Source organism: Aeromonas enteropelogenes, assembly GCF_000819845.1.
Lineage (GTDB): Bacteria > Pseudomonadota > Gammaproteobacteria > Enterobacterales > Aeromonadaceae > Aeromonas > Aeromonas enteropelogenes.
The window spans coordinates 578-57,258 of record NZ_CDCG01000031.1 but is presented as its reverse complement, the minus strand read 5'-3'; the positions used below and the strand labels follow the sequence as shown (position 1 = coordinate 57,258).

Sequence of the window (56,681 nt, the reverse complement as noted above, 5' to 3'; positions counted from 1 at the left end):
GCTGCTCAACGGCCAGCTCGAGCGCGGTCGCATCGACGGCATCAAGATGGGCCAGGTGCTCTCCGCCATCACCCCGACCCTCAGCTATGACAACGTCAAGCATGTGGACGTAGTGGTCGAGGCCGTGGTCGAGAACCCGAAAGTGAAGGCGGCCGTGCTGAGTGAAGTGGAAGGCGTGATCGGCGAAGACGCCGTGCTCGCCAGCAACACCTCCACCATCCCCATCTCCCTGCTGGCCAAGAGCCTGAAGCGCCCAGAGAACTTCTGCGGCATGCACTTCTTCAACCCGGTGCACCGCATGCCGCTGGTGGAGATCATCCGCGGCGAGCAGACCTCCGATGAAACCATCAACCGCGTGGTGGCCTACGCTGCCGCCATGGGCAAGTCCCCGGTCGTAGTCAACGACTGCCCGGGCTTCTTCGTCAACCGGGTGCTCTTCCCCTACTTCTTCGGCTTCAACAAGCTGGTCGCCGATGGCGCCGACTTCGCCGCCGTCGACAAGGTGATGGAGAAGGAGTTCGGCTGGCCCATGGGCCCCGCCTACCTGCTGGACGTGGTCGGCATCGACACCGGCCACCATGCCGGTGATGTGATGGCGCAGGGCTTCCCGGCCCGCATGACCAAGGAGGGCCGTACCGCCATCGACGTGATGTACGAGGCGAGCCGCTTCGGTCAGAAAAATGGCAAGGGCTTCTACGCCTACGAGGCCGACAAGAAGGGCAAGCCGAAGAAGGTGGCCGACGCCGCCAGCTACGAGCTGCTGGCCCCGATTGCCAAGCCGAAACAGGATTTCGACAAGGACGCCATCATCGCCCGCATGATGATCCCGATGATCAACGAGGTGGTGCTCTGTCTGGAAGAGGGCATAGTCGCCACGCCAGCCGAAGCCGACATCGCGCTGGTCTACGGTCTGGGCTTCCCTCCCTTCCGCGGCGGCGTGTTCCGCTATCTGGACACCATTGGTCTGGATCGCTACGTGGCCATGGCCGACCAGTATGCCGACTTGGGCCCGCTCTATCGCGTCAGTGACAAGCTGCGTGAGATGGCCGCCCAGGGCAAAACCTTCTACTGATTGCGGAAAGGAGATCCATTCATGAAAGACGTAGTCATTGTCGACTGTATCCGGACCCCGATGGGCCGGTCCAAGGGCGGCGCCTTCCGCAACGTGCGTGCAGAAGACTTGTCCGCGCACCTGATGAAATCCATCCTGCTGCGCAACCCCAACCTCGACCCGAACGAGATCGAGGATATCTACTGGGGCTGCGTGCAGCAGACCCTGGAGCAGGGCTTCAACATTGCCCGCAATGCCGCCCTGCTGGCCGGCATCCCGAAACAGGTGGGGGCGGTTACCGTCAACCGCCTGTGCGGGTCCTCCATGCAGGCGCTGCACGACGCCTCTCGCGCCATCCAGGTGGGTGACGGCGACATCTTCATCATCGGCGGCGTCGAGCACATGGGTCATGTGCCCATGAGCCACGGGGTGGACTTCCACCCCGGCATGGCCAAGTCGGTGGCGAAAGCCTCCGGCATGATGGGGCTGACCGCCGAGATGCTCGGCAAGCTGCACGGCATCAGCCGTCAACAGCAGGACGAGTTTGCCGCTCGCTCCCACCGCCGTGCTCACGCCGCCACCGTGGAAGGGCGTTTTGCCAAGGAGATCGTCGGGCTGGAAGGGCACGACGCCAGCGGCACCCGCTTCTTCTACGACTATGACGAGGTGATCCGCCCCGAGACCACGGTCGAAACGCTGAGCCAACTGCGCCCAGTGTTCGACCCGGTCAACGGCACCGTCACCGCCGGCACCTCCTCGGCCTTGTCCGATGGCGCCGCCGCCATGCTGGTGATGAGTGCGGACCGCGCCAAGGCCCTCGGCCTCACGCCCCGCGCCAAGGTACGTGCCATGGCCATCGCCGGCTGCGACGCCGCCATCATGGGTTACGGCCCGGTGCCGGCCACCCAGAAGGCGCTCAAGCGAGCCGGTCTAACCGTCGGCGACATCGATCTGTTCGAGCTGAACGAGGCGTTTGCCGCCCAGTCCCTCCCCTGCGTGAAGGATCTGGGTCTGCAAGACCTGGTGGACGAGAAGGTGAACCTGAACGGCGGCGCCATCGCCCTGGGTCACCCCCTGGGCTGCTCCGGTGCCCGCATCTCCACCACCCTGATCAATCTGATGGAGGAGAAGGACGCGACCCTGGGCGTGGCCACCATGTGCATCGGCCTGGGTCAGGGCATCGCCACCGTGTTCGAGCGAGTGTAACTGTATCCCCCGGACCGGTCCGCCGGGCCGGTCAGACTGCCCCGCCATCGAGTCTGTGGAGTGCGCCACACGGGGTGCACTTCTGTCGTCAGCATCTGCGTCTTGGCCGGCCCGTTTGGGTCGGCCTTTTTTATTTGCACGGCAGGATATGGGAGGATATTGCCCATAACCTCACATTAGATGGGGGGCTTGCTTGCTTTTTGCTCCCCCGACAGGTTCAATCTGCACAAAAAAATGGGTGGATGCACATACATATGTCAACGAGCAAACAACTGCTGATCGTCGACGACGACCAAGAGATCCGCGAGCTGCTCAATGAATACCTGACCAGGGCTGGCTTCGAGGTATTGACCGCAGCGGAGGGCAACGAGATGCGTCAGCAGCTCGCCCAGCACAGCCCGGACCTCATCATTCTCGATATCATGATGCCTGGCGACGACGGTTTTACCCTCTGCCAGCAGATCCGTCGCGACTCTCAGGTCCCCATCATCATGCTGACCGCCGCCTCCGACGAGGCTGACCGGGTGATCGGGCTGGAACTCGGTGCCGACGACTACATCGCCAAGCCGTTCAGCCCGCGCGAGCTGCAGGCCCGCATCAAGGCGCTGCTGCGCCGCGCCGAATTTCGCCAGCCGGAGAAAGAGAAGGAGCCGAGCCGTCGGCTGCGCTTCGCCGAGTGGACCCTGGATACCCTGAGCCACCAGCTGACTCACGAAGATGGCAGCCTGCTGGATCTCTCCGGCAGCGATGCCATGCTGCTCGGCATGTTCCTGCAGCAGCCCGGCGTGGTGCTGGACCGGGATACCATCTCGGACGCCACTCGCGGTCGCGAGAGCCTGCCGATGGAGCGCGGCATCGACGTACAGATCAGCCGACTGCGCCAGAAGCTGGGTGACAACGGCAAGAGCCCGCGCATCATCAAGACCATTCGCGGCAGCGGCTACATGCTGATCGCCGAGGTTCACGAGCTCCCATGACGAGCAGACAGGTAGCAACAGCATGCTGATCGACCACAGGCACGAACGGCCATGACCAATAAATGGTCCTGGGGGATACTGGTGCCCCGCTCCCTGCTATCGCGGATGCTGCTGCTGTTGCTGCTGGCGATCCTGCTCTCCCAAACCATTCTCACCGGCATCTGGATGCAACAGATCCAGAAGCGGGAGCTGGAGGGGATGCTCAGCACCACCCGCAACCTGGCGCTATCGGCCGCCTCCACCGTCAACTTCTTCAAGTCGCTGCCGCTGCAGTATCGCCACATCGCCCTGGACCAGCTGCGCAACATGGGGGGCAGCCGCTTCTTCGTTTCCCTGAACGAGGAGGAGATCCACATCAGCGCCATTCCGGACAGCGAACGCAAGATGCTGGTGCTGCAGGAGGTCGAGGGGGTGCTGAGCCGCAAGCTCTCCGACGCCATGGCGATCAAGGTGGATTTCTCCCGGCCCGAGGATCTCCACGTCTTCAACAACGACACCCTGCTGGCGGATCTCCCCTCCTCCTGGGCCCGCTATACCCTGTCGCTGGAACCCATCAACCCGCCGGTGCTGGTGACCCAGATCGAGATAGAGCCGGGCGAGTGGCTCTATCTGGCCGCCCTGCTGCCGGCCCCTTACATGACGCTGGATGACACCGTCATGCCGAGCAACCAGGTGCGCTTCATCGCCCTGATGACGGTGTTCCTCTGCTTCTTTACCTTCATGCTGGTGCGCTGGCAGACCCGGCCCCTGCGCCGCCTCGCCAAGGCGGCGGTCAACCTCGGCAAGGATATCGACCAGCCACCCCTTCGGGAGGAAGGCGCCTCCGAGATCGTCGCCGCCACCCGCGCCTTCAACATCATGCAGCACCGCATCCGGCGCTATATCGATGATCGGGAGCGGTTGTTCAGCTCCATCTCCCACGACCTCAAGACCCCCATCACCCGGCTGCGGTTGCGGGTCGAGCTGCTCGACGACGAAGTCCAGATCGGCAAGTTCAACAAGGATCTCGACGAGCTGGAGCTGATGGTCAAGGGGGCGCTGCAGACGGTAAAAGAGACCGACATCCACGAGAACATCGAAGAGATCGACATCAACGCCCTGCTGGAGCAGATGGCCGAGTCGATGAACCTGCACGACGAGCGACTGACCATAGAAGGGCACTGCAAGTGGCCCTATCGCGGCAAGCTGCTGGCCCTCAAGCGCTGCATCGGCAACCTGGTGGACAACGGCATCAAATATGGCCAGAAGGTGCGCATCATCATCATGGACGACGAGGAGATGCTGATCCTCTTCATCATGGATGAGGGCCCCGGCCTGCCGGAAGATCAGTTCGAACGCATCTTCGAGCCCTATTACCGACTCAGCACGGATCAGGCCGGGACCGGCCTCGGGCTCGGCATTGCCCGAAACATCGCCCATGCCCACGGCGGCGATCTGGTGCTGGAAAATCGTCCGCAAGGTGGCCTGCAGGCCACACTCTCCCTGCCAAGGTAGTACTCCCATGAAGTGGCTTCCCCTCACCCTATTTGCTCTGTTGTCCGGTTCTGCCAGCGCTTCCCAGGTGGAGGTGCTGCACTGGTGGACATCCGGGGGCGAGGCAAAAGCAGTCGAGGTGCTCAAATCCGAGTGGATCGCCAAGGGCAACGAATGGAACGACTTCGCGGTGCAGGGTGGTGGTGGCAAGAGCGCCATGACGGTGCTGAAAAGCCGGGCGCTGGCAGCCAATCCGCCGGAGGCGGCCCACCTCAAGGGATTCGAGCTCAAGGAGTGGGCCGGTCTCGGCTTCCTGCGCGATCTCTCCCCCATGGCCGAGCACCTCGGCTGGTATGACAGCATGCCCCCCATGGTGCGGGAGACCCTCAGCCAGAACGGCGCCCTGATGGCGGTGCCCACCGGCATCCACCGGGTCAACTGGCTGTGGCTCAACCACAAGATTTTCGACAAGTACCAGCTCACCCCGCCTACCGACTGGGCCCAGTTCGTGGCGGTCGCCGAACGGCTCAAAAAGCGCGGGATCACCCCGCTGGCCATTGGCAACGAACCCTGGCAGCTGGCGGTACTGTTCGAAACGGTGGCGCTCGGTGAAGGGGGCAAGGAGTTCTACCGCAAGGCCTTTATCGAACAGGACAATGACACCCTGACCGGCCCCGTGATGGTGAAGGTGTTGACCCGCTTCCAGCAGCTGCGCGCCTATGTGCCGGAGAAATACGCCGGACTGAAGTGGCACCAGGCCACCAACCTGCTGGAGAGCGGTGGCGCCGCCATGCAAGTGATGGGGGACTGGGTCAAGGGGGAACTGAGCGCCGGCAACTACCGGCCTGGCGAGGACGTGGCCTGCCTGCCAAGCCCGGGTAGCGAGGGACTGTTCAGCTACAATCTGGACTCCATCGCCATGTTCAAGCAGCGGGATCCTGCCCAGCTGCAGGCCCAGGGCGAGCTGGCCAGCCTGCTGATGACTCCCTCCTTCCAGCAGGAGTTCAACCGGGTCAAGGGTTCGATCCCGGCACTGGTCAACCCGGACATGAGCAAGTTCGATCGCTGCGCCGTGCGCTCCTATCAGGACTTCCTGCAAGCCGAGAAACAGCACAACCTGCTGCCCAGCATGGCGGAGGGGATGGCCACCTCCACCAACATGCGCCAGGCAATCTTCGATGTGCTGAGCAACTTCTTCAACGACCCCAGAGCCAACCCGCAGCTGACGGCGCAACATCTGGAGCGGGCCATGCGCTCGACCCGCTGATAAGCCACCGGACGGCGGAAATGACAAAGGCGGAGTTGCTCCGCCTTTGTGGTGAACCCTGCATCAGGTTCAAGGTTGATCGTTCTCGTCCTCATCTTCTTCGTCGTAGTAATCGCTGAGCTCGATCCAGAGCCCCAATCCAACCATCACCAGAGAACCGAACCAGGTGCCTGTGTTCCCGATCGGGCTGCCCATCACTATCATGGCGAAAGACAAGAACCCCATGCCTGCGTAGGCCTGCAATCTGCCGTAGGAGACTTGCATATTCACCTCCTTGTTGAATATGGTGCAATTTTTATATTACTCATCCGGCGCAAGGTGGGTAGGCCCGTGACAACATTTCAGTTACATGTGCCAAGAAAAGGCCGATAATTTGCTTATTTTTTAGCCCTGAGTATCATTGGCAGCCGAATTGGTTGAAGGTTAACAAGAGATGAGTGATTTATTCTGCGATGCAAACCATGAGTTGGACGCGATCGGGCTCCGTTGTCCGGAACCCGTGATGATGGTGCGCAAAAAAGTACGCCTGATGGCCGAGGGTGAGACCCTGCTGGTCAGCGCCGATGATCCCTCAACCACCCGCGACATTCCCAGCTTCTGCCGCTTCATGGATCACACCCTGATCGCCAGTGAGACAGAACAGGCCCCCTATCGCTATCTGATCCGCAAGGGTCAGTGAATCCTGCACCGGAGCACACCATGACAACCATTACCCGTATCGGCACTACTCAGCGTTGGTCAGACGTGGTCATCCATAACGGCACCCTCTATGTGGTGGAAGTGCCTGCCAGCGAAGAGGCCGATATCCACCAGCAGACCCGCGAGGTGCTTGAGAGCCTGCAACGCCTGCTGGAAGCCAACGGCTCCGGCGTCGACAAGATCCTGATGGCCAACATCTATCTCAAAGATATCGCTGACATCGCCGCCTTCAACGAGCAGTGGGATGCCTGGATCCCGGCAGGTACCGCCCCCGTCCGCGCCTGCGTCCAGGCCCGCCTGGCCCACGAAGGCTACAAGGTGGAAGTGCAGCTGACTGCAGCGGTCTGACCCGAAACGGCATGGCCCCGACGATACATAGTCATCCGGCCACTGGATAACAAAAGGCCCCGCCATCGCTGGCGGGGCCTTTTCGTAGACGACAACCGGACCGATTAACCGATCGGGGTCAGGGTGATAGTCACCCGGCGGTTCTGGGCCTTGCCTACGGCCGTGCTGTTGGTGGCGATCGGCTGATCCGGACCCACGCCGTAGGTGGAGATGCGGCTACCGCTCACGCCCTGGCCAATCAGCTGGGCGGCGACGGCGTCGGCGCGCTCGCGGGAGAGACGCATATTCAGCTCGCGAGAGCCGGTGCTGTCGGTGTGACCGACCACGTTCAGGCGGGTCTTGTCGAACTCGGAGACCACCATGGCCACGCCGGACAGGGTGTTGGCACCGGCCGCTTTCAGCTGGGCGCTGGAGCTGTCGAAGGTGACGTTGTTCGGCATGTTGAGGATCAGCTGATCACCGTTGCGGGTCACGCTGACGCCAGTGCCCTGCAACTTCTCGCGCAGCTTGGCCTCCTGCACGTCCATGTAGTAACCGATACCACCGCCCAAGGCGGCGCCGGCGGCCACGCCGGTCAGAATGCCCTTCTTGCGATCGCCCTTGCTGGAGGAGAGTGCCCCCACGGCCGCCCCGGCCGCCGCACCCGCCAGCGCGCCCCAGGCGCCCTTGGAAGTCTGGGATTCACCGGTATAGGGGTTGGTAGTACAGCCGCTCAGGGCAACGGTCAGCGCCAGAGCTGGCACCAGAATCTTGGCTCGCATGGAAAAAACCTCTGTAAAAACAATCCGGCACCATGCCGGGGGCCGGATTGTAGCGTGCCATCGCGCCATTGTCTGACGCAGACCTGAACGGCTGACGAGAGTGCTGGTTTTTTATGCTAAACCGAGTGAGGCCACCACGCGGCTGGCTACCCGCGGACCTGATCAGCTGGCCTCATCACCTGCTGGCACTCGGCGTGACAGGGGCAGGTCACCAGATGATCGTTCACCATCCCCACCGCCTGCATGAAGGCGTAGCAGATGGTGCTGCCGACGAAGGTGAAGCCGCGCTTCTTGAGCGCCTTCGACATGGCATCCGACTCCGGCGAGGTCGCCGGAATGTCGCCGTTGCCCTGGCGCTGGTTGACGATGGGGGCGCCGCCGACAAAGCCCCACAGATAATCGACAAAGTCGATGCCTTCGGCCTCCAGCGCCAGATAGGCGCGGGCGTTTTTGATGATCGACTGCACCTTGAGCCGGTTGCGGATGATGCCGGTATCCTGCATCAGCCGTTCCACATCCTGCTCGTCGAACTGCGCGATGCGCACCGGATCGAAATCGGCATAGGCGCGATGGTAGCTCTCGGTGCGCTTCAGGATGGTGATCCACGACAGCCCCGCCTGCTGGCCGTCGAGGCAGAGCTTGGCAAACAGCTCGCGCGAGTCATGGACCGGCCTTCCCCACTGCTTGTCATGGTATTCGATGTATTCCGGGTCTTTGGTCACCCAGGCGCAACGCAACTCCATTCCCTCTCTCCTGTCATTTCATCCAATCCCCGGGGTCGATGCCAACCCGGGCGTGGGAGTGCCCACAACCCCTCCCGCCCAGGCCCGGCGCAGCGCCATCACATTAATCCGCTGTAATTTCGCCTATTATCCGACCATGCCAGACGGTATACTCCTTCGGTTCACATTCAGCAAATCTTGCTCTGATTTCATTTCGCGCGAAAAAAATTATGCAAAAATTCGATGTCAAAACCTTTCAGGGCCTGATCCTGCAGCTGCAGGACTATTGGTCCCGCCAGGGCTGTACCATCATTCAGCCGCTGGATATGGAAGTGGGTGCCGGTACTTCTCACCCCATGACCTGCCTGCGCGCCTTGGGCCCCGAGCCCATCGCCTGCGCCTACGTGCAACCGTCCCGCCGTCCGACTGACGGCCGCTACGGTGAAAACCCGAACCGCCTGCAGCACTATTACCAGTTCCAGGTGATCATCAAGCCTTCCCCCGACAACATTCAGGAACTCTATCTGGGCTCCCTGAAAGAGCTGGGCATGGATCCCGAGATCCACGACATCCGCTTCGTGGAAGACAACTGGGAAAACCCGACGCTGGGTGCCTGGGGCCTGGGTTGGGAAGTGTGGCTGAACGGCATGGAAGTGACCCAGTTCACCTACTTCCAGCAGGTTGGCGGCCTCGAGTGCAAGCCGGTGACCGGCGAGATCACCTACGGTCTCGAGCGTCTGGCCATGTACATTCAGGGCGTCGACAGCGTCTACGACCTGGTCTGGTCTGACGGCCCGCTGGGCAAGACCACCTACGGCGACGTGTTCCACCAGAACGAAGTGGAGCAATCCACCTACAACTTCGAACACGCCGATGTGGAGTTCCTGTTCCACTGCTTCGAGCAGTACGAGAAGGAAGCCCAGAATCTGCTGGCACTGGAAAAACCGCTGCCGCTGCCTGCCTACGAGCGCATCCTCAAAGCCGCTCACTCCTTCAACCTGCTGGATGCCCGCAAGGCCATCTCGGTCACCGAGCGTCAGCGCTACATCCTGCGCATTCGCACCCTGACCAAGGCCGTGGCAGAGGCATACTACGCCTCCCGCGAAGCGCTGGGCTTCCCTATGTGTCAGCGCAGTGAGAACAAGCAAGGTTAAGGAACGGACATGGCACAACATACATTTCTGGTAGAGATCGGTACTGCTGAGCTGCCGCCCAAAGCCCTGCGCTCCCTGGCCGAAGCCTTTGCCGACAACTTCAAAGCCGAGCTGACCAAGGCCGATCTAGCCTTTGGCGACGTCGAGTGGTTTGCCTCCCCGCGCCGTCTGGCGTTGAAGGTGCACGCACTGGCTGGCGAACAGCCGAGCAAGAGCGTCGAGAAGCGCGGCCCGGCCGTGGCCCAGGCGTTCGATGCCGAAGGCAAGCCGACCAAGGCCGCCGAAGGCTGGGCCCGTGGCAACGGCATCACCGTTGAGCAGGCCGAGCGTCTGGTCACCGACAAGGGCGAGTGGCTGGTTCACACCGCCAAGGTCGAAGGCCGTCCGGCCAAAGAGTTGTTGGGCGAACTGGTTGCCTCTGCTCTGGCCAAGCTGCCCATCCCGAAAATGATGCGCTGGGGCGACAAGACCATCCAGTTCGTGCGTCCGGTCTTTACCGTGACCCTGCTGCTGGATGGCGAGCTGGTCCCCGCTCACATTCTGGGTATCGACTCTGCCCGCACCATCCGCGGTCACCGCTTCATGGGTGAGAGCGAGTTCACCATCGACAACGCCAGCCAGTACCCGCAGATCCTGCAGGAGCGCGGCATGGTGATTGCCGACTTCATGGCGCGCAAGGCCAAGATCAAAGCTGACGCCGAAGCGGCCGCTGCCGCCTTCGGTGGCGTGGCCGATCTGGACGACGCCCTGCTGGAAGAAGTGACCGCCCTGGTCGAGTGGCCTGTGGTGCTGACCGCCAACTTCGAAGAGAAGTTCCTGGCCGTGCCGGCCGAAGCGCTGGTGCACACCATGAAGGGTGACCAGAAGTACTTCCCGGTCTACGACAAGAACGGCAAGCTGCTGCCGAAGTTCATCTTCGTCACCAACATCGAGTCCAAAGACCCGAGCCAGATCATCAGCGGCAACGAGAAGGTGGTTCGCCCCCGTCTCTCTGACGCCGAGTTCTTCTTCAAGACCGACCTCAAGCAGACCCTGGCCTCCCGCCTACCGCGCCTTGAAACCGTGCTGTTCCAGCAACAGCTGGGCACCGTCAAGGCCAAGGTCGAGCGTATCGAAACCGTCGCCGGCTTTATCGCCGAGCGTATCGGCGCCGATGTGGCTCAGGCCAAGCGTGCCGGTCTGCTCTCCAAGTGTGATCTGATGACCAACATGGTCGGCGAGTTCACCGACACCCAGGGTGTCATGGGGATGCACTACGCCCGTCACGATGGCGAAGACGAAGCGGTTGCCGTGGCCCTCAACGAGCAGTACATGCCGCGCTTTGCCGGTGATGCCCTGCCGTCCGGTCTGGTTGCCTGCGCCGTCGCGCTGGCCGACAAGTTCGACACCCTGGCCGGCATCTTCGGCATCGGCATGCTGCCGAAGGGTGACAAGGACCCGTTCGCCCTGCGTCGCGCCGCCATCGGTGCCCTGCGCATCATGACCGAGAAGCAGCTGGATCTGGATCTGGTTGAACTGGTTGAAGAAGCGGTACGCGTCTACGGCGACAAGCTGACCAACAAAACCGTCGTCACCGACGTGGTCGACTTTATGCTGGGCCGCTTCCGTGCCGCCTATCAGGACGAAGGCATCGGTGCCGACGTGGTGCTGGCCGTACTGGCCCGCCGCCCGACCCGTCCGCTCGACTTCGATCGTCGCGTCAAGGCCGTCAGCCACTTCCGCACGCTGGATGCCGCCCTGGCACTGGCTGCCGCCAACAAGCGCGTGAGCAACATTCTGGCCAAGGTCGAAGGCGAACTGCCGACTGCCGTCAAACCGGAACTGCTGGTCGATGCTGCCGAGAAGGCGCTGGCCACCCAGGTTGCAGCACTGCAATCCGAGCTGGCCCCGCTGTTCGCCGCCGGTGACTATCAGGCTGCCCTCACCCGTCTGGCCGCCCTGCGCGAGCCGGTCGATACCTTCTTCAACGAAGTGATGGTGATGGCCGACGACGAAGCCCTCAAGGCCAACCGTCTGGCGCTGCTGAACAACCTGCGCAACCTGTTCCTGCAAGTGGCGGATATCTCCCTGCTGCAGTGATGTTGGTCGGGTAAGTGATATTAAAAGCGGCGCCGTAAGGCGCCGTTTTTTTGTATTATTCTGTTTTAGAGAGATTACTTTATTTATGTTTTAGGGGAGGCTACAAATTTGAAAAAAATACCGTGCGCAATTTTAACGTGCAGGAGTAGATGAAAACAGAGCAATCCATCACCTCAAGAACTATTTACCGAGACCCACATCTAAAATAGATCTTAACTTGGCATTTCTATTTCCAGTCATAAAATACTCTAACCAATATTCAAAATTCTCTAGAAAAATATCGTAATATTCCACCCTAAAGTGTGATGTTATTTTAGTTGTTGATGAGGTTTTCGCCGCCGAGATGGTAAGTTCTGTCTTTATTTCTACCATATTCATGTCTGCCGCTTTTATTTTACCCTTATTTATAATTGTTTTTTTATCCTTTGTTGCTGCTCTAACACTATGTTTATAGGCATTTGCTAAATCATTTAATTCAGACATAAAGAGATGTTTATGTAGGATGCCAGTTCTAAAATCTTTCAACGTCACACGTTCAACAAGCTCGTCATAGTTATCAAAATAAATATAATCAATAATATTATTCATTGACTCGATTGCGTTAACAAAATACCTGAATACATCCATACCAAACTCACTAGCATTAGTTAGCCTGTCTCGAGTATAATACTGATTAAAATCCCTTCCATTCGGAAGTACGATACAACCTATATATTCAACGTGATTACTAAAACATCCAAACATATAAAGCCACACCTAATTAACAAAGAATTGTTTAATTGTATAGAAGATCTCACTTATAAATTGAGTGAGATCTCACGAAACCCGTAGATTCAATTAGTCTGTAGGTTCGATTAGCCGTCAGGCGTAATCGGACGTTCGCGTAAATGGATTCTCCCGCCATAACGGCCAGCCTAATTCCACCCTCCGGTTGGCCGACACGGTTACACGGCAACAACCACAATCAAAACCTCTAAAAGCTGGGACACCCATCTCTTTGACAACCACATAGCTGGCTGCTTGGCTTGATATATCACTGCTGAGGACGTTGCCATGACCATCGCCCGTTCACGCCAGATCAGCCTCGCCGATACGCCTTACTACCATGTGGTCAGCCGCTGTGTCCGGCGGGCCTTTCTCTGCGGTCAGGATGAGCACTCCGGCCAAAGCTACGAACACAGGCGCCAATGGGTTGCCGACAAACTGGGCCAGCTGTCGCAGGTCTTTGCCATCGGTATATGCGCCTATGCCGTGATGAGTAATCACTATCATCTGGTGCTCAAGGTGCAGGCCGATATTGCCAATAAGTGGAGCGAGCGGGAAGTGGCAGAGCGCTGGGCTCGCCTGTTTCAGTGGCCCTTGCTGGTAAGGCGCTGGTATCAGGGTGATGAACTGATAGAGCCCGAGTTGGACGTGGTGCACCAGCTGATAGGTCAGTGGCGAGAGCGCCTCTATTCCATCAGCTGGCTGGTGCGCCTGCTGAATGAGTCGCTGGCCCGCCAGGCCAATCAGGAGGACGGTTGCAAAGGCCACTTCTGGGAGGGGCGCTTCAAGAGCCAGGCCCTGCTCACAGAGTCGGCGGTGTTGGCCTGCATGGCCTATGTTGACCTCAACCCCATTCGGGCCGGCATTGCCACTACGCCGGAAGAGAGCCATTTCACCAGCATCCAACAACGAATTGAACAGACAGCGGATCCCGTCAATCCGACCCCATTGCTGTTGCCTTTTGCCAAGGAAGGCAATGAAGCCCTTCCCTGCAGTTTTGCCGACTACCTGACCCTGGTGGACTGGACAGGACGCGCGATCCGCCTGGATAAGTGTGGCCATATCCCGCATCATCTTGCCCCCGTCTTGCAACGCCTGGGTATGCATGAGGAGCAATGGTTGGGACAGGTCACTCTGTTTCGACGCCACGGCATCCGGGCGGTTGGTGACAGAGTCTGCTGCCAACGTTATGCCGAGCATTGCGGCCAGACCCGATGTTACCAACCCCATTTATGACATCAGCTTGGTGTACACCTTGATGAACTTCTGACACCAGCCTCGTGCCCGCACCGAGGCACAATAACCCCTTGCCGCCGAGTAGCCCTTTCCCGTACTTCAACCAATCGATCCTATCTGTCGCCGCTCTCCCCGATGATGTTCCATGCTCAGCGACCCTCAAATCAGCCAACCTGCAAACGCGCCTCTTCTGGTTATTCATCTTCCCCCAAGGTGGATGTCCCGAAACAGGAATCCCAATATCTTCCATAGGTGGGTGTCCCAAAACAAAACCAAAACAAAGCGAGAACCGCTGCGGCGCGTATAGGCAGCTCGCCGATTTAGTCATATCTTGTCAGGGCGGCTCTGCCTGGGTGACAGGGCCACATCCATAAGGAGCCAAGATGAAACGAGCAATCACGGCCGCATTGCTGGTCGTAACCATGGCCGCCGGGGTGCAGGCCGCCGACAAAATCACTACGGTACCGGTGCAGTTTGCCAAGGGAGCCCACAGCGCCCAGGTAAAAGGCAACTTCTCCGGTTACGACACCATCCACTACACCCTGGTTGCCAAGGCGGGCCAGACCATGACGGTCAAGATCGGCGGCAGCAGCAACGCCAACTTCAATGTCTTTGCTCCCGGTGCCATCCCGGGTCAGGCCGAGGCGCTGGGTCGCAATGATGGCAATGGTCAGTGGCAATCGGCCCTGCCCACCTCGGGCAAATACCTGATCCAGGTCTATCAGATGCGCGCCTCCGCCCGCCGCGGCGAGCAGGTGCCCCACACCCTGTCAGTCAGCATCCAGTAACCGGCCTGCTGTGCTTAAGCCATAAAAAACGGCGCCCGCAGGCGCCGTTTTTCTCTTTCCATGTCCGTGACCTAGCCGGTATAGGCAGGCAGCAATCCCGCCATATTGAGCAGGTGGAAGGCGGCGGTCAGCACACCAAACAGGATCACCAGGGCGATCATGACGATGCCGCCCGGGGCACGGAAGCCCTCGTGCTTGCCCCCTTGTTGACCCTTGCCAGCGCGCACCTTCCACGCCAGCAGAGGCGGAATGATGCAAGTCCACAGGGTGGCCACGGCGCCCGCATAGCCGATGGCCACCAGGAAGCCGAACGGGAACAGCAGCGAGAGCACCAGCGGCGGCAGGAAGGTCACCGCCCAGGACTTGGCGCGGCCACCGCGGCTGTTGTCAAACTTGAACAGGTCCGCCAGGTAGTCGAACACCCCGAGCCCCACCCCGATGAAGGAGGAGAGGATGGCCGCCATGGAGAAGGCGTTGAGGGCGCTTGCCACCGCTTTGGACTCGATCACCGAGCCGAGCGCCTTGAGCAGGGCGTCTACGTTGCCGCCCTGTTCGATCACCGGGCCGAACTCGCTACGCGGCAGATTGCCGAACACGCTCAGCAACCAGACGGTGTAGAAGGCCAGGGCGATAACGGTCCCTCCCAGAATGGCGCGGCTGGCACGGCGCTCCTCGCCATAATAGGCGCGCATCGACGACACCGAGTGGTGATAGCCGAACGAGGTGAGCGCCACCGGCAGCATGCCGAGGGCGTAAGGGGCGTAGCTGGCGTGCTCGCTCATCCGGTCAAACAGCAGCTCGGGGCTAATCTTCATCGACAGACCCGAGATGCCGAAGGCGAAGCTCAGCATCATCAGGATGATGAGCAGCACCGAGATGCGATCCACCGCCCGGGTGGAGTGCCACACCAGGGCCGAGAAGACCAGGGTGAACAGTACTGAGGCGCCGTGGCTGCCGATCCCCGTCATCTCCTGGATGATGAGGCCGGACGAGGTAATGTAGGCGTAGAGCAGGATGCCACCGACGAAGTAAACGCTCAGGTTGTTGAGGGCATTGATCTTCTCCCCCAGCAGATCCCGGGTCACGGTGTCGAAGGAGACGCGCAGCGGATAGCCCTTGTAGGATTCGAGCAGCATCCAGCCCGATACCGTCATCACCACCATGGTCAGCGCCACCGCAAGCAGGGACCAGAGGGTCCAGGCACCCGCCCCGGCACTCGGCAAGCCCAGCATGCCGGCCCCCACACAGACGCCGGCAATGATGCATGCCCCGCCCACCAAGGATGGTTTGTGTTCCATAAATCCCCTTTACTCCTGCCCTGTTTGCACTGCAAAGAAATGGCGCAGCCATGGCTACGCCCTGACGGCCGCCCGCACGCTGGCAGGCGACAAGATGTTGTTTTCATAAAGAAGATGAAACATAAAGCGGGCTCGTTCGAAAATGTTTCAACGCCCCTGCTCAACGTTTCACCCGTGCGACTTTACCTGCCAGCCCGTCAGGTATCAAATCCCGTGCCCTATTCGAAGGCAGATCACCCGCCCCGGCCACTCAATGGCTAAGTTGCGGCAGGATTTGAAGCAGATGGCTGCGCACCTCCAGCGGGGTCTGGCTGACCCAGAATCCCAGCACACCATAGGCGAGCAGCGGCAAGATCAGCAACAACAGGCAGAGCAGCGCCAGCAGCCAGCGAGGCATGAGCCGACGACGCCGGGTGCCCAGCGCGAGGGCATCGGCCCGCTTCGGGCAGGCAGCCACACAGCTCAGGCAGCTGGTGCATTCGAGGCTGCGCACCGCAATCAGCTGGTGCACCTGGATACGGGACGGGCAAGCCCGGCTGCACTTGTCACAATCGTGACCGACGCTTCGCAGGCAGCGGGCCGGATCCCGGCGGATGCGCAGGGGCGTCAGCAGGCCCAGCAGGGCGAGCCAGGCACCATAAGGGCAGAGATAGCGGCAGAAACCCTGACGGAAAGCGGCGGTGAGCAGCAAAACCCAGCCGAGACACAGGCCTGAGATCAGGGCCAGGTTGAAGAAGAAGGCCCCCATCTTCATGTCCGCCGCCTGGTGATAGGTGCTGGCGAAGTAGCCGGGCAGGGCGGCATCCGGTACCGCGAGCAGCACGATGAACAGCAGAAAGCCAAGCACCAGAAACTTCTGGCCACGCAGGATCAGATCCAGCCAGAGCGGCGGCGTCCATTCCCCTGGCAATACCCGGCTGCGCAGCCGATGCAGCCACTCCCCCGCCAGGCCAAGCGGGCAGAACCAGGCGCAGAACGCCCGCCCAAACAGCAGGGCCGACAGAGAGAGCACCAACACTGTGACGGTGGCGGCCGGATGGTGGGGATCCATGATGCCCTGGCTCAGCCAGGCCCGCAGCCCGAGCCCGCCGGCGATGGGCAGGAAGCCATCCACCACGTCCGGGCGCATCAGCCAGGGAGGCGTTCCCTGCCCCAGTTGCCAGATATAAAGGCCATATTGCACCGTCACCAGCCCCCAGGAAAGCAGCAGCAGGTGGCGAGTCCAGGCCCGCAGCAACTGGCCGTCGAGCTGACCCAGAAGTGGCAATAGCCGGGTTCGGCTGAGCAAGGCGAGCGCCGCAACCACCAGCCCCAGTGCGAACCAGAGGGTGACATCCGCCGCCACCAGCCAGGCGGCAGCCAGCAGGGAGAGAGAGAAGAACCAGGAGCGACCGGCCCTCTCCTGCCACTGCAACAGCACCAGATAGACCAGGCCACAGGCCAGGGTCACGGCTTCGATCAGGCTCACTCTTCCCTCACTACGCACATCAGGATAAGGGGAACAGGGTAACTAACATCTGGTTTGATTATTTTGATCTACATGGGCAGAGGAGGAGATTCATCCCAGACTACCCACCACCACATGAAGTGCCATCACCACAAACAAAAACCCCCTCGCTGACGAGGGGGTTTTTCGTGGTGTCCATACTGGATGGCAATCAGCGCAGGGCTTTCACCGAACGGCGGACGATGAGCTCGGGCTCGACCGTCATCGACTCCACTTCCTGCTCCTTGTTGCGGATCCGGCTCACCAGCTGCTTGACTGCCAGCTGGCCCAGTTCCGCCTTGGGATGACGGATGGTGGTAAGCGGCGGGCTGGAGAAGCGCGCCATCTCGACGTCGTCATAACCGATGATGGAGATGTCGTCCGGCACCTTGACCCCGGCTTCCCAGGCGGCGCAGATGGCACCGATCGCCATGGGATCATCAAAGGCAAACACCGCGGTCGGACGAGGCTGCAGGGCCAGGATGCGCTGCATCTGGTCGAACCCGCTCTGGCTCTCGTAATCCCCTTCGAAGATCTGTTCATCCTTCAGGGTCATGCCGCGCTCGCCCAGGGCATCGCGCACCCCGTCCAGTCGCTGCTGGGTGGTGGGCTTGGCAAGATGTCCGGTGATGCAGACGATGTCGGTGTGACCCAGCTCCAGCAGGTGGCGCACCGCAAGGCGCGCACCGATGCGGGCGTTATCGTTGATCACGTTGGCGAAATCGCACTCGGTTCCCCAATCCAGCACCACCTGGGGCACGTTCTTGTGGATGCGCAGCATGTCGCGCAACGGAGTGTCGATGTCGGTTCCCAACACCAGCAGGCCATCGACCCGCTTCTCCATCAGCATGCGCAGATAGTGCTGCTGACGGGGCGGCTGGTTCTCGGTGTTGCACAGGATCAGGCTGTAACCCTGTTCGAAGCAGTACGCTTCCACACCTTGCACCACTTCCGCGAAGAAGGGGTTCACGCTGGTGGTCACCAGCATGCCTATGGTCTTGGTTGAATTGATTTTCAGACTGCGCGCGACCGAGTTGGGCGCGTAGTTGAGTTCTGCCACCGCCTCAAGCACTTTCTGGGTCGCGTCTTCGCTGACCCGGCGAGTGTGGTTGAGCACATGTGAGACGGTGGAGATGGATACGCCCGCTCGGGAGGCGACATCCTTGATAGTGGCCATCTCTGTCTCCTGACTGTCAAAGGCGGAACATTAGCAGATTTCCCGAATAAAGGCTTGGTTTTAACGAGCACTGCCAGCGATTTGTCAATGCTGGCTAATTTAGGCGTTCATTTCTATTTGCGCAAACGGATTATGGTCAAAATGGGAGCAGCATCAGAGTAAAATATCGCCAGATTAATCCTCTACACTTCATCACAACCACGCCTTGTTGCCCAGTTGTTAACTCAATATATCAATATTAAATTCCAAACCAAGATTTAAAACAGGTTGTTTATTTCAAAATAAGCGCTTTCGACCCGCTCTGGTCAGTATCTTTAACAGCTTGTTATTGCCCCGTGAGGAATGATAGAACCTTAAATATTGCCGGACAGGTAGGATCAGGATCCGGAATGGCACATGGAAATGAAACAATCCACTGATTAAGGGACGAATCAATGAATAACTTCGGAAAAATGGCGGTAAGAGCAGCGGTTTCTTTGGCTCTGTTTGGATCGGCCTCAATGGTCCATGCAGCCGATACGGTCAAGATCGGCATCGCCGGCCCGGTGACCGGCCCGGTCGCCCAGTACGGTGACATGCAGTTTACCGGCGGCAAGATGGCGGTCGAGCAGATCAACAAGGCTGGCGGCATCAATGGCAAGCAGATCGAGGCGGTCATCTATGACGACGCCTGCGATCCCAAGCAGGCGGTCGCTGTCGCCAACAAGGTGGTCAATGACGGCGTCAAGTTCGTGGTCGGCCACCTCTGCTCCGACAACACCCTGCCCGCCTCCGACATCTATGAAGATGAAGGGATCCTGATGGTGACCCCGGCCTCCACCAACCCCAAGATCACCGAACGCGGCTATCAGCTGGTACTGCGTACCATCGGCCTGGACAGCGATCAGGGCCCCACAGCTGCCAAGTACATCATCGAGCAGGTCAAGCCCCAGCGCGTGGCCGTCATCCACGACAAGAAGCAGTATGGTGAAGGCATCGCCTCCAGCGTGAAAGCGGCGCTGGACAAGGCGGGCGTCAAGGTGGTGGCGTTCGAGGGTATCACCGCCGGTGACAAGGATTTCTCCGCCCTGATCGCCAAGTTGCAGAAAGAGAACGTCGACTTCGTCTACTACGGCGGCTATCACCCCGAGCTGGGCCTGATCCTGCGCCAGGCTGGTGAGAAGGGTCTGAAGGCCAAGTTCATGGGTCCGGAAGGGGTGGGTAACAAGGACATCTCCGCCATCGGTGGCCCGGCTTCCGAAGGCCTGCTGGTCACCCTGCCGAACAAGTATGACTTGGTGCCGGCCAACGCCCCGCTGGTCGCGGCATTCAAGGAGAAGGGCCAGGACTCATCCGGCCCGTTCGTGTGGACCACCTATGCCGCGGTGCAGACCCTGGCTGCCGGTATCGCCAAGGCGGGTGAAGATGATCCGGCTGCCGTCGCCGCCGCCATCAAGGCCGCACCGATCGATACCGTCATGGGTCCGCTGACCTGGGCACCGAATGGTGACCTGAAAGGCTTCGAGTTCGGCGTCTTCCAGTGGCACGCCGACGGTTCCTCCAGCCAAGTCAAATAATCTGCCGATCCGGGGGTGAACCTGTTCACCCCCTCCTCTCTTTGCGGGCAAGTACAGGGAACGCAGTATGTCCGAACACTTTCTCTATCTGGTTCAGCAGCTGCTGAACGGATTGACCATAGGTAGCACCTATGCCCTGATCGCCATCGGTTACACCATGGTGTATGGCATCATCGGCATGATCAACTTCGCCCACGGCGAGGTTTACATGATCGGCTCCTATGTCGCTTTCATGGTGATGGCGGGGCTCATGATGATGGGCATCGACAGCACCTTCCTGCTGCTGGGGGGCGCCTTCCTGGTCAGCATCATCATCACCGGCACCTATGGTTGGAGCATAGAGCGGGTCGCCTACCGGCCGCTGCGGGGCGGCAACCGCCTGATCCCCCTCATCTCCGCCATCGGCATGTCGATCTTCCTGCAAAACATGATACGGATGGCCCAGGGCTCGCGCGACATCGCCATGCCCAGCCTCATTTCCGGCGGCTGGTCGCTGGGTGAAGCCGACGGCTTCCAGGCCAGCCTCTCCTACATGCAGCTCATCATCTTCGTGGTGACCTTCATCACCATGCTGGCGCTGACCCAGTTCATCGGCCGCTCCCGCATGGGCCGCGCCTGCCGCGCCTGCTCGGAAGACATCAAAATGGCCAACCTGCTGGGGATCGACACCCACGTGGTCATCTCCATCACCTTCGTGCTGGGGGCCGCACTGGCCGCCGTCGCCGGCGTACTGCTCGGCATGTATTACGGCGTCATCAATCCCTACCTCGGCTTTATGGCCGGTCTCAAGGCGTTTACGGCAGCGGTATTGGGTGGTATCGGCAGCATTCCGGGTGCCGTACTCGGCGGCCTGCTGCTGGGGGTGGTGGAAGCGCTCACCGCCGGTTATCTCAGCACCGAATACAAGGATGTGATGGCCTTCGCCCTGCTTATCTTTGTGCTGCTGTTTATGCCGACAGGTATTCTCGGCCGACCGGAAGTGGAGAAGGTATGATGAAACACCAATTTATCCATGCCTGTATCGCCAGCCTGGTGCTGCTGGTGCTCTCCTTCTGGCTGCTGGGCTTCAAGCTCGAGACCGACGGTTCCCGCCTGCTGGTAGTGAGTCGCCTCGATGTGTCGCTGGCCTGGCTGCTGGGCGGCGCCACCCTGGTGTTCTGGTTCCAGATGCTGCGTGGCCAGATCGCGCGCCTGTTCCAGGCCTCCATCAGTGGCTTCTCGGTTGGCTTCACCAAGCTGGTGCTGCCGAGCCCGGAGGAGGCACCCAAACTCTATAACCTCACCGCTGTGCTGGTACTGCTGTTTGCGGTGAGCTGGCCCTTCATGGCCTCTCGCGGTGCCATTGATCTCGCCACCCTGACGCTTATCTACATCATGCTGGGTCTGGGCCTGAACGTGGTGGTGGGCCTCGCCGGCCTGTTGGATCTGGGCTATGTCGGCTTCTACGCGGTCGGTGCCTACAGCTACGCCCTACTCAACAGCTACTTCGGCCTGAGCTTCTGGGAGTGCCTGCCCATTGCCGGCCTGATGGCGGCTACCTTCGGCTTCCTGCTCGGCTTCCCCGTGCTGCGGCTGCGGGGGGATTACCTGGCCATCGTTACCCTGGGATTCGGCGAGATCATCCGCATCCTGCTCAACAACATGACCAGCCTGACCGGCGGCCCGAACGGTATCTCCGGCATTCCCAAGCCAACGCTCGGTGGCCTGGAATTCAACCGCACCGTCAAGGATGGCGGCTTCGAGACCTTCCACGAGTTCTTCGGCATCACCTATAACGCCAACCACAAGGTGATCTTTCTCTACCTGATGGCGCTGGTGCTGGTGGTGGCGACCCTGTTCGTCATCAACCGCCTGCTGCGCATGCCGCTGGGCCGTGCCTGGGAAGCGCTGCGGGAAGACGAGATCGCCTGCAAGTCGCTCGGCCTCAACCCCACCATCATCAAGCTGACCGCCTTCACCATAGGCGCCTGCTTCGCGGGGTTTGCCGGCAGCTTCTTCGCCTCGCGCCAGGGCTTCATCAGCCCGGAATCCTTCGTCTTCATCGAGTCGGCCATAGTGCTGGCGATCGTGGTACTGGGCGGCATGGGCTCCCAGATCGGGGTGGTACTGGCCGCCATCGTGATGACGGTATTGCCGGAACTGGCCCGTGAATTCAACGAGTACCGCATGCTGATGTTCGGCCTCTTGATGGTGTTCATGATGATCTGGCGGCCACAAGGATTGCTGCCGATGACCCGTCCCCACCTGGAGCTGCGCAAATGAGCAACATATTGTTGGAAGTCTCAACCCGGCCGATGTGCTCCCCGACCGGATCGGCACGCCGTCCGGCACTCTGCCAACTGACGGAGGAGCCGCGCCCATGAGCAACAAGTTAATGGAAGTCTCCAATCTGTCGATGCGCTTCGGCGGCCTGCTGGCGGTCAACGGTGTCGAGCTGGATGTCGAGAAGGGCGAGGTGATCTCCATCATAGGTCCCAACGGGGCGGGCAAAACTACCATCTTCAACTGCCTGACCGGCTTCTATCGCCCGACCGGCGGCGTGATCCGCTACAAGGGTGAGGAGATCCAGGGGCTGCCCGGCCACAAAATAGCCCGCAAGGGAATCGTGCGCACCTTCCAGCACGTACGGCTGTTCAAGGAGATGACGGCGGTGGAGAACCTTCTGGTCGCCCAGCACCAGCACCTCAACACCGGCTTTCTCGCCGGACTGTTCAAGACCCCGGCCTTTCGCCGGGCCGAGCTGGAGGGACTGGATCAGGCCGGCTTCTGGCTCGACAAGGTGGGGCTCAAGGATCTCGCCAACCGCGCCGCCGGCAACCTGGCCTACGGCCAGCAGCGTCGCCTCGAGATCGCCCGCTGCATGGCGACCCGCCCCGAACTGCTGATGCTGGACGAGCCGGCCGCGGGCCTCAACCCGAAAGAGACCGACGAGCTCAACGAGCTCATCATGAACCTGCGGGACGAGTTCGGTGTGTCAGTGTTGTTGATAGAGCACGATATGAAGCTGGTGATGGGCATCTCCAACCGCATCTTCGTGGTCAGCCAGGGCACCCCGCTGGCCCATGGCAAACCGGATGAGATCCGCAACAACCCGGCGGTGATCAAGGCCTATCTGGGCGAATCGTAAACACAGGACTCACGATGTTAGAACTTCGCAACGTATCGACCCACTACGGCAAGATCCAGGCGCTGCACGACGTCAGCGTCGAGGTGAAAGAGGGGGAAATCGTCACCCTGATCGGTGCCAACGGTGCCGGCAAGACCACCTTGCTGATGACCCTGTGCGGCGAACCCAAGCCCAGCAGCGGCTCCATCTGGTTTGAGGGGAAGCAGATAGACTCGCTCTCCACCGCCCGCATTATGCGCAAGGATATCGCCGTGGTGCCGGAGGGGCGCCGCATCTTCGCCCGCCTGACGGTGGAGGAGAACCTGCTTATGGGGGCCTTCTTCGTCGACAAGTCCGAGCAACACTCCCTGCTGGATCAGGTGTTTACCCTGTTCCCGCGGCTGCACGAGCGGCTGGAGCAGCGGGCGGGCACCATGTCCGGCGGCGAGCAGCAGATGCTGGCCATCGGCCGCGCCCTGATGAGCAAGCCGCGTCTGCTGCTGCTGGACGAGCCCTCCCTCGGGCTGGCTCCCATCGTCATCCAGCAGATCTTCGACACCATAGAGCAGCTGCGCCAAAAGGGGATGACCATCTTTCTGGTGGAGCAGAATGCCAACCAGGCGCTCAAGCTGGCCGATCGCGGCTATGTGCTGGAGAACGGCCACGTGGTGCTGCAGGACACGGGGGCTGCCCTGCTGGCCAACCCGGCGGTGCGCCAGGCCTATCTGGGTGGCTAGCCAGTTGCAGCGGCCAGCGCCGAACCAACCCACCACGCTATCGCGTGGCAAACGTGTCCGAACGGCTGGCCGATGAGCAGGCAAAAGGCGGCGCAGGATCACCACCAGTTCTGGGGGCACCCTGCGCTGCCCTTTATCGAGGCGCGAGCGGTACAGGATGGCCGCCGTGTCTGCTACGACAAGCACAGCCACCCTCACTTCTCCATCGGCGCCATCACCGGTGGCCACAGTCACTATCTCAACCAGCGCATCAGACAGGAGGTCGGCCGCGGCAGCCTAGTGCTGATGAACCCCGAAGAGGTGCATGCCTGCAACCCGGTCGCGGATCAGCCCTGGTCCTATCTGATGTTCTATCTCGATACGGACTGGCTGCGCAGCCAGCAGGAGGAGGCGGGATTGGGCAGCGAATTTCGCTCCTTCGACATGACCGCCAGCCGGGATCCCCTCCTGTATCAAGGGTTGCAGCGCCTTTCCCGCCAGCTGGTTCAAGAGGATGATACCCTGGCCCGGGAGGTGGCCTGCCACCAGTTCAGCCGCCAGCTGTTGGCCAGGTTGACTCCGGCGACCTGGGATGATCGCCCCCCGCAACACCTGCAGCGGGCAGCCGAGCTGATGCAGGACGACAGCGCCAGCATGCTGACCCTGCAGCAGCTGAGCGCAGTGGCCGGCCTTACCCCGTCCCACTTCGTGCGCAGCTTCAGCCGCCACTACGGCATGACGCCCCACGCCTATCTGCTCGATCAACGCATCCGCCACGCCCGTACCCTGCTGCGCCAGGGACAGCCGCTGGCGGAGGTGGCGCTGGCGAGCGGCTTTGCCGATCAGGCCCACTTCCAACGTCAGTTCAAACGGCGGGTCGCCACCACCCCGGGCCAGTACAGGTCACAGCTTGCCCGTCAGGGTTAATGCACCAGATAAGCCGCACTCAACAGCAACAACAGGGCCATGGCCCTGTTGAACCAGCGCAGCCGGACCGGGGAGAGCAGCAGCCCCTGCAGATAGCTGCCGGCATAGGCCCAGCAAGCGATGGAGCAAAGGCAGATAACCAGATAGATACCTGTGAACAGCATCATCTGCCCGCTCCCGCCGACGGCACCATAGACCCCCATCCCCATGCTGGCCGCCAGCCAGGCCTTGGGATTGAGCCACTGCATCAGGGCGCCGTACCAAAAGGCGGGAGGTACTCCGCCCCCCTCCTCCAGCTCCCCCTTGTCCGCCACCAGCTGCCAGGCCATGTAGCAGAGAAAGAGGATGCCACCCCAGCGAATTGCGCCACTTGCCACCGGCCATTGCGACAGGGCGGCGCCGAGCCCCAGCCCCATCAGCAGGAGCAGCAGGATGAAACCCAGGGTCGCCCCCACCACGTGGCGCAGGCTGGCAAGAAAGCCGTAACGGGCTCCGCTGCCGAGGGCGACCAGATTGACCGGGCCGGGCGAGATGGACATGGCCAGGGCAAACCCGGCCATCGACAGCAACAGACTCATTTCCATGGCATACCTTCCAACAAGAGAGTGAGCCTCCAGCCTAGCCATCCAGTCCGGCCCGATATTGAAGGAAATTGCGATCGCCGGCGGCAATAACCCGACACTTTGCGGGCTTAGCGGCGGCGCCGGCTTGCGGTACACTGGCCGGTAATCCACCTATTCGCAGGACATGTCAATGGACCAGTTTGCCCATATCAGTGCCCATGATGCCCACCAGAAGCTCGCCGCCGGTGACGCCCGCCTGGTCGATATTCGCGACCCGCAATCCTTCGCGGCGGCCCACGCGGTCGGCGCCTTCCACCTCACCAATGGCACCCTGGTGCACTTCATGAACGAGGTGGACTTCGATACCCCGGTGATCGTGATGTGCTATCACGGCAACAGCAGCCAGGGGGCGGCCCAGTACCTGCTGCAACAGGGTTACGACGAGGTCTACAGCCTGGATGGCGGCTTCGAGGCCTGGCGCAAGGAGTTCCCCGTCGAGGCGGGCGAGGCATGATCCAGCTGCTGGTGCTCGACAACGCCCGCATGGCCCAGGCGCTGGTGGACTATCTCGCCACCCTGGGCATCTCGTGCGAGCTGACCCAGTCCGAGCTTGGCGTCTCGGTCTGGCTGGCGGACGAGCAGCGCCTCGCCCAGGCCCAGCAGGAGGTCAAGCGTTTCCTGGCCGAGCCGACCCACCCCCGTTACATGGAAGCCTCCTGGCAATCCGGTCGGGCTGATGCGCGCATCGACTACAGCAAGGGGATGACGGATCCGATCACCGATTTCCTCCATCAGGCCGGCCCGCTGACTCTGGTGGTCATCATCGCCTGCCTGGCCATCTACGGACTCGACGCCATCGGCCTGCCGATCTTCGATCAGCTGGCGTTCCACCCGACCCTGGCCCAGTTCACCGACTGGCAGGCGTGGCGCTACTTTACCCCGGCCCTCATCCACTTCTCGGTGCTGCACCTGGTGTTCAACCTGCTCTGGTGGTGGTATCTGGGAGGCCAGATTGAGCAGCGACTCGGCAGCGGCAAGCTCTTGATCCTGCTGCTGGTCGGTGCCGCCCTGCCCAATATCGCCGAGTTCTTCGTCAGCGGCCCGCGCTTTGGCGGCCTCTCCGGCGTGGTCTATGCACTGCTCGGCTACAGCTGGATGCGCAGCAAGCTGCAACCGGCCTGCGGCCTCGTCATGCCGCCGGCGCTGATGGGCTTCATGCTGTTCTGGCTGGCCCTCGGCTTCTTCGACCTGCTCGGCAACACCGCCAACACAGCTCATCTGGTCGGCCTGCTGGTGGGTCTGCTGCAAGGCTGGCTGGATCGTCATCACAAACCCGCCTGAGTCGATTTGACATAAACAAACGCCGTCCTGATCTCGGCAAAGCGAGGCAATTGTCGGTAGAATGTCTGCCAACGATTGAGGAGAACGTCATGATCGACCCGAAGAAACTGGAAGAGATCGCCAAACAGGTACACAACGCCCTGCCCCCCGGCATCCGCAGCATGGGTGAAGAGGCAGACAAGAAAATTCGTCAGGTACTGCAAGCCCAGCTGAACAAGCTGGATCTGGTCAGCCGTGAAGAGTTTGACGTACAGACCAAGGTGCTGCTGCGCACCCGGGAAAAACTGGCCGCTCTCGAAGCCAAGCTGGCACAGCTGGAACAACAGCTCGGCCCCAAAGGCGAATAATCGAAACCCCGGCCCAGGCCGGGGTTTTTGCTGGACGGACAAAGCGGACTCCCGATTTCCTGCAAAAGAGCCCTCTTTCATCCTTGTGTCACAAAAGCGACCCCATGCTGCAGCATGGCGGCAGCAGATGAGTTAGCCTCCGTGAAAGTTGGACGCAGCACGGGAGTGGTCGTACGCCACGCCGGAATGACGACACAAGTACATGAAGCAGTTAAACTAAACAACACCGCATCCAGACCGCAAGGACGCCATGTCAGGACTCTTCTTAAAGACCGCCAAGGCCGTTGGCCGCAACGGGCTCTCATACCGCCTGCTCTCTTATATTCTGGTGTGCAGTACCGTATTGGCCATGATCATCACGGCGCTTCAGCTCGCCTGGGATTATCGCAAGGATGTGGCAGTCATCGAGGACAGCATCGGCCAGATTGAAGCTTCCTTCCTGCAACCCATCGCCGCCAGCCTGTGGAACCTGGACGAAGAGCAGGTCAAGGTACAGATCGAAGGGATCATGAACCTGCCCAACATGCAGTTCGTGATGGTCAAGGAGATGCTCGGCAACACCGAAGTGCCCTTGCTGACCCAGGGGGTGGAGCGCCCAAGCTACGACATCTCCCGCGAGTTCAATCTCACCTACCAGGATGAGGTGGTCGGCAAGTTGTTCGTCGCCGCCTCCCTCGAGCAGATCTACCAGCGCCTCATCGAAAAATCCGTGCTGATCCTGGTCAGCCAGACCATCAAAACCCTAGTGGTCTCATTCTGCATCCTGACCATCATCTACTACATGGTGGTCAGACACCTCAATCGCATCGTTCACTACGCCCAGAGATTCACTCTGGACAGTCTCGACATGGAGCTGGAGCTGGAAGGCCGCCCCCTGCCCCGCAAGAATCCTGACGAGCTGGACACCCTGGTCGCCTCCCTCAACCAGATGCGAACCCGCCTAAACGACGAGTTTGCCGCACGCCATCAGGCGGCGGAACAGCTGCAACAGGAGCGGGATTTCTCCGCCACTCTGATCAACTCGGCCAACATGGTTATCTGCTGCATGGAGCCGGATCTCTCCATCGCCAGCATCAATCCGGCAGCCATCATGCTGACCGGTTACCACCAGCAGGAGATTCTGCACCACAACTGGCTGGATCTGTTCGTCAGCAAGGAGCAGCAGGAGGAGCTGGCACTGACCCTCGCCAGCCAAGGGTATATCGAGGATAAAGAGGTCATGATGCAGGATCAGCAGGGCCACCAGCTGGTGCTGCAGTGGACCTTCGCTCCTTTCTATGAGGGATTAAACCTCAAGTATCTGATCGGATTCGGTTATGACATCACCCGCCTCAAGAAGATCGAGCGGGAAATCAGCCAGCTCAACGAACAGCTGGAAGGCAAGGTGGTGGAGCGCACCCGCAGCCTGAGCGATGCCAACGACCAGCTTGGCAAGGCCTACGACGACCTGAAGCAGGCCCAGCAGACCCTGGTTGAGTCTGAGAAAATGGCTTCTCTCGGTTCTCTGGTGGCCGGGGTGGCTCACGAGATCAACACCCCCATCGGTATCAGCGTCACCGCGTCCTCCTACCTGCAGGAGCGGGTAGCCGACTTCAAGCAGCACATCGAGGCCAAACAGCTCTCCCGCTCCTACCTCAACGAGTTCACCGTCAACCTCGACGAATCCATGCAGCTGCTACAGGGCAACCTGCGCCGCGCCTCCGAGCTGATCGCCAGCTTCAAGCAGGTGGCCGTCGATCAATCCTCCGAGGCTCGCTACAACTTCAACCTCGCCGATAACCTGCACCAGGTAGTGGTCTCCCTCGGCCACAAATTGAAGAAGGCCCAGTGCGAGGTGGACATCCAGTGCGATCCCAAGCTGTCGATCTTCTCCTTCCCCGGCAGCTTCACCCAGATCTACTCCAACCTGATCCTCAACTCCATCAACCATGGTTTCGAGAATTGGGACAAGCCGAAGAAGATCACCATCAAGGTGGAGCAGCAGGGTGAAGAGCTGATGATCGACTACAGCGACAACGGCCGCGGCATCCCGCCCGAGATACTGCCGCGCATCTTCGATCCCTTCGTCACCTCCAAGCGGGGCCATGGCGGCAGTGGTCTTGGCACCCACATCATCTACAACCTGGTAGTGCAGCTGCTCCGTGGTCGCATCAACTGCATCAGCGAACCGGAGCAAGGTGCCCAGTTCCATATTCGCCTGCCAATCCAACATAACTGAGTGCTGGCTCTTGTGAGCCAGCCGCTTTATCCCCATCATGCTGTGATTGCATTCTTAATGAGCGGAGAACCTCGCAATGGCACAGCATTTTGACTATATCGCCATCGGCGGCGGCAGCGGCGGCATCGCCTCGGCCAACCGGGCTGCCATGTACGGTAAGAAAGTTGCCCTGATTGAAGCCAAAGAGTTGGGTGGAACCTGCGTCAACGTCGGCTGCGTGCCGAAGAAGGCCATGTGGTATGCCGGCCAGATCGCCGATGCCCTGAAATATGGCGCCGACTACGGCTTCGACACCACTCTCAACCACTTCAGCTGGGCCAAGCTGGTCGAGTCCCGCCAGGCCTATATCGGCCGCATTCATCAGTCCTACCAGAACGTGCTGGGCAAGAACCAGATCACCGTCATCAAGGGCTTCGCCCGCTTCGTCAGCAGCAACACCATCGAGGTGAACGGCGAGCAGTACAGTGCCGATCACATACTGATCGCCACCGGTGGCCGCCCCGAGGTGCCGGCCATTCCGGGTGCCGAACTTGGCATCGACTCCGATGGCTTCTTCGAGTTGCAAGAACAGCCCAAGCGGGTCGCCGTGGTGGGTGCCGGCTATATCGCGGTGGAGATCGCCGGCGTGATGCAGGCGCTCGGCTCCGAAACCCACCTGGTGGTACGCAAGCACGCACCGCTGCGCAACTTCGACCCCATGATCCACGAGACTCTGGTGGAAATCATGGCGCAGGAAGGGCCCAAGCTGCACACCCACGCCATTCCGAAAGCCGTGGTCAAGAACGCCGATGAGAGCCTGACCCTGCAGCTGGAAGATGGTCGCCACCTCACCGTCGACTGCCTGATCTGGGCCATCGGCCGCGTCCCGGCCACCGACAACCTCAACCTGGCCGCCACCGGCATCACCCTGGACGAGAAGGGCTTTATCCCGACCGACAAGTTCCAGAACACCGCCGTAGCCAACCTCTATGCGGTGGGTGACAACACCGGCCGCATCCAGCTCACCCCGGTGGCCGTCGCGGCGGGCCGTCGTCTCTCCGAGCGGCTGTTCAACAACAAGCCCAACGAGCACCTCAACTACGATCTGGTGCCGACCGTGGTGTTCAGCCACCCACCCATCGGCACCATAGGGCTGACCGAGCCGGAAGCCATCGCCGAATACGGTGAAGATCAGGTCAAGGTCTACCGCAGCCAGTTCACCGCCATGTACTCGGCGCTGACCCAGCATCGCCAGCCCACCCGGATGAAACTGGTCTGCGTCGGCCCGGAAGAGAAGGTGGTCGGCCTGCACGGCATCGGCTTCGCCATGGACGAAATCCTGCAGGGCTTCGGCGTCGCCATGAAGATGGGTGCCACCAAGGCGGACTTCGACAACTGCGTTGCCATTCACCCCACCAGCGCGGAAGAGTTTGTCACCATGCGCTGAGGGAGCTAGGGCATAGAGGTCAAACCGGCCACTGCGTTCCCACTCCCCATCCGACCAGCGCGGAAGAGTTTGTGACAATGCGCTAACCGCATCTCAAGGCCTCAGCGACTTGCTACCAAACCCGGCTCAGGCCGGGTTTTTCGATCTTTCCCCTCCCCCAAATAGCGCCCACACCTGCTTTTTTACGCCGATTTTACGCCTGCCAAATCCGGCTTTATGGCGCCTTTACGCCGGTTATTCCTACCATTTGGTCGTCAATTACACCAATGGAGTCGATATGAATTGGCTATATCTGCTGCTGGTCCTCGCCCTCGCGGGCTATCTGCTGCGCGCCCTTGCGCGCACCCATGAGTGAGGAACCGGATATGTGGCAAGAGATCATCTATCCCGTCGCGTTCGTACTGCTGGTGCTGCTGCCGGCGCCTCTGCTTGGCAACTACCTCTATCGGGTGTTTGAGGGCAAGAGTCGCTGGCTGGCTCCCGTCGAGCGCGCCACCCTGGCCTGCTGCGGCACGGACGGGCGCGAGCAGGACTGGAAGTCCTACGCCCTCAGCCTGCTGGCCTTCAACGGTGCCGGCTTCGGTCTGCTGTTCCTGATCCTGCTGGCGCAGGGGCTGCTACCCCTCAACCCGCAACAGCTGCCCGGGTTGAACTGGCAACTCGCCTTCAACACAGCGGTCAGCTTCATGACCAACACCAACTGGCAGGCCTACTCCGGCGAGGCCAGCCTCTCCTACTTCAGCCAGATGGTGGGGCTCACCACCCAGAACTTCGTCTCGGCCGCCACCGGCGCCGCTGTCGCCATCGCCCTGTTCCGCGGCATCGCCCGCCAGCAGACCACCCACCTCGGCAACTTCTGGCAGGATCTGGTGCGCTTCTGCCTCTACGTGCTGTTGCCGATGGCATTGATCCTGGCGCTGCTGCTGGTCTGGCAGGGGGTACCCCAGAGCCTGTCGGCCTACTTGCCGTTCCACGCGCTGGAAGGCCAGGAGCAGCTGTTGCCGCTCGGCCCGGCCGCCTCCCAGATCGCCATCAAGCAGCTCGGTTCCAACGGTGGCGGCTTCTTCGGCGTCAACTCGGCCCATCCGTTCGAGAACCCGACCGCCCTCTCCAACTGGCTGGAGATGGTCGCCCTGCTGACGCTGGCCGCCGCCATGGTCTGCACCCTGGGTCGCTACGTGAAGGACCTGGCCCACAGCCGCGCCATCCTCGTCGCCATGACCCTGATGATGGTGATCGGGCTCTTCGTCTCCATCACCCAGGAGCTGAAACCGGACCCTGCCCTCGCCCAGTTCACAACTGACGCCAGCAACATGGCCGGCAACTGGGAAGGCAAGGAGAGCCGCTTCGGCCCCCTGCTCTCCAGCATCTGGGAAGTGGCGACCACCAGCGCCTCCAACGGCTCGGTCAACGCCATGCACGACAGCTTCACTCCCCTCGGCGGCATGGTCGGCATGATCAACATGCTGCTCGGCGAGGTCATCTTCGGCGGGGTCGGCTCCGGCATCTACGGCATGATGCTGTTCGTGCTGCTGACCGTGTTCCTGTGCGGCCTGATGGTGGGGCGTACCCCGACCTATCTGGGCAAACGGCTCGGCATCACCGAGATGAAATGGGTGGTCGCCAGCATGCTGGTGATGCCGGTCGGGGTATTGGTGATCGGCGGCATTACCCTGCTGATGCCGGACTCCGCCACCGTCATCGGTCACGACGGCCCCCACGGCCTGTCCCGGCTGATCTATGCCTACGCCTCGGCCGCCGGCAACAACGGCTCCGCCTTCGCCGGCCTGGCCGCCGCCGACAACTGGCAGTGCATCGCCATCGGGCTGGCCATGCTGCTCGGCCGCTTCGGCTACATCATTCCGGTGCTGGCCATCGCCGGCCAGCTGGCCCGCGCCCCGCGCCAGGAGCGAAGCGAGGGGGACTTCCCCATCAGCGGCCCCCTCTTCATCACCCTGCTGATCGTCACCGTGCTGCTGATGGGGGGTCTCTCCTTCCTGCCGGTGCTGGCGCTGGGCCCGGTGGCGGAACACCTGAGCCTGCTGGGAGGTGTCTTCTGATGCTGCACACCCCACTGATCACCGTGGTCAACTATTCGATGCTGGGAGCTTTCCAATGAGCAAGTCCGCTTCAATGAGCACCGACACCCTCAAGGTGAAGGGCAAGAAACAGAAATCACAGATCATGCAGGCCATGGTGGAAGCCCTCTATCGCTTCAACCCCAGGGCGCTGCTCGGCAGCCCCATCCTGTTCACCCTCTGGCTGGCGGCCGTGATGGCGACCCTGGAGTCGCTGCTGGGGCAGCCTGTCTCCGGCGTCGCTCCTTCGCTGGCCTGGCAGCTGACCGCCTGGCTCTGGCTCACCCTCTGGTTTGCCAACTTCGCCGAGACCCTGGCCGAGGGGCGCGGCAAGGCGCGGGCCGACAGCCTGAAGGCGGGCATGAGCCAGCTCAGGGCGCGCCGGGTCACCCATCCGCAGGATGACAAGGGGGAGTGGGTGCCGGCCACCAGCCTGCGCAAGGGCGATCTGGTGCTGGTGCGCAGCGGCGAGATGATCCCCGCCGACGGCGAAGTGGTCGCCGGCATCGCCTCGGTCAACGAGGCCGCCATAACGGGTGAATCTGCCCCCGTTATCCGCGAGTCGGGCACCGATCGCAGCGGCGTGACCGGCAATACTACCGTCGTCTCCGACGAGATCTGGGTGCGCATCAGCAACAATCCGGGCGAAAGCACCCTGGATCGCATGATTGCTCTGGTGGAAGGGGCCAAGCGCCAGAAGACCCCCAACGAGATGGCGCTGGATGCCCTGCTGGTGGGACTGACCCTGATCTTCCTGCTGGTGGTGGCCACCCTGCCCTGGTTCCTCGACTACAACGGCACCCAGGTGCCCCGGATCTACCTGCTGGCGCTGTTCATCACCCTGATCCCGACCACCATCGGCGGTCTGCTCTCCGCCATCGGCATCGCCGGCATGGACCGGCTGGTGAAGCTCAACGTGATCGCCAAGTCCGGCCGGGCGGTGGAGGCCGCCGGCGACGTGCGCACCCTGCTGCTGGACAAGACCGGCACCATCACCTTCGGCAACCGGATGGCGGATGAACTGATCCCAGCCCCCGGTATCGATCCGGCCCTGCTGGCCCAGGCCGCCATGCTGGCCTCGCTGGGTGACAACACGCCGGAGGGCAAATCCATCCTGACCCTGGCGGGCAAGAGCCACACCAGACCGAGCCAGCTGGAGAGCGATATCCTGATCCCCTTCAGCGCCGAAACCCGGCTGAGCGGGCTGGACCGCAACGGTCATCAATATCGCAAGGGGGCGGTGGACGCCGTGCTGCGCTACCTCTCCCTCGATCGCAAGGCGGTGCCCGAGCCCATCCTCAAGTCGGTGGACAGCATAGCTCGCCAGGGCGGCACACCCCTGCTGGTCTGTACCCACGAGAAGCTGCTGGGGGTGGTGTTCCTCAAGGACATCATCAAGCCGGGCATCAAGGCCCGCTTCCAGATCCTGCGCCACATGGGGATCCGCACCGTGATGATCACCGGTGACAACCCGCTGACCGCCGCAGCCATCGCCGCCGAGGCCGGGGTGGACGACTTCATCGCCGAAGCGACACCGGAGAAGAAGCTGGCCTACATCCGCCAGGAGCAGGCCGACGGCCGGCTGGTCGCCATGTGCGGGGACGGCGCCAACGACGCACCGGCACTGGCCCAGGCCGACGTGGGGCTGGCCATGAACGAGGGCACCCAGGCCGCCAAGGAGGCGGGCAATCTGGTGGATCTCGACTCCAACCCCACCAAGCTGCTGGACGTGGTGCTGGTGGGCAAGCAGCTGCTGGTGACCCGTGGCGCCCTGACCACCTTCTCCATCGCCAACGACGTGGCCAAGTACTTCGCCATCCTGCCGGCCCTGTTCATCGCCGCCTATCCGCAACTGGGGGCGCTGAACCTGATGCAACTGGGCAGCCCCGAGAGCGCCATCCTGTCAGCCATCATCTTCAACGCCCTGATCATCGTAGCGCTGGTGCCGCTGGCCCTGCGCGGGGTCAGCCTGCAGGGCACGGCGGCCAGCCTGCTGCGCCGCAACCTGCTGCTCTACGGTGTCGGCGGCCTGATCGTGCCCTTCATCGGTATCAAGCTGCTCGACCTGGTCATCACCGGCCTGGGGCTGGTGTGATGAAAACGCAGCGCGATGGTATCCACGGCCAGATCGTGCCCCCATACATCGGCATCAAGCTGAGCGACCTGGTCATCACCGGCCTGGGGTTGGTGTAACGGCATCACCGGATGCGGGGCAGACCCGCATCCACTCAACGTATTTGGAGCAAACACATCATGATCGCAATCAGAACCCTGCTGACCCTGACCCTGCTGCTGGGGGTGGCTTATCCGCTGGCCGTCACCGGACTGGCCCAGCTGCTCTTCCCCTGGCAGGCCAACGGCAGCCTGCTCACCAATGACAAGCAGCAGGTGGTCGGCAGCGCCCTGCTGGCCCAGAAGTTCGAACGGGCCGACTACTTCCACTCCCGCCCCTCCGCCAGCGACTTCGCCACCATAGGTGGCGGCGCCAGCAACCTGGGGATGAGCTCGCCGCTGCGGGCCGAGTTTGCCGCAGCGGCGGCCAGGGCGCAGCCGGAAGCCAGGGTCCCCGCCCTGCTGACCCGCTCCGCCTCCGGCCTCGATCCCCATCTGCCGCTCGATGCGGTGCTGGCTCAGGTGGACCGGGTCGCCGGGCAACGGGGGCTGGATCCCGTTCGGCTGACGGAGCAGGTCAAGTCGGCGGCACAAGCTGGTATCCTTGGCCCGCAGGTGGTCAACATTCTCCAGTTGAACCTGCAACTCGATCATCAAAAGGGCGCCTGAGGGCGCTCCTTGCCGTTCGGGAAGGCTCCCTTTCGACAACGGGGACAAGCATGAGCAATGAGGTCACGGCCGCGGTTCGGCCGATGCAACGGGAGCGCGGGGATGCGTGATGAAGTGAGGGCAGACGCCCTGCTGGCGAGCCTGGAGCAGGAGCACAGGGGCAAGCTGAAGGTGTTTCTCGGTGCCGCCCCCGGTGTGGGCAAGACCTATGCCATGCTGCAGGCGGTGCGGGAACAGGCCAAAGAGGGGGTCGACATCCTGATCGGGGCGGTGGAGACCCACGGCCGCCAGGAGACCCTGGCCCTGCTCGACAAGCTCGCCATCCAGCCGCGCAAGCTGCACCTGCACCGCCAGCAGCGGCTGGAGGAGATGGATCTGGACGGCTTGCTGACCCGCAAACCCGCCATCGCCGTGGTGGACGAGCTGGCCCACAGCAACGCCCCCGGCAGCCGCCACGAGAAGCGCTGGCAGGATGTGGAGGAGCTGCTCGGTGCCGGCATCGACGTCTACACCACCCTCAACGTGCAGCACCTGGAGAGCCTCAACGATCTGGTGTGGCAGCTGACCGGGGTCAGGGTCAAGGAGACCCTGCCCGACCAGGTACTGCTGGAGGCCGACAGCCTGGTGCTGATCGACCTGCCCCCCAAGGAGCTGCTCGGCCGCCTCAAGGAGGGCAAGGTCTATGTGCCCCACCAGGCCAAGGCCGCCCTGCTGTCCTTCTTCTCCCTCAACAACCTGACCGCCCTGCGGGAGCTTGCGATGCAGACCGCCGCCAGCCACGTGGAGGGGGATCTGCAACTGCAGTGGCAGGCTGCCGGCAAGACCACCTTGCCGCTGCGGGGCAAGTTGATGGTCTGCCTCGGCGACGAGCACGGCGCCGCCCTGGTGCGCTACGGCCACCGCTTCGCCCAGCGCCGCCAGCTGCCCTGGCTGGTGGTGCACGTCGACAGCAAGGGGCAGCGTTCCGCCGAGCAGGAGCAGGCGCTGGCGCTCGCCTCCCAGCTGGGGGCCAGGGTGTTGACCCTCTCCAGCCCGGCGGTGGCCGACGCCCTGATGGAGACGGCCGAACAGCAGCAGGTGTCGCAACTGCTGCTGGGCAAGCCCCACAAGGCGCCGTGGCGCCGCTCCCTGGTGCAGCATCTGCTCAGGCAGGCACAGGGGCTCGAGATCACCCTGGTGGACACAGAGAAGCGCAAACCCGGCCTGAACTGGCAGCCGCTTCACCCCAAGGACATTCGCCAGAGCCTGCTGGCGGTAGCCATCATGGGGACCACCTCGGCCGCCGTCTGGGGGCTGTCCCACTGGCTGCCGCCCGCTTCCCTGCCCATGCTGTTCGTGCTGGGAGTGCTGGCCACCGCGCTCACCACCAGCCTGGTGCCCGCCATCTTGGCTGCCGTGCTGGGCTTCGTCGGCCACAACCTGCTGTTCACCGTCCCCTACTTCTCCCTCAGCGTCGCCAGCCACAGCGACCTGCTCACCCTGTTCGTGCTGCTCATCGTCGGCATCACGGCCGGGCGGCTCGCCTCCCGTCAGCGCCAGCAGCTGGTCGGCCTGCGCGAGACCCAGCAGCTGGGCAACGCCCTGCTCTCCCTGAGCCAGGGGCTGGCCACTGCCAGCAGCCCGGTCGAGGTGCTCAGGCAAGGGAGCCAGGCCATCTCGCTGGCGCTGGGCCAGCCAGTGTTTGCCCTCGATCGGCACTACCAGTACTGGGCCGGCTCGACCGAGCACAAGCCGGGGCAGACCGACAAGGCGGCCATCGACTGGTGTCTGGCCCAGAAGCAGAGCGCCGGCGCCCACACCGCCACCCTCAACGCGGCCGAGGCCCAGTACCATCACCTCAGCGATGATCTGGTGCTGGGCATACTGCTAGCCAATCCGCTCGCCTCCTCGGCCGAGCACCAGCTGCAGGCGCTGCTCACCGACATTCGCGCCGCTCTGGCACGGATCGATCTCAACGAGCGGCTGGCCGACAGCCAGCTGCAGGCGGAGACCGACCGGATGCGCGCCGCCCTGCTCTCCTCGGTCTCCCACGATTTGAAGACCCCGCTCGCCACCATCATGGGGGCCGGCAGCACCCTGCTGGAATATGGTGACCGGATCAGCAGCGAAGACCGCAGCGAGCTGTTGCACTCGGTGCAGGAGGAGGCGCGCCGCCTGCACAGCTATGTGCAGAACCTGCTGGACATGACCCGCATCGGCTCACCCGACTTCCAGCTGAAACGGGACTGGGTCGATCTGGCGGATCTGGTGGAGAATGCCCGCCGCCGGCTCGACTCCTCCTGGCGCCAGCACAAGCTGCTGGTGCACTTCGATCAACAGATCCCCCGGCTCTATGTGCATGGCGCCCTGATCGAGCAGGTGCTGGTCAACATCCTCGACAACGCCTCCCGCTACTCGCCGGCCGGCACCCCCATCGAGTTCAAGGTGATGCTGGCGGACCCCGACCTCATCATCGACATCATAGATATCGGGGTCGGCATCGCCGAGTCGGATCGGGACAAGATCTTCAACCTCTTCTACACCCAGCCGGTCGGTGATTGCGGCAGCCGCGGTACCGGGCTTGGCCTCGCCATTTCCCGCGCTATGATAGAGGTCCATGGGGGCCGCATCTGGGCCTTTTCCGGCCCCAACGGCAACGGTACCTGCATGCGCATCTCCCTGCCGCTGGCCCTCAATGCTCCGGCGGCCTGATGGTCGCCGCCCTTTTTCATCAGCGAGCTGGAGGTTGAATGGCTCACATACTGGTCATCGACGACGAGGCGGCCATCCGCCGTTTTTTGCGGATCAGCCTGATCGCCGAAGGCCATCAGGTCAGCGAGGCCGTCGGCGTCAACGAGGGCGTGGCGCAGTATCGCCACCTCAACCCCGACCTGGTGATCCTGGATCTGGGCCTGCCGGATGGGGATGGCCTCCAGGTGTTGCAGGCCATTCGCGAGCACCATCAGCATCCGGTACTGGTGCTGTCGGCGCGGGACTCGGAGCAGGAGAAGGTGCGCCTGCTGGATGCAGGAGCCAATGACTACATGAGCAAGCCGTTCGGCGTCGGCGAGATGATGGCCCGTATCCGAGTGCTGCTGCGCCAGCGGGCTGGGGTCAGTAGTGGCGAGCAGCGTCACTTCCCCCAGTGCGGGCTGACCCTGGACAGCAGCAGCCATAGGGTCACCCTGAGGGAGGAAGAGGTGGCCCTCTCCCGCAAGGAGTTCGCCCTGCTGCAGGCGCTGGTGTGCCACCCCGGCAAGCTGGTGCTGCAGACCCAGCTGCTCAACGACATCTGGGGGCCGAGCCACAAGGAGGACACCCACTACCTGCGCATCGTCATCGCCAGCCTGCGCAAGAAGCTGGGGGATAACCCTCAAGACCCCGCCCTTATCGAGACCGAATCCGGCATCGGCTACCGTTTTATCGGCAGCTGATGTTTCACGTGGAACGACGCCAGCAACAACACAGGGCCAACAGACCGCAGCCACCGAGCAGCAGACCGAGATCCTGCAGCCAAGCGGCGACGGCGAGCCCCAGGCTAAGCAGCAGGTAGTAGCCGAGCCCGAACAGGGCGCCGGCACTGCCCGCTACCTCTCGATAGGCCAGCAGCGCCTGGCTCAGCACATTGGGGATCGCCAGCCCGAATGCCACTACCACTCCCGTCATGGGCAGCAGAAACCAGAGCGACGCCTGACTGGCCCACACCAGCCAACCCGAGCCCAGCGCCAACACGGCGGCGAGCCGGATCAGGGAGCCAGGCAGCCAGCCAAGCCCCAGCAGACGCTTGTTGAGCAGGCTGCCCCCCAGGGTCGCCAGTGCCAGCACGATACCGGAGTAACCAAACTCGCCCGCGCTCAGCCCCAGCCCGGCAAACAGAAACGGCGCCAGACTGTAGTAGCCGAACAGCATGGTGTTGAACAGGGCCACCAGAGCGGCGCTGCGCCACAAGCCGGTATCACGCACCATCCGGCATGCCAGCGGCCAGAGTGCCACTCGCTGGGTGGTGATCGGCCGGGTTTCCGGCAACTGCCGGCAGGCCATCAGCAACAAGCCGATTGCCAGTGCCAGCAGGGCGCCAAATACCCCGAGATAACCAAAACCATCGGCCAGCAGGCCGCCGCTCACCAACCCCAGCACTGGGCTGAGGGAGAGCGCTATGCCCATCACCGAAAAGACCCGTGCGAGATCGCTGCCCTGATAGCTGTCGCGCAGCATGGTCTGGGTCACCACTGAACCCACGGCGGCGCCGAAAGCCGCAATGACCCGGGCCAGCAGCAGGGTTTCAAACTGGGTGGCCAGCAACGCCAGCAGGGTGCCGGCGCCATAGGCCAGCAAGCCCGCCAGCATGGCTGGGCGCCGACCGATGAGATCGCACAACCGACCCCAGCAAACCACGCCCGCCGCAAACGCCAGAAAATAGACCGACAGGGTCTGGGATGCCTGCCCCTCGCTCACCCGAAACTCAGTGGCGATATGAGTCAGCACCGGGCTGTAGATGGTCTCCACTATCTGCGGAAACATCATCAGTCCGACCACCAGCCAGAGCGGTGGCAACTTGTTGTTCATGACAAACCTCCTTCACTAGAGAGGCCGTCATTCTAGAGTGACGCCAATTGTCCGATTACAATAAGCAAGACTATAAACATCAAAAATCGGACACATGGCCTTTATTCTTCCCGATCACCCTTTTGATCCGGACCAGCACGACGGCAGTGCCATCGGGATCGCCGCCGCCCTCGGCTGGCACGACTCTGGCCGCCACCAGCACAGGCGCCATCAGCTGCTGTTCGCCCAGGCCGGCTGCATGACCATAGAGCTGGACGATCAGGTCTGCCTGCTGCCGCCGACGCGGGCCGCCTGGTTGCCGGCGGGTCTGCCCCATCGGGTGCTGATGCGCGGGGTGGTGGCCTATCGCTCCCTCTATTTCACAACCGAACCCGGCTTGCCGGCCGAGATGGCGGTGCTGGCGGTCAACCCGCTACTGCGGGAGATCATCGAACGGATGGCGCTCTGGCCGTGGGACAAGCCGGAGGCAGAGCAGACCTGCACGCTGGCATTATTGAAAGAGGAGCTGGCGCAAGCGCCGCGGGAATCCTGGCAGTTGCCGCTGCCGTCAGACCCACGTCTGGCCGGCTGGCTGCAGGAAGTGAAGCGGGGCGATGCCCTGCCCGATCGGCTCAACCGGCTGGCCGAACGGGTGGGTGCCAGTGACAAGACCATAGGCCGTATCTTCATGCGGGAGACCGGCATGAGCTACCAGGCCTGGCGTCAGCAGTGGCGACTGCTGCGAGCGCTGGAGCTGCTGGCAGAAGCCGAGCCCATCAGCCGGGTGGCGGCTGCGCTGGAGTTCGCCAGCGACAGCGCCTTCATCGCCTTCTTCAGGCAACATACGGGGCAGACCCCCTTGCGCTATCTCAACTCTCGGGGTGAGTCGCATCGGCCGAGCTCGCCTCCACCACCAGGGTATCCAGCGCCAGCGGCTTGAGGTTGTGAATGGCTTCCGCCACCACGGCATGGGAGGCCTGCTGCTGCTGGGCCAATATTTCCTGCTCCAGCTTGACGCTGTCCAGTTCGGGTCTGGGGTATTCGTCGGCCATGACGTTCAGGCTCAGGCTGCTGGCAATCAAGGTTGCGATCAGGATTTTCATCTGGTGTGCTCCGGTGTGGTTGAGATGACCAGATAACTATTCCAATTGTCGTGCCACATCTATAACAACATGATTTTGTTCAAATTAATTGTTTTTAGATAATAAATGGCGCCAGTTGGAAAACATCCTGTAGTCAGGATTGAACCAACAAGTGGTTATTTTCACCACACTAGATTTTGCCTGCTGTTCCACGTGGAACGTCCCATCTTTTTGATCGACACCCGCTTTTAAACTGAGCTATGGTGCTAGCTCCCCCGTAACTGACTCTGGATCTGTCACCGAATGGAATTTTCCTTGTTCGGCGAGAAGTTCACTCGCCATGCCGGTATTACCCAACTCATGGATGACCTTAATCAGGGGCTGACCAATCCGGACGCCATCATGCTGGGTGGCGGCAACCCAGCCCCCATCCCCGCCATGCTGGAACGCTTTCAGGCCGAGGCCAAGAGCCTGCTCGACAACGGCGAGCTGGTGAAGGCGATGGCCAACTACGATGGCCCCCAGGGCAAGGACAGGTTCACCAAGGCGCTGGCGGCCCTGCTCAGCAAGGAGCTGGGCTGGGAGATCTCCGCCCGCAACATCGCCCTGACCAACGGCAGCCAGAACGCCTTCTTCTATCTGTTCAACCTGCTGGCGGGCGAATTTGCCGATGGCCGCAAGAAGAAGGTGCTGTTCCCGCTCGCCCCCGAGTACATCGGTTATGCCGACTCGGCACTGGCAGACAACTACTTCGTGGCCTACAAACCCACCATCGAGAAACTGCCCGACGGCCAGTTCAAGTACCACGTGGACTTCGAGAGCCTGCAGGTGGGTGACGACATCGGGGTGATCTGCGTCTCCCGGCCGACCAACCCGACCGGCAACGTGTTGACCGATGAAGAGATCGAGCACCTCGAGCAGATCGCCCGCGACAAGGGCATTCCGCTGCTGATCGACAATGCCTATGGCGTCCCCTTCCCTGGCATCATCTTCAGCGAGGCCAAGCCGTTCTGGAACGCCAACACCATCCTCTGCATGAGCCTCTCCAAGCTGGGGTTGCCGGGCACCCGCTGCGGCATCGTCATCGCCGACGAGAAGATCATTCAGGCCATCACCAACCTGAGCGGCATCATCAATCTGGCACCGGGCAGTCTGGGCCCCGCCATCACCATTCCGATGATCGAGAGCGGCGAGATCATCGCCCTCAGCGAGCAGGTGGTGAAACCCTTCTATCGGCAGAAGGCGGAGCTGGCGGTGCAGCTGCTGCGCGAGGCCATCCCCGATCCGCGCTTCCACATCCACAAGCCGGAAGGCGCCCTCTTCCTCTGGCTCTGGTTCGAAGACCTGCCGATCCACTGCCAGGAACTGTATGAGCGATTGAAGACGAAGAACCTGCTGATCGTGCCGGGCCACTACTTCTTCCCCGGCATCGACGATCCCGAGTGGCGTCACAGCCGGGAGTGCATCCGCCTCAACTACTCCCAGAGCGAGGAGCTGGTGCGCCGCGGCATCGCCATCCTGGCTGACGAGATCAACACCCTCTACGCCGGCTAAGCCAGTTCGGCGATACAAAAACAGAGAGGCCTGCAAATGCAGGCCTCTCTTCTATCAGCTGGTCAGCGGTACTGTTTAGCCGGGCAGCGCCAGCTGCTCGGGTTTGCCGATGGGGATGGCGCGGGGCTTGAGCGCCTCCGGCAGCTCGCGGGCCAGCTCTATGGTCAGCAGGCCATGCTCCAGCTTGGCACCCTGCACCTCTACATGCTGGCTCAGCTTGAAGGCGAGCTCGAAGTCCCGCTCGGCGATCCCTTGATGGAGGAACTGGCGCTCGCCCATGGAGGCGACCTTGCGCCCCTTCACCTTGAGAGTGCCGTTTTCGGTCTCCAGCTCCAGCTCATTGCGATCGAAACCGGCCACGGCAACCGTGATGAGGTAGCTGTCGTGATCGCGTTTTTCGATGTTGTACGGGGGGTAGGCCGAGGTCTTCTGATCGAACAGGCCTTCCAGCTCACGGGCCATCCGCTCGAAGCCGACGGCATTGGAATAGAGATGAGAAAAATCGAGGTTACGCATGATCCTATCCTTCTATAAAGCAACAGGGTTTACTCTCCACGGGCCCGTCAATCGGCACCCGGGAAACATCAACAATGCAACGAGGTCAGGCTGTCAGCCGTTGATCTCGATCTTGCGGGGCTTCATCGCCTCGGGCACTTCGCGCACCAGGTCGATGTGCAGCAGACCGTTTTTCAGGTCGGCGCCCTTCACCCGCACATAGTCGGCCAGCTGGAAGCGACGCTCGAAGCCACGTTCTGCTATGCCTTGATAGAGGTAGTTACGCTCGGTATCGGCCTGCTTGTTGCCCTTCACCGTCAGCAGATTTTCCTGGAAGCTCAGCTCCAGCTCTTCCTGGGTAAAGCCCGCCACCGCCATGCTGATGCGGTAGTCGCTGTCACCCAGCTGCTCGATGTTGTAGGGGGGATAACCGGCATTGCCATTGCTGGCCGCAGATTCGATGAGATTGGCCAGACGATCGAAACCGATGGCAGAACGATAGAGCGGAGAAAAGTCGATAGAACGCATAGTATTATCCTCTTTTGAGCGATAACGGATTGTTTACCCTCCTTATGGACGGGCGCTTGGTCGAAACCTCTGTCGAGCGTTCCGGCCTTGTTATCTATATAAGGGCCCGCTTTCGGCTTTCAAGGGCTCTGATCGAAAAATCTTCTCTCCGCCCATTTGCAGGCTTTTTCCTTATTGGGCTTCCTCCCCCAGTCACAAACGACTGAAGAGCTGAGGGCCACAGCATGTCCCGTTGCAAACCAGAAAGGGGGCTGGAGCCAACCTTCACTTTCTCCGATGATACTCTGCCGTCGATCGCCTGTTTGCCGAGTGGCAAGTGCGCGGACTCACTCTGATCCAGGAAACGACCCGGATGGAGTTTGGTTACACCTGCATGACTCTCGATCCGGACGGCCATCGTCTGCGCCTCTACTGTCCGGCCGCCGAACTCATATAAGTCTGTACAGTCACACTAAGGAGGAGCCATGTTTCACGTGGAACGTGCCACCTCCTCCGTCAAAAAACAAAAAGCCGCTCACAAGGAGCGGCTTTTTTATATCGAGCTGGCTGCGTCGATTAGACGTCGAGGTTGGCCACCCGCAGGGCGTTGGTCTCGATAAAGTCGCGACGCGGCTCTACTGCATCACCCATCAGGGTGGAGAAGAGCTGGTCAGCACCGACGGCATCGTCGATGGTGACACGCAGCATGCGGCGGGCTTCCGGATCCATGGTGGTTTCCCACAGCTGATCCGGGTTCATCTCGCCCAGCCCTTTATAGCGCTGGATGTAGATGCCACGCTTGCCTTCGTTCATCAGCCACTCGACCGCTTCAACGAAGCTGGAGACCGGCTTCACCTTCTCGCCACGCTTGATGTAACCGCCTTCCTCGATCAGGTTGGCGATCTCCTTGCCCAAGGAGACCAGCTGGCGGTACTCGGAGGATTGCAGGAAGTCGTAGCTGATCGGATATTCGCGGTCGACACCGTGCTGACGTACCACTGCGTGCGGCACGAACAGGCTGCGCTCTTCGTCACGACGCACCTGCATCTGGTACTGGATGCCCTGGTTGCTCTCGTTGAGCACGGCTTCCATGCTCTGACACCAGGCCTGCAGATCGCTCTCGCTAGTCAGCAGGGCTTCGTTCAGTTCCGGCTGATAGATCAGCTGGGTCAGCACGGCTTCCGGCGCACGGCGGGACATGCGGGTGATCAGGTGGGTCACGGCGCGATGCTGGTTGACCAGACGCTCCAGTGCCTCGCCGCCGATGGCGGGGGCGGACTCGTTGACGTGCAGGGTCGCACCATCCAGCGCCATGGCAGTCTGGTATTGCAGCAGCGCATCTTCGTCTTTCAGGTACTGCTCCTGCTTGCCCTTCTTCACCTTGTAGAGCGGTGGCTGGGCGATATAGACGTAGCCACGCTCGATGATTTCCGGCATCTGGCGATAGAAGAAGGTCAGCAGCAGGGTACGGATGTGCGCACCATCGACGTCCGCATCCGTCATGATGATGATGTTGTGATAGCGCAGCTTGTCCGGGTTGTATTCGTCACGACCGATGCCGCAGCCCAGCGCGGTGATCAGGGTGCCCACCTCTTGCGAGGAGATCATCTTGTCGAAACGGGCCTTCTCCACGTTCAGGATCTTGCCCTTGAGCGGCAGGATGGCCTGGTTCTTACGATTGCGACCCTGCTTGGCGGAACCACCCGCAGAGTCACCCTCCACTATGTAGAGTTCGGAGAGGGCCGGGTCTTTCTCCTGACAGTCCGCCAGCTTGCCGGGCAGACCTGCGATGTCCAGCGCACCCTTGCGGCGGGTCAGTTCGCGGGCCTTGCGGGCCGCTTCACGGGCGCGGGCCGCATCGATGATCTTGTTGACCACGATCTTGGCATCGCCCGGGTTTTCCAGCAGGAAGTCGGCCAGCTTCTCGCCCATCGCCTGTTCGACCGCAGTCTTCACTTCAGAAGAAACCAGCTTGTCCTTGGTCTGGGAGGAGAACTTGGGATCCGGCACCTTGACGGAGATAACGGCAATCAAACCTTCACGCACGTCGTCACCGCTGGCGGCAGATTTGGCCTTCTTGCTGTAGTCCTCTTTGTCCATATAGGAGTTGAGGGTACGGGTCAGCGCGGTACGGAAGCCCACCAGGTGGGTGCCACCATCGCGCTGCGGTATGTTGTTGGTGAAGCAGTAGACACCTTCCTGATAGGCGTCGTTCCACTGCATGGCGACTTCGACGCCGATACCGTCCTGTTCGGTGGTGAAGTGGAACACCTTCGGGTGGATCGGGGTCTTGTTCTGGTTCAGATACTCGACGAACGCCTTGATGCCACCTTCGTAGCAGAAGTGCGCCTCACGGCCGTCACGCTCGTCCATCAGACGAATGGAGACGCCGGAGTTGAGGAAGGAGAGCTCGCGCAGGCGCTTGGCCAGGATCTCGTAGTGGAACAGAGTGTCGCTGAAAATGGTCGGGCTCGGCCAAAAGCGTACTTCGGTCCCGGTGGTGGTGGCATCACCGATCTGCTTGAGCGGAGCCTGCGGCTCGCCCAGGTGATAGGTCTGCTCGTAGACGTGGCCGTTGCGACGAATAGTCAGCAGCAGCTTGTCAGAGAGGGCGTTTACGACAGAGACACCCACACCGTGCAGACCACCAGATACCTTGTAGGAGTTGTCGTCGAACTTGCCGCCGGCGTGCAGCACCGTCATGATGACTTCGGCAGCGGAACGGCCCTCTTCCGGGTGAATGTCGACCGGAATGCCACGACCGTTGTCGCGGACGGAGACGGAGCCATCGGAATGGATCTTGACCTGAATCTCGGAGCAGTAGCCAGCGAGCGCCTCGTCAATGGAGTTATCGACCACTTCGAACACCATGTGGTGCAGGCCCGAGCCGTCATCCGTATCGCCGATATACATCCCCGGGCGCTTGCGGACCGCATCCAGGCCCTTCAGTACCTTGATATTCGAGGAGTCGTAAGTATTTTCACTCATAGCTTACTCTCTGCCTTCTCTAACGTTTCGGAGATCTTGCCTTGTTCCACGTGGAACAACTTGCAGTCATTCGCATCCATCATGTCCGCGAGCTGACCAGTGTCGATGGCGGTGATGAACACCTGGGACGCACACTGCTTCAGCCTTGCAGCCAGCAAGCGGCGCTTCTCGACATCCAGTTCAGAGGCAAAATCATCAATTAAAAAAATACAGCCACGGCTGCCATGTTGATTCAAATAGAGCCCTTGGGCCAGCCGCATGGCACAGACCAGCAACTTCAACTGACCCCGGGACAAAATATCCTGAGCAGGCACCCCGTTCGCCTTGAGGCGCACATCGGCTTTCTGTGGACCGACGCCGGTATAGCCCAGCGACCGATCCCGCTCAAATCCCGCCTCAAGCAACTCGTTGAGGGGGGTATCCTTCTCCCAGCCCCGATAGAAACCTAGGCTGATATCGAATTCCGGCAAAAAGTCCGCCGTCATCTCCTTGATAAGGGGCGTAATAGCCTGACAATAGTTGGCGCGAAACGCCGCTAACTCGCCCCCCAACCGCACCAGCTCCTGATCCCAGAACGCCAGCTGGCGATACTGGGTGCTCTGACGCAGCAGCGCATTGCGCTGTTTCAGCAGGCGCCGCACTCGACCCCACAGGGCGAAGAAGGTCGGCTCTTGATGAAAGACCCCCCAGTCGAGCCAAGCCCGGCGAGCCTGGGGCCCACCGGTCAACAGATTGAAGCCATCTGGATGGATCAACTGCACCGGCAGCAGCTCGGCCAGATCGGCCAGACGCTGGGCCTGGGCCCCGGCAATCTTGAGCTGGGTCTCGCCACTCTTGTCCTTGGCGAGACCGATGGGGACCTGGCGCCCCTCCAGTTCGCACTGGGCGAACAGGGTAAACGCCCTCTCCCCCTGGCGGATGACCCGCCCGGTCAGGTGAGTGCGAAAGGAGCGCCCCAGACCGAGGTAGTGAATGGCTTCCAGCACGCTGGTCTTGCCGCTGCCATTGCACCCGACCAGGATGTTGAGGCCGGGTGACAGCTTGAGACTGGCTTGCTGGATATTGCGAAAGTCGCTGAGCTGGAGTTTGACCAGAGACACGACTAGATCCGCATCGGCATTACCACATACTGAGCATCCTGATTGTCAAAATCCTCAATAATGGCACTGCTGACGGAATCGCTCAGACTGACCCGGATTTGGTCACATTTTAACGTATTCAGCACGTCCAGCACATAAGAGACGTTGAAGCCGATCTCCATCTCGCCAGCGGCATATTGTACGTCAAGCAGCTCTTCGGCTTCTTCCTGTTCCGGGTTGTTGGCGGTGATGCGCAGCAGGTTTTCCTGCAGATTGAGACGCACACCACGGAATTTCTCGTTGGAGAGGATGGCGGCACGGGCAAAGGCCTGGCGCAGATCCTCGCGACCGGCGATCAGGGCCTTGTCGCTGTTGCGCGGAATGACACGGCGCCAGTCCGGGAAGCGGCCATCCACCAGCTTGGAGGTGAAGATGAAACCGTCGAGGGCGGCGCGCAGGTTACTGCGGCCGATCTGCAGCCGCACCGGCTTGTCTTCCGCCTCCAGCAGACGCACCAGTTCCAGTACCCCTTTGCGCGGCAGGATAACCTGATGATCGGGCAGCGATTCCCCCACTACCTCGCGGCGGCAGGTAGCCAAGCGGTGACCGTCGGTCGCCACAGTGCGCAAGCCATGCCCTTCGCTCTCGAACAGCATGCCGTTCAGGTAGTAACGCACGTCCTGGCTCGCCATGGAGAACTGGGTAGCATCGATCAGCTTCTTCAGTTCCAGCTGGCTGATGTCGAACTCGAGCACGGACTCCCAGTCCTCGATGTTCGGGTATTCGGTCGCCGGCAGGGTCGACAGGTTGAAGCGGGAGCGGCCGGAACGGATGATCAGGCGCTCGCCTTCGGTATTGAGACGGATCTCGGCGCCTTCCGGCAGGCCGCGGCAGATATCCAGCAGCTTGCGTGCCGGCACTGTGGTGCGGCCATCTTCACTGGCTCCGTTCAGATAGACCTGACCGATCATCTCTACTTCAAGATCGGTACCGGTCAGTGACAGCAGACCGTTGCTGACATCAAGCAGCACGTTGCCGAGGATCGGCAGGGTCGGTCGGCCACCGAGGGCGCCGGACACCAGTTGCAGAGGACGTAACAGGGCCTCACGGCTAATTTCGAGCTGCATCTGTGCTCTCCGTAGTGATTAGGAGGAAAGGATTCGGATCAGGTTGGAATATTCGATCTGCATCTGTGCACTTGGTTCCGTTATCAGGAAGAAAGGGTACGGATCAGGTTGGAATAGTCCTCCTTGATGTCGTGACTCTCTTCCTTCAGCTGCTCGATCTTGCGGCAGGCATGAAGAACGGTGGTGTGGTCACGGCCACCAAAGGCATCACCTATCTCCGGCAAACTGTGGTTGGTCAGCTCCTTGGCCAGCGCCATCGCCAACTGGCGAGGACGGGCAACGGAGCGGGAACGGCGCTTGGAGAGCAGATCCGCCAGCTTGATCTTGTAGTACTCCGCCACCGTCTTCTGGATATTGTCGATGGTGACCAGCTTCTCCTGCAACGCCAGCAGATCGCGCAGCGCTTCGCGCACGAAATCGATGTTGATGGCGCGGCCCGTGAAGTTGGCGTTGGCGATCACCCGGTTGAGGGCACCTTCCAGCTCACGGACGTTGGAACGCAGCCGCTTGGCGATGAAGAAGGCCACTTCGTCCGGCAGGTGGATCTGGTTCTCGTCCGCCTTGCGCATCAGGATGGCAACCCGGGTCTCCAGCTCCGGCGGCTCGATCGCCACGGTCAGACCCCAGCCGAAGCGGGACTTGAGACGATCCTCGACACCGTTGATCTCCTTCGGATAGCGATCCGAGGTCAAGATGATCTGCTGGTTGCCTTCGAGCAGGGCGTTGAAGGTGTGGAAGAACTCCTCCTGGGAGCGCTCCTTGTTGGCGAAGAACTGGATGTCATCGATGAGCAGGGCGTCGACGCTGCGGTAATAGCGCTTGAACTCTTCGATGGCGTTGTTCTGCAGCGCCTTCACCATGTCTTGAACGAACCGCTCGGAGTGCATATAGATGACTTTTGCATCTTTTTTGCTCTCCTTGATGGCATTACCGACAGCGTGTAGCAGGTGAGTTTTACCCAGACCAGTGCCGCCATAGAGGAACAGCGGGTTGTAAGCGCCACCCGGGTTATCCGCCACCTGACGGGCAGCCGCACGGGCCAACTGGTTGGACTTACCTTCGACGAAATTCTCGAAGGTATAGTTCACGTTGGTGTTGCTCTTGTGGTTCGGTTCCGGCTTGGCTTCGGCCTTGCTTTCCCAGCTCTTCTGCAAGTTATTCACAGGTGCGGCACCCTGTGCCGGCGCTCTGGCGACAGCCACGGGATGGGGACGATTACCGATATCAAAACGCAGGGCGGGGCCATCGACCCCGCAGAGTTCATTGATGATGCCGTTCACCCGGATGAGGTACTTGTCTCGTACCCAGTCCAGAACGAAGCGATTCGGTGCATACAGGGTCAGAGTATTGTCACTCAACTCCGCTTGAAGCGGCCGGATCCACATGCTGAATTCTGCCGAGGGCAACTCATCTTGCAGCCGGTTAAGGCACTGCTGCCATAGCGAAGCAGTCACTCTAAACTCCTGTCGATTGATTAACTAAAGACCGGCTATTCTACTTTTTTAGCCGCCGGATCTCCAGCCGTCACCCCATGGATCCAGCAAATAAGATCCTTGACTTTCAAGGATCCAGCGCCATTGGATCATCATTCATCCCCAAAGTTACCCACAGCTTGATCCACCGCCATAAACGATGGATCCGGACCTCATCGTCATGTTATTTCATATAACAAAATGTCATTTATTTTTTAAATTTTATTCCAATAACATCAGCGCGAAACCAGTTATTCCAACTACAAATACAAGACATTCAGAGAGAGAAACCCCATGAAAACATCTATCAAGCTCATTTCCGGCGCTGCCATTCTGCTGGCCACCCTGTCCGGCCAAGCCATCGCCCAGGAAACCATCAAAGTTGGCATGTCCGGCAAATACTTCCCGTTCACCTTCGTCAAGCAGGACAAGCTGCAAGGCTTTGAAGTGGATATGTGGAACCAGATCGGCGAGCGCACCGGCTACAAGGTCGAATTCGTGACTGCCAGCTTCTCCGGCCTGTTTGGCATGCTGGAAACCGGCCGTATCGACACCATTTCCAACCAGATCACCATTACCGACGAGCGCAAGGCCAAGTACAACTTCTCCCAGCCTTACGTCTATGACGGCGCCCAGATCGTGGTCCGCAAAGGCAACAGCACCATCCACGGCTTCAAGGACCTGGAAGGCAAGACGGTGGCCGTGAACCTCGGCTCCAATTTCGAAGAGCTGCTGCGCAAAAACGACCCGAACAAGAAGATCGATATCCGTACCTATGACTCCAACTTCGAGCAGGACGTCGCTCTGGGTCGTATCGATGCTTTCGTGATGGACCGCGTCTCCACCGCCCAGCTGATCAAGGAGTCCAAGCTGCCGCTGCAACAGGCTGGCGCGCCGTTCGAAACCATCGAGAACGCCCTGCCCTTCCTGAAAACTCCGGAGAAAGAGGTGGTGCTGAAGAAGGTTGACGAGGCCCTGACCGCCATGCGCAAGGATGGTTCCCTGCGTCAAATTTCCGAGAAATGGTTCGCCGCGGATATCACGACCAAATAAATGATGGATTTCGACTTCGAATACACGCTGGGGCTGTTTCCCATTCTGCTCAAATATCTGGGCACCACGATGGAAATGGCCCTGTGGGGATTCGTATTTGCACTCGTACTGTCGCTGGCCCTGGCGATAGTACGGGTGTTTCGCGTTCCCGCAATTCACTGGCTGGCGATGCTCTATATCTCGTTCTTTCGGGGTACTCCGCTGCTCGTTCAGCTGTTCCTGCTCTATTACGGGCTGCCGCAACTCTTCCCCATCTTCGTGGGGATGGATGCCTTTACCGCCGCCATCATAGGGTTGACCCTGCACTTCGCCGCCTACATGGCCGAGTCGATCCGTGCCGCCATTCTGGGGATACACAAGAGCCAGATGGAGGCCTCGCTCAGTATCGGCATGAGCCGTTACCAGGCGATGCAACGGATCATTCTGCCGCAGGCGGCCCGCATCGCGACCCCGTCGCTGATGAACTACTTCATCGACATGATCAAGAGTACCTCGCTGGCGTTTACCCTGGGGGTGGCCGAAATCATGGGCAAGGCGCAGATGGAGGCCTCCTCCTCCTTCAAGTTCTTCGAGAGCTTCATGGCGGTGGCCCTGGTCTACTGGATAGTGGTCATCTTCTTCACCCGCTTGCAGCATCTGCTGGAAGTGCGCCTCAACCGTGCCTATTAAAGGAGGGCCACCATGATCAAGCTAACCGGCCTCGCCAAGGCATATGACGGCAACCAGGTGCTGAACAGCATCGATTTGGAGGTCAAAAAGGGGGAAATCGTCGTTATTATCGGTCCCTCGGGTACCGGCAAGTCGACCCTGCTGCGCTGCCTCAACCTGCTGGAAACCCCGGATGCGGGCCAGCTGGTCATCGACGACCTGCAACTCAACCTGGCCAGCGCCAGCGAACAGCAGGCCATCGAGCTGCGCAAGCGAGCCTCCTTCGTATTCCAGAACTACGCCCTGTTTGCCAACAAGACGGCACAGGACAACATCGCCGAAGGACTGATCACCGTCTGGAAGCAGCCGAAGGCGGAGGCCCGCGCCACCGCCCTCGGTATCCTGGAAGACATAGGCCTGGCCGACAAGAAGGATGCCTACCCGGCCTCCCTCTCCGGCGGCCAACAACAGCGGGTGGGTATAGGCCGCGCCATGGCGGCCCACTCCAAGGTCATCCTGTTTGACGAGCCCACGTCAGCCCTCGATCCCGAATGGGTCGACGAGGTGCTGGGGCTGATGAAGAAACTGGCACGCCAGCACCAGACCATGGTGGTGGTGACCCATGAGATCGAATTCGCTCGGGATGTCGCCGATCGGGTGATCTTCATGGAGGGAGGGCGGATCGTGGAGCAGGGTCCGCCAGATCAGATACTGGTCGATCCCAAGGATCCCCGAACCCGGGAGTTCCTGCGCAAAGTGCTAAAATAGCTCTCTCTTTGGCGGCCTGGCCGCCTTTTTTATTGGTGGATCCCTTGTTTAACAACGGCCAGCCAGTATAATCCGGAGCCCTTGATCCTCCGGATCCTCACACCCTGCCATGGTCCTTTCAAGACCGGAACAGGATGGAAGGGAACGGCGGATTGACTAAAAGCCGAACTCTGTTTAGAATTCGGCCTCTTTTGCTAGTCGTCACACGCTATAGCTGGCGCGTCGGCTAAGTGTGACAATCAAAACTGTACAGTAATACGGAATCGAATCATGAAACGTACTTTTCAACCGTCCAACCTGAAGCGCAAGCGCTCTCACGGTTTCCGCGCCCGCATGGCTACTGCCAACGGTCGTAAAGTTCTGGCCGCTCGTCGTGCCAAGGGTCGTGCTCGTCTGGTAGTTTAATGCCTACCCAGCACACCTTCTCTCGGGAGTTACGTCTGTTAACTCCCGAACACTTCAAACGCGTATTCGCCGAGCCTGTCCGGGCCGCTTCCCCGCAAATTACGCTTCTCGCCTGCCCCAATTCACTCGAACACCCACGTCTTGGTCTCGCCGTGCCCAAAAAAGCACTCAAGCGTGCCGTCTGGCGTAACCGTGTCAAACGTGTGGTTCGGGAAAGTTTCCGCCTCAAACAGCATCAGCTGCCCGCTATCGACATCGTGGTGATCGCCAAGGCCGGTGTGAAAGAGATGGATAACGAGGAACTGTTCAAGTTACTGGAAAAGCTATGGCGCACTCTGTCACGCCGTTGCAATGGGTAGCTATCAAACTGATACGCCTGTATCAGCTAATCATTAGTCCCCTGCTGGGGCCGCGCTGCCGTTTTACCCCGACTTGTTCCCAATTTGCGATAGAAGCAATCCGACTTCACGGTTTCATAAAAGGCGTTTGGTTAGCTAGCAAACGTCTATTAAAATGCCATCCCTTATCCGAGGGTGGTTATGACCCGGTTCCGCAACCAAAGCGAAGAAACTGAAGACTATGGAATCACAACGCAATCTACTCCTGATCGGTTTGCTGTTCGTGAGCTTTTTGCTCTGGCAACAGTGGGAGTCCGACAAGGCTCCGAAGCCGGCCCCGACAACCGTGGCCCAAACCGAACAATTCGTACCTGAAGCCGGTCAGTCCGGTGATATTCCTCAGGTTTCCGAGCAAGCCAATGCGAGCGCCGCACGCAAGCTGATCACCGTCTCCTCCGACGTGCTCAAGCTGACCCTGGATACCCAGGGCGGTGACATCGTCTCTGCCGAACTGCTGGCCCACAAGCTGGAAGAGGGCAAGGACAAGCCGTTCGTGCTGCTGACCAGCCAGCCTGACCACCTCTATGTCGCCCAGAGCGGCCTGGTTGGTCGCAATGGCCCCGACAGCCAGGCCGAAGGTCGTCCCACCTATGAAGCCGCCCAGACCAGCTACCAGCTGGCCGACGGTCAGGATCAAGTCGTGGTTCCCATGACCTGGACCGACAGCAAGGGTGTGGTCTTCACCAAGGAATTCGTGCTCAAGCGCGGTGACTACGCCGTTGGCGTCGATTACAAGATCGACAACAAGTCTGCCGAGCCGGTCCAGGTACAGTTCTATGGTCAGCTGAAGCAGACCATTGCAACGCCGAAGGATCAGGAAGGTCATGCCATGGTGGCCAGCGCCTACCGTGGTGGCGCCTTCTCCAGCGAAGACACCCGCTACAAGAAGTACACCTTCGACGAGATGAAGGATGCCGACCTGAGCAAGACCACCCAGGGTGGTTGGGTCGCCATGCTGCAACACTACTTCGTCTCTGCCTGGGCGCCGAATGCCAACGACACCAACAGCTTCTACAGCCGCGTGATCCCGGGCAAAGCCCAGGCCATCATCGGCTACAAGGCACCGCTGGTTGACGTGGCCGCCGGTCAGCAGGTCGAACTGACCAGCAAGCTGTGGGTCGGTCCCAAGCTGCAAGACCAGATGGCCAAGGTAGCCAATCACCTCGACCTGACCGTCGACTACGGCTGGCTCTGGTTCATCGCCCAACCGCTGCACTGGCTGCTGACTGTGTTCCACGGCCTGGTCCAGAACTGGGGTGTGGCCATCATCATGCTGACCCTGCTGGTTCGCGGTATCATGTTCCCGCTGACCAAGGCCCAGTACACCTCCATGGCCAAGATGCGCATGCTGCAGCCCAAGATTGCTGCCCTGCGCGAGCGCTTCGGCGACGATCGCCAGAAGATGTCTCAGGGCATGATGGAGCTGTACAAGAAGGAGAAGGTCAACCCGCTGGGTGGCTGTCTGCCGATCCTGGTTCAGATGCCGATCTTCATCGCCCTCTACTGGGCACTGATGGAATCCGTTGAGCTGCGTCACGCGCCGTTCGCCCTGTGGATCACCGACCTGTCAGTGAAGGACCCCTTCTTCGTGCTGCCAATCCTCATGGGTGCCTCCATGTGGTATCTGCAGAAGATGAGCCCGACCACCATTACCGACCCGATGCAGCAGAAAGTGATGCAGTTCATGCCGATCATCTTCACTTTCATGTTCCTCTGGTTCCCGGCAGGTCTGACCCTGTACTGGCTGGTGAGCAACGTCATCTCCATCATCCAGCAGACCATCATCTACCGTCAGCTGGAGAAGAAAGGCCTGCACTCACGCAACTGATGCGCAGCCAATCTTCCCGTGATGACAAAAGAGGCGGCCTTCGGGCCGCCTTTTTTATTACAATGTCCACCAATTACCGAACAAACGAGCCAAGCAAGATGACTACAGATACGATCGTGGCCCAGGCCACCGCCCCCGGCCGTGGCGGCGTCGGCATAGTCCGGGTCTCCGGTCCCGCCGCCGAACAGGTGGCCGAGATAGTACTCGGCAAACGCCCGCGAGTGCGTTACGCCGAATATCTGCCGTTCAGGGATGAGCAAGGCGAAGTGCTGGATCAGGGCATCGCCCTGCTGTTCAAGGCCCCCAACAGCTTCACCGGCGAAGACGTGCTGGAGCTGCAGGGCCACGGCGGCCCGGTCATCATGGACATGCTGGTGCGCCGCATCCTGCAGATCAAGGGGCTGCGCCCTGCCCGCCCCGGCGAGTTCAGCGAGCGCGCCTTCATGAATGACAAGCTGGATCTGGCCCAGGCCGAAGCCATCGCCGACCTCATCGAAGCCTCCAGCGAGCAGGCCGCCCGCAGTGCCATGCACTCCCTGCAGGGGCAGTTCTCCAACAAAATCCAGCAGCTGGTGGAGAGCCTGATCCGCCTGCGCATCTATGTGGAAGCGGCCATCGACTTCCCGGATGAAGAGATCGATTTTCTCTCCGACGGCAAGGTAGCGGGGGATCTTTACTCCATCATGGGGTCGCTGGACGAGGTTCGCAGCGAAGCCAGGCAGGGCGCCCTGCTGCGGGAAGGGATGAAGGTGGTGATCGCCGGTCGTCCCAACGCTGGCAAGTCGAGCCTGCTCAATGCCCTGGCCGGGCGCGAGTCCGCCATCGTCACCGAGATCGCCGGTACCACCCGCGATGTGCTGCGCGAGCATATCCACCTGGATGGCATGCCTCTGCACATCATCGACACCGCCGGCCTGCGCGACACCCAGGACAAGGTGGAGCAGATCGGCATTGAGCGTGCCTGGGCCGAGATCGAACAGGCCGACCGGGTGCTCTTCATGGTGGATGGCACGACGACAGATGCGGTGGACCCGCGGGAAATCTGGCCGGAATTTGTTGATCGGTTGCCAAAAAACATCGGCCTCACCGTCATTCGCAACAAGGCCGACCTGACCGGTGAAGATCTGGCGCCGAGCGAGGAGCTGGGCCACGCCGTCTATCGCATCTCCGCCAAGACCGAGCTGGGGCTGCCCGCCCTGCGCGAGCA

At 60.9% G+C, this 56,681-nt stretch carries 54 protein-coding genes and 1 pseudogene (1 of these 55 cut by a window edge); 39 read left to right on the top strand and 16 right to left on the bottom strand.

Translation table 11 applies throughout. The annotated features are described in order from the left end of the window. The 5 genes from fadB to BN1123_RS11425 all read left to right on the top strand — a co-directional run. Window positions 1–1,072, top strand: the 3' end of a protein-coding gene (gene fadB, locus BN1123_RS11445; RefSeq protein WP_042027107.1) for a fatty acid oxidation complex subunit alpha FadB. The gene continues 1,076 nt to the left of window position 1, outside the view; only the last 1,072 of its 2,148 coding nucleotides appear in the window; the start codon falls outside the window, past its left edge; its stop codon occupies window positions 1,070–1,072. Window positions 1,073–1,093: 21 nt separating this feature from the next. Beyond that, window positions 1,094–2,257, top strand: a complete 1,164-nt coding sequence (gene fadA, locus BN1123_RS11440) for an acetyl-CoA C-acyltransferase FadA (RefSeq protein ID WP_042027106.1) — start codon at window positions 1,094–1,096, stop codon at window positions 2,255–2,257. A 254-nt stretch (window positions 2,258–2,511) separates the two neighbouring features. Further along, the gene (locus tag BN1123_RS11435) at window positions 2,512–3,234 is read left to right on the top strand and encodes a response regulator (protein ID WP_042027104.1); all 723 of its coding nucleotides are present in this window, start codon (window positions 2,512–2,514) and stop codon (window positions 3,232–3,234) included. Between the two features lie 51 nt (window positions 3,235–3,285). Further along, the gene (locus tag BN1123_RS11430) at window positions 3,286–4,728 is read left to right on the top strand and encodes an ATP-binding protein (protein ID WP_042027102.1); all 1,443 of its coding nucleotides are present in this window, start codon (window positions 3,286–3,288) and stop codon (window positions 4,726–4,728) included. A gap of 7 nt (window positions 4,729–4,735) precedes the next feature. After that, window positions 4,736–5,974, top strand: a complete 1,239-nt coding sequence (locus BN1123_RS11425; protein WP_042027101.1) for an ABC transporter substrate-binding protein — start codon at window positions 4,736–4,738, stop codon at window positions 5,972–5,974. Window positions 5,975–6,043: 69 nt separating this feature from the next. On the opposite strand, the gene BN1123_RS11420 is transcribed toward BN1123_RS11425, so the two are convergent. Further along, window positions 6,044–6,238, bottom strand: a complete 195-nt coding sequence (locus tag BN1123_RS11420; RefSeq protein WP_042027100.1) for a hypothetical protein — start codon at window positions 6,236–6,238, stop codon at window positions 6,044–6,046. A gap of 169 nt (window positions 6,239–6,407) precedes the next feature. Here BN1123_RS11420 and tusA point away from each other — a divergent pair, with 169 nt between their 5' ends. After that, window positions 6,408–6,653 carry a sulfurtransferase TusA gene (gene tusA, locus BN1123_RS11415; protein WP_026456802.1) on the top strand — a complete coding sequence of 82 codons (246 nt, stop codon included), beginning with the start codon at window positions 6,408–6,410 and terminating at the stop codon, window positions 6,651–6,653. Between the two features lie 20 nt (window positions 6,654–6,673). Beyond that, complete coding sequence (locus tag BN1123_RS11410) at window positions 6,674–7,021, top strand: RidA family protein (RefSeq protein WP_042027098.1); 348 nt, start codon at window positions 6,674–6,676, stop codon at window positions 7,019–7,021. A 104-nt stretch (window positions 7,022–7,125) separates the two neighbouring features. Here BN1123_RS11410 and BN1123_RS11405 read toward each other — a convergent pair whose 3' ends face one another. Then, window positions 7,126–7,782, bottom strand: coding sequence for an OmpA family lipoprotein (locus BN1123_RS11405; protein ID WP_042027097.1), 657 nt, complete (start codon window positions 7,780–7,782; stop codon window positions 7,126–7,128). Window positions 7,783–7,928: 146 nt separating this feature from the next. After that, window positions 7,929–8,525, bottom strand: a complete 597-nt coding sequence (locus BN1123_RS11400) for a DNA-3-methyladenine glycosylase I (protein ID WP_042027096.1) — start codon at window positions 8,523–8,525, stop codon at window positions 7,929–7,931. Window positions 8,526–8,734: 209 nt separating this feature from the next. On the opposite strand from BN1123_RS11400, the gene glyQ reads away from it, so the two are divergent. Next, window positions 8,735–9,658: a glycine--tRNA ligase subunit alpha gene (gene glyQ, locus BN1123_RS11395; RefSeq protein ID WP_005339464.1), complete on the top strand. Its 924-nt coding sequence runs from the start codon at window positions 8,735–8,737 to the stop codon at window positions 9,656–9,658. Window positions 9,659–9,667: 9 nt separating this feature from the next. After that, entirely contained in the window at window positions 9,668–11,737 is a 2,070-nt protein-coding gene (gene glyS / locus BN1123_RS11390) for a glycine--tRNA ligase subunit beta (RefSeq protein ID WP_042027095.1), read from the top strand. Window positions 11,738–11,917: 180 nt separating this feature from the next. Here the strand turns inward: glyS and BN1123_RS11385 are convergent, their stop codons facing one another. Then, window positions 11,918–12,481, bottom strand: coding sequence for a hypothetical protein (locus tag BN1123_RS11385; protein WP_156130554.1), 564 nt, complete (start codon window positions 12,479–12,481; stop codon window positions 11,918–11,920). 309 nt (window positions 12,482–12,790) lie between these two features. Here BN1123_RS11385 and BN1123_RS11380 point away from each other — a divergent pair, with 309 nt between their 5' ends. Both BN1123_RS11380 and BN1123_RS11375 read left to right on the top strand, forming a co-directional pair. Beyond that, window positions 12,791–13,738: a transposase gene (locus tag BN1123_RS11380; RefSeq protein WP_042027093.1), complete on the top strand. Its 948-nt coding sequence runs from the start codon at window positions 12,791–12,793 to the stop codon at window positions 13,736–13,738. Between the two features lie 383 nt (window positions 13,739–14,121). Then, window positions 14,122–14,526 (top strand): g-type lysozyme inhibitor, encoded by a 405-nt coding sequence (locus tag BN1123_RS11375; protein WP_042027091.1) that lies wholly within the window; start codon window positions 14,122–14,124, stop codon window positions 14,524–14,526. Between the two features lie 71 nt (window positions 14,527–14,597). On the opposite strand, the gene BN1123_RS11370 is transcribed toward BN1123_RS11375, so the two are convergent. The 3 genes from BN1123_RS11370 to BN1123_RS11360 all read right to left on the bottom strand — a co-directional run bounded on the left by BN1123_RS11370 (window position 14,598) and on the right by BN1123_RS11360 (window position 18,487). Then, window positions 14,598–15,824: an aromatic amino acid transporter gene (locus BN1123_RS11370; protein ID WP_042027089.1), complete on the bottom strand. Its 1,227-nt coding sequence runs from the start codon at window positions 15,822–15,824 to the stop codon at window positions 14,598–14,600. A 250-nt stretch (window positions 15,825–16,074) separates the two neighbouring features. Next, window positions 16,075–17,292, bottom strand: coding sequence for a 4Fe-4S binding protein (locus tag BN1123_RS11365; RefSeq protein WP_042027087.1), 1,218 nt, complete (start codon window positions 17,290–17,292; stop codon window positions 16,075–16,077). 190 nt (window positions 17,293–17,482) lie between these two features. Further along, window positions 17,483–18,487, bottom strand: coding sequence for a substrate-binding domain-containing protein (locus tag BN1123_RS11360; RefSeq protein WP_042027085.1), 1,005 nt, complete (start codon window positions 18,485–18,487; stop codon window positions 17,483–17,485). A 434-nt stretch (window positions 18,488–18,921) separates the two neighbouring features. On the opposite strand from BN1123_RS11360, the gene BN1123_RS11355 reads away from it, so the two are divergent. From BN1123_RS11355 to BN1123_RS11330, 6 genes are all read left to right on the top strand, one after another. Next, complete coding sequence (locus tag BN1123_RS11355; protein WP_026457077.1) at window positions 18,922–20,043, top strand: branched-chain amino acid ABC transporter substrate-binding protein; 1,122 nt, start codon at window positions 18,922–18,924, stop codon at window positions 20,041–20,043. A 67-nt stretch (window positions 20,044–20,110) separates the two neighbouring features. Further along, complete coding sequence (gene livH, locus BN1123_RS11350; RefSeq protein WP_042027084.1) at window positions 20,111–21,037, top strand: high-affinity branched-chain amino acid ABC transporter permease LivH; 927 nt, start codon at window positions 20,111–20,113, stop codon at window positions 21,035–21,037. Next, window positions 21,037–22,305, top strand: a complete 1,269-nt coding sequence (locus BN1123_RS11345; RefSeq protein ID WP_042027083.1) for a high-affinity branched-chain amino acid ABC transporter permease LivM — start codon at window positions 21,037–21,039, stop codon at window positions 22,303–22,305. Before livH ends, BN1123_RS11345 begins: the two co-directional genes overlap by 1 nt. Window positions 22,306–22,402: 97 nt before the next feature. Beyond that, window positions 22,403–23,170, top strand: a complete 768-nt coding sequence (gene livG / locus BN1123_RS11340; RefSeq protein ID WP_042027082.1) for a high-affinity branched-chain amino acid ABC transporter ATP-binding protein LivG — start codon at window positions 22,403–22,405, stop codon at window positions 23,168–23,170. A gap of 14 nt (window positions 23,171–23,184) precedes the next feature. Next, a complete protein-coding gene (locus BN1123_RS11335) occupies window positions 23,185–23,886 on the top strand; it encodes an ABC transporter ATP-binding protein (protein WP_042027081.1) in 702 nt (233 codons plus the stop codon). A gap of 72 nt (window positions 23,887–23,958) precedes the next feature. Continuing rightward, a complete protein-coding gene (locus BN1123_RS11330; protein WP_042027080.1) occupies window positions 23,959–24,792 on the top strand; it encodes an AraC family transcriptional regulator in 834 nt (277 codons plus the stop codon). On the opposite strand, the gene BN1123_RS11325 is transcribed toward BN1123_RS11330, so the two are convergent. Beyond that, window positions 24,789–25,376: a LysE family translocator gene (locus BN1123_RS11325; protein ID WP_224212334.1), complete on the bottom strand. Its 588-nt coding sequence runs from the start codon at window positions 25,374–25,376 to the stop codon at window positions 24,789–24,791. The genes BN1123_RS11330 and BN1123_RS11325 overlap by 4 nt on opposite strands. 169 nt (window positions 25,377–25,545) lie before the next feature. Here BN1123_RS11325 and glpE point away from each other — a divergent pair, with 169 nt between their 5' ends. The 11 genes from glpE to BN1123_RS11270 all read left to right on the top strand — a co-directional run bounded on the left by glpE (window position 25,546) and on the right by BN1123_RS11270 (window position 38,959). Then, window positions 25,546–25,869 carry a thiosulfate sulfurtransferase GlpE gene (gene glpE, locus BN1123_RS11320; RefSeq protein WP_042027078.1) on the top strand — a complete coding sequence of 108 codons (324 nt, stop codon included), beginning with the start codon at window positions 25,546–25,548 and terminating at the stop codon, window positions 25,867–25,869. Then, a complete protein-coding gene (gene glpG, locus BN1123_RS11315; RefSeq protein WP_042027077.1) occupies window positions 25,866–26,696 on the top strand; it encodes a rhomboid family intramembrane serine protease GlpG in 831 nt (276 codons plus the stop codon). The genes glpE and glpG overlap by 4 nt, the downstream gene beginning before the upstream one ends. Window positions 26,697–26,785: 89 nt before the next feature. Then, window positions 26,786–27,043, top strand: coding sequence for a ubiquinone biosynthesis accessory factor UbiK (gene ubiK / locus BN1123_RS11310; RefSeq protein WP_042027076.1), 258 nt, complete (start codon window positions 26,786–26,788; stop codon window positions 27,041–27,043). 250 nt (window positions 27,044–27,293) lie between these two features. Continuing rightward, a complete protein-coding gene (locus tag BN1123_RS11305; protein WP_042027075.1) occupies window positions 27,294–29,261 on the top strand; it encodes an ATP-binding protein in 1,968 nt (655 codons plus the stop codon). A 76-nt stretch (window positions 29,262–29,337) separates the two neighbouring features. Further along, entirely contained in the window at window positions 29,338–30,687 is a 1,350-nt protein-coding gene (gene gorA / locus BN1123_RS11300; RefSeq protein WP_017785126.1) for a glutathione-disulfide reductase, read from the top strand. 109 nt (window positions 30,688–30,796) lie between these two features. Then, entirely contained in the window at window positions 30,797–31,042 is a 246-nt protein-coding gene (locus BN1123_RS21830) for a hypothetical protein (protein ID WP_231555608.1), read from the top strand. Between the two features lie 10 nt (window positions 31,043–31,052). After that, the gene (gene kdpA / locus BN1123_RS11290; RefSeq protein ID WP_042027074.1) at window positions 31,053–32,747 is read left to right on the top strand and encodes a potassium-transporting ATPase subunit KdpA; all 1,695 of its coding nucleotides are present in this window, start codon (window positions 31,053–31,055) and stop codon (window positions 32,745–32,747) included. A 55-nt stretch (window positions 32,748–32,802) separates the two neighbouring features. Continuing rightward, window positions 32,803–34,860: a potassium-transporting ATPase subunit KdpB gene (gene kdpB, locus BN1123_RS11285; RefSeq protein ID WP_042027072.1), complete on the top strand. Its 2,058-nt coding sequence runs from the start codon at window positions 32,803–32,805 to the stop codon at window positions 34,858–34,860. Between the two features lie 158 nt (window positions 34,861–35,018). Then, window positions 35,019–35,546, top strand: a complete 528-nt coding sequence (locus BN1123_RS11280) for a potassium-transporting ATPase subunit C (protein ID WP_017783526.1) — start codon at window positions 35,019–35,021, stop codon at window positions 35,544–35,546. 102 nt (window positions 35,547–35,648) lie between these two features. Continuing rightward, window positions 35,649–38,237 carry a sensor histidine kinase gene (locus BN1123_RS11275; RefSeq protein ID WP_042027069.1) on the top strand — a complete coding sequence of 863 codons (2,589 nt, stop codon included), beginning with the start codon at window positions 35,649–35,651 and terminating at the stop codon, window positions 38,235–38,237. Between the two features lie 38 nt (window positions 38,238–38,275). Further along, window positions 38,276–38,959 (top strand): response regulator, encoded by a 684-nt coding sequence (locus BN1123_RS11270; protein ID WP_042027068.1) that lies wholly within the window; start codon window positions 38,276–38,278, stop codon window positions 38,957–38,959. A gap of 4 nt (window positions 38,960–38,963) precedes the next feature. Here BN1123_RS11270 and BN1123_RS11265 read toward each other — a convergent pair whose 3' ends face one another. Then, complete coding sequence (locus BN1123_RS11265; RefSeq protein ID WP_042027067.1) at window positions 38,964–40,091, bottom strand: multidrug effflux MFS transporter; 1,128 nt, start codon at window positions 40,089–40,091, stop codon at window positions 38,964–38,966. Window positions 40,092–40,185: 94 nt separating this feature from the next. Between BN1123_RS11265 and BN1123_RS11260 the strand changes: the two genes are divergently transcribed. Continuing rightward, on the top strand, window positions 40,186–41,010 hold the full coding sequence (locus BN1123_RS11260) for an AraC family transcriptional regulator (protein ID WP_042027066.1): 825 nt from the start codon (window positions 40,186–40,188) through the stop codon (window positions 41,008–41,010). On the opposite strand, the gene BN1123_RS20945 is transcribed toward BN1123_RS11260, so the two are convergent. Next, window positions 40,940–41,173: a hypothetical protein gene (locus tag BN1123_RS20945; protein WP_005307116.1), complete on the bottom strand. Its 234-nt coding sequence runs from the start codon at window positions 41,171–41,173 to the stop codon at window positions 40,940–40,942. The genes BN1123_RS11260 and BN1123_RS20945 overlap by 71 nt on opposite strands. A 282-nt stretch (window positions 41,174–41,455) precedes the next feature. Between BN1123_RS20945 and BN1123_RS11255 the strand changes: the two genes are divergently transcribed. Further along, window positions 41,456–42,706, top strand: a complete 1,251-nt coding sequence (locus BN1123_RS11255; RefSeq protein ID WP_042027064.1) for a valine--pyruvate transaminase — start codon at window positions 41,456–41,458, stop codon at window positions 42,704–42,706. Between the two features lie 75 nt (window positions 42,707–42,781). Here the strand turns inward: BN1123_RS11255 and BN1123_RS11250 are convergent, their stop codons facing one another. Further along, window positions 42,782–43,222 (bottom strand): Hsp20 family protein, encoded by a 441-nt coding sequence (locus BN1123_RS11250; protein ID WP_042027063.1) that lies wholly within the window; start codon window positions 43,220–43,222, stop codon window positions 42,782–42,784. A 93-nt stretch (window positions 43,223–43,315) separates the two neighbouring features. Beyond that, on the bottom strand, window positions 43,316–43,729 hold the full coding sequence (locus BN1123_RS11245; RefSeq protein WP_010635612.1) for an Hsp20 family protein: 414 nt from the start codon (window positions 43,727–43,729) through the stop codon (window positions 43,316–43,318). Between the two features lie 283 nt (window positions 43,730–44,012). Between BN1123_RS11245 and BN1123_RS21975 the strand changes: the two are divergent. After that, window positions 44,013–44,165 (top strand): annotated as a pseudogene (locus tag BN1123_RS21975) (VOC family protein); the annotation flags it as partial. 119 nt (window positions 44,166–44,284) lie between these two features. Here BN1123_RS21975 and gyrB read toward each other — a convergent pair. The 4 genes from gyrB to dnaA form a co-directional block, all read right to left on the bottom strand. Further along, entirely contained in the window at window positions 44,285–46,696 is a 2,412-nt protein-coding gene (gene gyrB, locus BN1123_RS11235; protein ID WP_042027062.1) for a DNA topoisomerase (ATP-hydrolyzing) subunit B, read from the bottom strand. Next, window positions 46,693–47,796 carry a DNA replication/repair protein RecF gene (recF, locus tag BN1123_RS11230; RefSeq protein WP_042027061.1) on the bottom strand — a complete coding sequence of 368 codons (1,104 nt, stop codon included), beginning with the start codon at window positions 47,794–47,796 and terminating at the stop codon, window positions 46,693–46,695. Before recF ends, gyrB begins: the two co-directional genes overlap by 4 nt. Window positions 47,797–47,798: 2 nt before the next feature. After that, window positions 47,799–48,902: a DNA polymerase III subunit beta gene (gene dnaN, locus BN1123_RS11225; protein WP_026456354.1), complete on the bottom strand. Its 1,104-nt coding sequence runs from the start codon at window positions 48,900–48,902 to the stop codon at window positions 47,799–47,801. Window positions 48,903–48,985: 83 nt separating this feature from the next. Beyond that, on the bottom strand, window positions 48,986–50,356 hold the full coding sequence (gene dnaA / locus BN1123_RS11220; RefSeq protein ID WP_042027058.1) for a chromosomal replication initiator protein DnaA: 1,371 nt from the start codon (window positions 50,354–50,356) through the stop codon (window positions 48,986–48,988). Between the two features lie 312 nt (window positions 50,357–50,668). Here dnaA and BN1123_RS11215 point away from each other — a divergent pair, with 312 nt between their 5' ends. The 8 genes from BN1123_RS11215 to mnmE form a co-directional block, all read left to right on the top strand. Continuing rightward, window positions 50,669–51,427 (top strand): amino acid ABC transporter substrate-binding protein, encoded by a 759-nt coding sequence (locus BN1123_RS11215; RefSeq protein WP_026456356.1) that lies wholly within the window; start codon window positions 50,669–50,671, stop codon window positions 51,425–51,427. Next, window positions 51,428–52,096 (top strand): amino acid ABC transporter permease, encoded by a 669-nt coding sequence (locus BN1123_RS11210; protein WP_156130550.1) that lies wholly within the window; start codon window positions 51,428–51,430, stop codon window positions 52,094–52,096. 12 nt (window positions 52,097–52,108) lie between these two features. Further along, entirely contained in the window at window positions 52,109–52,843 is a 735-nt protein-coding gene (locus BN1123_RS11205) for an amino acid ABC transporter ATP-binding protein (RefSeq protein ID WP_042027057.1), read from the top strand. A gap of 270 nt (window positions 52,844–53,113) precedes the next feature. Next, on the top strand, window positions 53,114–53,248 hold the full coding sequence (gene rpmH / locus BN1123_RS20940; RefSeq protein ID WP_005307156.1) for a 50S ribosomal protein L34: 135 nt from the start codon (window positions 53,114–53,116) through the stop codon (window positions 53,246–53,248). Continuing rightward, window positions 53,248–53,607: a ribonuclease P protein component gene (gene rnpA / locus BN1123_RS11200; protein WP_026457269.1), complete on the top strand. Its 360-nt coding sequence runs from the start codon at window positions 53,248–53,250 to the stop codon at window positions 53,605–53,607. The genes rpmH and rnpA overlap by 1 nt, the downstream gene beginning before the upstream one ends. Continuing rightward, the gene (gene yidD / locus BN1123_RS20935; RefSeq protein WP_010672280.1) at window positions 53,574–53,822 is read left to right on the top strand and encodes a membrane protein insertion efficiency factor YidD; all 249 of its coding nucleotides are present in this window, start codon (window positions 53,574–53,576) and stop codon (window positions 53,820–53,822) included. Before rnpA ends, yidD begins: the two co-directional genes overlap by 34 nt. A gap of 5 nt (window positions 53,823–53,827) precedes the next feature. Further along, window positions 53,828–55,474 carry a membrane protein insertase YidC gene (gene yidC, locus BN1123_RS11195; protein WP_042027056.1) on the top strand — a complete coding sequence of 549 codons (1,647 nt, stop codon included), beginning with the start codon at window positions 53,828–53,830 and terminating at the stop codon, window positions 55,472–55,474. A 98-nt stretch (window positions 55,475–55,572) separates the two neighbouring features. Further along, a partial coding sequence (mnmE, locus tag BN1123_RS11190; RefSeq protein ID WP_082037532.1) for a tRNA uridine-5-carboxymethylaminomethyl(34) synthesis GTPase MnmE occupies window positions 55,573–56,681 on the top strand: 1,109 nt, incomplete at its 3' end.

What these genes read in the sequence shown, in the direction of transcription:
- fadA (WP_042027106.1), top strand. Translation starts at nt 1,094, where the DNA reads ATGAAAGACGTAGTCATTGTCGACTGTATCCGGACCCCGATGGGCCGG.
- BN1123_RS11435 (WP_042027104.1), top strand. Translation starts at nt 2,512, where the DNA reads ATGTCAACGAGCAAACAACTGCTGATCGTCGACGACGACCAAGAGATC.
- BN1123_RS11430 (WP_042027102.1), top strand. Translation starts at nt 3,286, where the DNA reads ATGACCAATAAATGGTCCTGGGGGATACTGGTGCCCCGCTCCCTGCTA.
- BN1123_RS11425 (WP_042027101.1), top strand. Translation starts at nt 4,736, where the DNA reads ATGAAGTGGCTTCCCCTCACCCTATTTGCTCTGTTGTCCGGTTCTGCC.
- BN1123_RS11420 (WP_042027100.1), bottom strand. Translation starts at nt 6,238, where the DNA reads ATGCAAGTCTCCTACGGCAGATTGCAGGCCTACGCAGGCATGGGGTTC.
- tusA (WP_026456802.1), top strand. Translation starts at nt 6,408, where the DNA reads ATGAGTGATTTATTCTGCGATGCAAACCATGAGTTGGACGCGATCGGG.
- BN1123_RS11410 (WP_042027098.1), top strand. Translation starts at nt 6,674, where the DNA reads ATGACAACCATTACCCGTATCGGCACTACTCAGCGTTGGTCAGACGTG.
- BN1123_RS11405 (WP_042027097.1), bottom strand. Translation starts at nt 7,782, where the DNA reads ATGCGAGCCAAGATTCTGGTGCCAGCTCTGGCGCTGACCGTTGCCCTG.
- BN1123_RS11400 (WP_042027096.1), bottom strand. Translation starts at nt 8,525, where the DNA reads ATGGAGTTGCGTTGCGCCTGGGTGACCAAAGACCCGGAATACATCGAA.
- glyQ (WP_005339464.1), top strand. Translation starts at nt 8,735, where the DNA reads ATGCAAAAATTCGATGTCAAAACCTTTCAGGGCCTGATCCTGCAGCTG.
- glyS (WP_042027095.1), top strand. Translation starts at nt 9,668, where the DNA reads ATGGCACAACATACATTTCTGGTAGAGATCGGTACTGCTGAGCTGCCG.
- BN1123_RS11385 (WP_156130554.1), bottom strand. Translation starts at nt 12,481, where the DNA reads ATGTTTGGATGTTTTAGTAATCACGTTGAATATATAGGTTGTATCGTA.
- BN1123_RS11380 (WP_042027093.1), top strand. Translation starts at nt 12,791, where the DNA reads ATGACCATCGCCCGTTCACGCCAGATCAGCCTCGCCGATACGCCTTAC.
- BN1123_RS11375 (WP_042027091.1), top strand. Translation starts at nt 14,122, where the DNA reads ATGAAACGAGCAATCACGGCCGCATTGCTGGTCGTAACCATGGCCGCC.
- BN1123_RS11370 (WP_042027089.1), bottom strand. Translation starts at nt 15,824, where the DNA reads ATGGAACACAAACCATCCTTGGTGGGCGGGGCATGCATCATTGCCGGC.
- BN1123_RS11360 (WP_042027085.1), bottom strand. Translation starts at nt 18,487, where the DNA reads ATGGCCACTATCAAGGATGTCGCCTCCCGAGCGGGCGTATCCATCTCC.
- BN1123_RS11355 (WP_026457077.1), top strand. Translation starts at nt 18,922, where the DNA reads ATGAATAACTTCGGAAAAATGGCGGTAAGAGCAGCGGTTTCTTTGGCT.
- livH (WP_042027084.1), top strand. Translation starts at nt 20,111, where the DNA reads ATGTCCGAACACTTTCTCTATCTGGTTCAGCAGCTGCTGAACGGATTG.
- BN1123_RS11345 (WP_042027083.1), top strand. Translation starts at nt 21,037, where the DNA reads ATGAAACACCAATTTATCCATGCCTGTATCGCCAGCCTGGTGCTGCTG.
- livG (WP_042027082.1), top strand. Translation starts at nt 22,403, where the DNA reads ATGAGCAACAAGTTAATGGAAGTCTCCAATCTGTCGATGCGCTTCGGC.
- BN1123_RS11335 (WP_042027081.1), top strand. Translation starts at nt 23,185, where the DNA reads ATGTTAGAACTTCGCAACGTATCGACCCACTACGGCAAGATCCAGGCG.
- BN1123_RS11330 (WP_042027080.1), top strand. Translation starts at nt 23,959, where the DNA reads ATGAGCAGGCAAAAGGCGGCGCAGGATCACCACCAGTTCTGGGGGCAC.
- BN1123_RS11325 (WP_224212334.1), bottom strand. Translation starts at nt 25,376, where the DNA reads ATGGAAATGAGTCTGTTGCTGTCGATGGCCGGGTTTGCCCTGGCCATG.
- glpE (WP_042027078.1), top strand. Translation starts at nt 25,546, where the DNA reads ATGGACCAGTTTGCCCATATCAGTGCCCATGATGCCCACCAGAAGCTC.
- glpG (WP_042027077.1), top strand. Translation starts at nt 25,866, where the DNA reads ATGATCCAGCTGCTGGTGCTCGACAACGCCCGCATGGCCCAGGCGCTG.
- ubiK (WP_042027076.1), top strand. Translation starts at nt 26,786, where the DNA reads ATGATCGACCCGAAGAAACTGGAAGAGATCGCCAAACAGGTACACAAC.
- BN1123_RS11305 (WP_042027075.1), top strand. Translation starts at nt 27,294, where the DNA reads ATGTCAGGACTCTTCTTAAAGACCGCCAAGGCCGTTGGCCGCAACGGG.
- gorA (WP_017785126.1), top strand. Translation starts at nt 29,338, where the DNA reads ATGGCACAGCATTTTGACTATATCGCCATCGGCGGCGGCAGCGGCGGC.
- kdpA (WP_042027074.1), top strand. Translation starts at nt 31,053, where the DNA reads ATGTGGCAAGAGATCATCTATCCCGTCGCGTTCGTACTGCTGGTGCTG.
- kdpB (WP_042027072.1), top strand. Translation starts at nt 32,803, where the DNA reads ATGAGCAAGTCCGCTTCAATGAGCACCGACACCCTCAAGGTGAAGGGC.
- BN1123_RS11280 (WP_017783526.1), top strand. Translation starts at nt 35,019, where the DNA reads ATGATCGCAATCAGAACCCTGCTGACCCTGACCCTGCTGCTGGGGGTG.
- BN1123_RS11275 (WP_042027069.1), top strand. Translation starts at nt 35,649, where the DNA reads ATGCGTGATGAAGTGAGGGCAGACGCCCTGCTGGCGAGCCTGGAGCAG.
- BN1123_RS11270 (WP_042027068.1), top strand. Translation starts at nt 38,276, where the DNA reads ATGGCTCACATACTGGTCATCGACGACGAGGCGGCCATCCGCCGTTTT.
- BN1123_RS11265 (WP_042027067.1), bottom strand. Translation starts at nt 40,091, where the DNA reads ATGAACAACAAGTTGCCACCGCTCTGGCTGGTGGTCGGACTGATGATG.
- BN1123_RS11260 (WP_042027066.1), top strand. Translation starts at nt 40,186, where the DNA reads ATGGCCTTTATTCTTCCCGATCACCCTTTTGATCCGGACCAGCACGAC.
- BN1123_RS20945 (WP_005307116.1), bottom strand. Translation starts at nt 41,173, where the DNA reads ATGAAAATCCTGATCGCAACCTTGATTGCCAGCAGCCTGAGCCTGAAC.
- BN1123_RS11255 (WP_042027064.1), top strand. Translation starts at nt 41,456, where the DNA reads ATGGAATTTTCCTTGTTCGGCGAGAAGTTCACTCGCCATGCCGGTATT.
- BN1123_RS11250 (WP_042027063.1), bottom strand. Translation starts at nt 43,222, where the DNA reads ATGCGTAACCTCGATTTTTCTCATCTCTATTCCAATGCCGTCGGCTTC.
- BN1123_RS11245 (WP_010635612.1), bottom strand. Translation starts at nt 43,729, where the DNA reads ATGCGTTCTATCGACTTTTCTCCGCTCTATCGTTCTGCCATCGGTTTC.
- gyrB (WP_042027062.1), bottom strand. Translation starts at nt 46,696, where the DNA reads ATGAGTGAAAATACTTACGACTCCTCGAATATCAAGGTACTGAAGGGC.
- dnaN (WP_026456354.1), bottom strand. Translation starts at nt 48,902, where the DNA reads ATGCAGCTCGAAATTAGCCGTGAGGCCCTGTTACGTCCTCTGCAACTG.
- BN1123_RS11215 (WP_026456356.1), top strand. Translation starts at nt 50,669, where the DNA reads ATGAAAACATCTATCAAGCTCATTTCCGGCGCTGCCATTCTGCTGGCC.
- BN1123_RS11210 (WP_156130550.1), top strand. Translation starts at nt 51,428, where the DNA reads ATGATGGATTTCGACTTCGAATACACGCTGGGGCTGTTTCCCATTCTG.
- BN1123_RS11205 (WP_042027057.1), top strand. Translation starts at nt 52,109, where the DNA reads ATGATCAAGCTAACCGGCCTCGCCAAGGCATATGACGGCAACCAGGTG.
- rpmH (WP_005307156.1), top strand. Translation starts at nt 53,114, where the DNA reads ATGAAACGTACTTTTCAACCGTCCAACCTGAAGCGCAAGCGCTCTCAC.
- rnpA (WP_026457269.1), top strand. Translation starts at nt 53,248, where the DNA reads ATGCCTACCCAGCACACCTTCTCTCGGGAGTTACGTCTGTTAACTCCC.
- yidD (WP_010672280.1), top strand. Translation starts at nt 53,574, where the DNA reads ATGGCGCACTCTGTCACGCCGTTGCAATGGGTAGCTATCAAACTGATA.
- yidC (WP_042027056.1), top strand. Translation starts at nt 53,828, where the DNA reads ATGGAATCACAACGCAATCTACTCCTGATCGGTTTGCTGTTCGTGAGC.